At 69.4% G+C, this 57,671-nt stretch carries 49 protein-coding genes and 4 pseudogenes (1 of these 53 only partly in view); 27 read left to right on the top strand and 26 right to left on the bottom strand.

The window, feature by feature from the left end; translation table 11 throughout:
• The 5 genes in view from R3F55_00810 to R3F55_00830 are tightly spaced (at most 32 nt apart) and all read left to right on the top strand, a layout consistent with a single transcriptional unit that may run on beyond the window.
• A protein-coding gene (locus R3F55_00810) for an ATP-binding cassette domain-containing protein (protein MEZ5665983.1) crosses the window boundary here: on the top strand, positions 1–571 show its 3' portion. Its footprint begins 137 nt before the window's first position; the window shows 571 of its 708 coding nt (coding positions 138–708); the start codon falls outside the window, past its left edge; its stop codon occupies positions 569–571.
• Between the two features lie 20 nt (positions 572–591).
• Positions 592–1,473, top strand: a complete 882-nt coding sequence (locus R3F55_00815) for a branched-chain amino acid ABC transporter permease (GenBank protein ID MEZ5665984.1) — start codon at positions 592–594, stop codon at positions 1,471–1,473.
• On the top strand, positions 1,470–3,140 hold the full coding sequence (locus R3F55_00820; GenBank protein ID MEZ5665985.1) for a branched-chain amino acid ABC transporter permease: 1,671 nt from the start codon (positions 1,470–1,472) through the stop codon (positions 3,138–3,140). Before R3F55_00815 ends, R3F55_00820 begins: the two co-directional genes overlap by 4 nt.
• 32 nt (positions 3,141–3,172) lie before the next feature.
• On the top strand, positions 3,173–3,544 hold the full coding sequence (locus tag R3F55_00825) for a hypothetical protein (GenBank protein MEZ5665986.1): 372 nt from the start codon (positions 3,173–3,175) through the stop codon (positions 3,542–3,544).
• A gap of 2 nt (positions 3,545–3,546) precedes the next feature.
• Complete coding sequence (locus R3F55_00830; GenBank protein ID MEZ5665987.1) at positions 3,547–5,868, top strand: DUF6605 domain-containing protein; 2,322 nt, start codon at positions 3,547–3,549, stop codon at positions 5,866–5,868.
• A 9-nt stretch (positions 5,869–5,877) separates the two neighbouring features.
• On the opposite strand, the gene R3F55_00835 is transcribed toward R3F55_00830, so the two are convergent.
• From R3F55_00835 to R3F55_00885, 11 genes are all read right to left on the bottom strand, one after another.
• A complete protein-coding gene (locus R3F55_00835; GenBank protein MEZ5665988.1) occupies positions 5,878–6,297 on the bottom strand; it encodes a DUF3830 family protein in 420 nt (139 codons plus the stop codon).
• A gap of 17 nt (positions 6,298–6,314) precedes the next feature.
• Complete coding sequence (locus tag R3F55_00840) at positions 6,315–7,202, bottom strand: amidohydrolase family protein (GenBank protein MEZ5665989.1); 888 nt, start codon at positions 7,200–7,202, stop codon at positions 6,315–6,317.
• A 4-nt stretch (positions 7,203–7,206) separates the two neighbouring features.
• Positions 7,207–8,247 (bottom strand): Gfo/Idh/MocA family oxidoreductase, encoded by a 1,041-nt coding sequence (locus R3F55_00845; protein ID MEZ5665990.1) that lies wholly within the window; start codon positions 8,245–8,247, stop codon positions 7,207–7,209.
• A gap of 3 nt (positions 8,248–8,250) precedes the next feature.
• A complete protein-coding gene (locus R3F55_00850; protein ID MEZ5665991.1) occupies positions 8,251–9,681 on the bottom strand; it encodes a dihydroorotase family protein in 1,431 nt (476 codons plus the stop codon).
• Between the two features lie 181 nt (positions 9,682–9,862).
• Positions 9,863–10,678: an SDR family NAD(P)-dependent oxidoreductase gene (locus tag R3F55_00855; protein ID MEZ5665992.1), complete on the bottom strand. Its 816-nt coding sequence runs from the start codon at positions 10,676–10,678 to the stop codon at positions 9,863–9,865.
• A gap of 9 nt (positions 10,679–10,687) precedes the next feature.
• The gene (locus R3F55_00860; GenBank protein ID MEZ5665993.1) at positions 10,688–11,479 is read right to left on the bottom strand and encodes an SDR family oxidoreductase; all 792 of its coding nucleotides are present in this window, start codon (positions 11,477–11,479) and stop codon (positions 10,688–10,690) included.
• A complete protein-coding gene (locus R3F55_00865; GenBank protein MEZ5665994.1) occupies positions 11,467–12,282 on the bottom strand; it encodes an ABC transporter permease subunit in 816 nt (271 codons plus the stop codon). Before R3F55_00865 ends, R3F55_00860 begins: the two co-directional genes overlap by 13 nt.
• A complete protein-coding gene (locus tag R3F55_00870) occupies positions 12,279–13,109 on the bottom strand; it encodes an ABC transporter permease subunit (protein ID MEZ5665995.1) in 831 nt (276 codons plus the stop codon). The genes R3F55_00865 and R3F55_00870 overlap by 4 nt, the downstream gene beginning before the upstream one ends.
• Entirely contained in the window at positions 13,099–13,914 is an 816-nt protein-coding gene (locus R3F55_00875; protein MEZ5665996.1) for an ABC transporter ATP-binding protein, read from the bottom strand. Before R3F55_00875 ends, R3F55_00870 begins: the two co-directional genes overlap by 11 nt.
• Before the next feature lie 3 nt (positions 13,915–13,917).
• Positions 13,918–15,399 (bottom strand): amidohydrolase family protein, encoded by a 1,482-nt coding sequence (locus R3F55_00880; GenBank protein MEZ5665997.1) that lies wholly within the window; start codon positions 15,397–15,399, stop codon positions 13,918–13,920.
• A gap of 36 nt (positions 15,400–15,435) precedes the next feature.
• Positions 15,436–16,491: an ABC transporter substrate-binding protein gene (locus R3F55_00885; protein MEZ5665998.1), complete on the bottom strand. Its 1,056-nt coding sequence runs from the start codon at positions 16,489–16,491 to the stop codon at positions 15,436–15,438.
• 242 nt (positions 16,492–16,733) lie between these two features.
• On the opposite strand from R3F55_00885, the gene R3F55_00890 reads away from it, so the two are divergent.
• Genes R3F55_00890 through R3F55_00900 form a run of 3 tightly spaced genes read left to right on the top strand, consistent with a single transcriptional unit; the run spans position 16,734 to position 19,278 of the window.
• Positions 16,734–17,588, top strand: a complete 855-nt coding sequence (locus tag R3F55_00890; GenBank protein ID MEZ5665999.1) for an alpha/beta fold hydrolase — start codon at positions 16,734–16,736, stop codon at positions 17,586–17,588.
• On the top strand, positions 17,585–18,277 hold the full coding sequence (locus R3F55_00895) for a peptidase (protein ID MEZ5666000.1): 693 nt from the start codon (positions 17,585–17,587) through the stop codon (positions 18,275–18,277). The genes R3F55_00890 and R3F55_00895 overlap by 4 nt, the downstream gene beginning before the upstream one ends.
• Positions 18,274–19,278, top strand: a complete 1,005-nt coding sequence (locus tag R3F55_00900) for a 2-oxoglutarate and iron-dependent oxygenase domain-containing protein (protein MEZ5666001.1) — start codon at positions 18,274–18,276, stop codon at positions 19,276–19,278. Before R3F55_00895 ends, R3F55_00900 begins: the two co-directional genes overlap by 4 nt.
• A 16-nt stretch (positions 19,279–19,294) precedes the next feature.
• On the opposite strand, the gene R3F55_00905 is transcribed toward R3F55_00900, so the two are convergent.
• Positions 19,295–20,794 (bottom strand): DUF6605 domain-containing protein, encoded by a 1,500-nt coding sequence (locus R3F55_00905; GenBank protein MEZ5666002.1) that lies wholly within the window; start codon positions 20,792–20,794, stop codon positions 19,295–19,297.
• A gap of 935 nt (positions 20,795–21,729) precedes the next feature.
• Here R3F55_00905 and R3F55_00910 point away from each other — a divergent pair.
• From R3F55_00910 to R3F55_00935, 6 genes are all read left to right on the top strand, one after another.
• Positions 21,730–22,995: a sugar ABC transporter substrate-binding protein gene (locus R3F55_00910; GenBank protein MEZ5666003.1), complete on the top strand. Its 1,266-nt coding sequence runs from the start codon at positions 21,730–21,732 to the stop codon at positions 22,993–22,995.
• A gap of 194 nt (positions 22,996–23,189) precedes the next feature.
• Positions 23,190–24,080, top strand: a complete 891-nt coding sequence (locus R3F55_00915) for a sugar ABC transporter permease (protein ID MEZ5666004.1) — start codon at positions 23,190–23,192, stop codon at positions 24,078–24,080.
• 2 nt (positions 24,081–24,082) lie between these two features.
• Entirely contained in the window at positions 24,083–24,958 is an 876-nt protein-coding gene (locus tag R3F55_00920; protein MEZ5666005.1) for a carbohydrate ABC transporter permease, read from the top strand.
• Between the two features lie 171 nt (positions 24,959–25,129).
• Positions 25,130–26,203: an ABC transporter ATP-binding protein gene (locus tag R3F55_00925; protein ID MEZ5666006.1), complete on the top strand. Its 1,074-nt coding sequence runs from the start codon at positions 25,130–25,132 to the stop codon at positions 26,201–26,203.
• Entirely contained in the window at positions 26,200–28,290 is a 2,091-nt protein-coding gene (locus R3F55_00930) for a hydantoinase/oxoprolinase family protein (protein MEZ5666007.1), read from the top strand. Before R3F55_00925 ends, R3F55_00930 begins: the two co-directional genes overlap by 4 nt.
• A 3-nt stretch (positions 28,291–28,293) precedes the next feature.
• Complete coding sequence (locus R3F55_00935) at positions 28,294–30,048, top strand: hydantoinase B/oxoprolinase family protein (GenBank protein MEZ5666008.1); 1,755 nt, start codon at positions 28,294–28,296, stop codon at positions 30,046–30,048.
• A 15-nt stretch (positions 30,049–30,063) separates the two neighbouring features.
• Here R3F55_00935 and R3F55_00940 read toward each other — a convergent pair whose 3' ends face one another.
• The 4 genes and pseudogenes from R3F55_00940 to R3F55_00955 form a co-directional block, all read right to left on the bottom strand.
• A complete protein-coding gene (locus R3F55_00940) occupies positions 30,064–31,086 on the bottom strand; it encodes a uroporphyrinogen decarboxylase family protein (GenBank protein ID MEZ5666009.1) in 1,023 nt (340 codons plus the stop codon).
• A gap of 39 nt (positions 31,087–31,125) precedes the next feature.
• Positions 31,126–32,640: pseudogene (locus R3F55_00945) on the bottom strand (amidohydrolase family protein).
• A gap of 27 nt (positions 32,641–32,667) precedes the next feature.
• Positions 32,668–33,471, bottom strand: a complete 804-nt coding sequence (locus R3F55_00950) for an IclR family transcriptional regulator C-terminal domain-containing protein (protein ID MEZ5666010.1) — start codon at positions 33,469–33,471, stop codon at positions 32,668–32,670.
• A gap of 5 nt (positions 33,472–33,476) precedes the next feature.
• On the bottom strand, positions 33,477–34,340 hold the full coding sequence (locus R3F55_00955; protein MEZ5666011.1) for a dioxygenase: 864 nt from the start codon (positions 34,338–34,340) through the stop codon (positions 33,477–33,479).
• A gap of 133 nt (positions 34,341–34,473) precedes the next feature.
• Between R3F55_00955 and R3F55_00960 the strand changes: the two genes are divergently transcribed.
• From R3F55_00960 to R3F55_00990, 7 genes are read left to right on the top strand one after another with little or no spacing between them, the layout of a single operon-like run.
• Positions 34,474–35,286, top strand: coding sequence for a citryl-CoA lyase (locus R3F55_00960; protein ID MEZ5666012.1), 813 nt, complete (start codon positions 34,474–34,476; stop codon positions 35,284–35,286).
• A gap of 6 nt (positions 35,287–35,292) precedes the next feature.
• Positions 35,293–36,438, top strand: coding sequence for a CoA transferase (locus R3F55_00965; protein MEZ5666013.1), 1,146 nt, complete (start codon positions 35,293–35,295; stop codon positions 36,436–36,438).
• A gap of 28 nt (positions 36,439–36,466) precedes the next feature.
• A complete protein-coding gene (locus tag R3F55_00970; protein MEZ5666014.1) occupies positions 36,467–36,871 on the top strand; it encodes a YciI family protein in 405 nt (134 codons plus the stop codon).
• A gap of 17 nt (positions 36,872–36,888) precedes the next feature.
• Complete coding sequence (locus R3F55_00975; protein ID MEZ5666015.1) at positions 36,889–37,968, top strand: C4-dicarboxylate TRAP transporter substrate-binding protein; 1,080 nt, start codon at positions 36,889–36,891, stop codon at positions 37,966–37,968.
• A 15-nt stretch (positions 37,969–37,983) separates the two neighbouring features.
• Positions 37,984–38,547, top strand: a complete 564-nt coding sequence (locus R3F55_00980) for a TRAP transporter small permease (GenBank protein MEZ5666016.1) — start codon at positions 37,984–37,986, stop codon at positions 38,545–38,547.
• Positions 38,544–39,857: a TRAP transporter large permease gene (locus R3F55_00985; protein ID MEZ5666017.1), complete on the top strand. Its 1,314-nt coding sequence runs from the start codon at positions 38,544–38,546 to the stop codon at positions 39,855–39,857. Before R3F55_00980 ends, R3F55_00985 begins: the two co-directional genes overlap by 4 nt.
• Positions 39,858–39,869: 12 nt before the next feature.
• Complete coding sequence (locus tag R3F55_00990) at positions 39,870–40,409, top strand: NADPH-dependent FMN reductase (protein ID MEZ5666018.1); 540 nt, start codon at positions 39,870–39,872, stop codon at positions 40,407–40,409.
• Here the strand turns inward: R3F55_00990 and R3F55_00995 are convergent.
• The 10 genes and pseudogenes from R3F55_00995 to R3F55_01040 form a co-directional block, all read right to left on the bottom strand.
• Positions 40,406–41,107, bottom strand: a complete 702-nt coding sequence (locus tag R3F55_00995; protein MEZ5666019.1) for an urease accessory protein — start codon at positions 41,105–41,107, stop codon at positions 40,406–40,408. The genes R3F55_00990 and R3F55_00995 overlap by 4 nt on opposite strands.
• 30 nt (positions 41,108–41,137) lie before the next feature.
• Positions 41,138–42,658 (bottom strand): amidase, encoded by a 1,521-nt coding sequence (locus R3F55_01000; GenBank protein ID MEZ5666020.1) that lies wholly within the window; start codon positions 42,656–42,658, stop codon positions 41,138–41,140.
• 48 nt (positions 42,659–42,706) lie between these two features.
• Entirely contained in the window at positions 42,707–44,980 is a 2,274-nt protein-coding gene (locus R3F55_01005) for a VWA domain-containing protein (protein MEZ5666021.1), read from the bottom strand.
• Between the two features lie 4 nt (positions 44,981–44,984).
• Positions 44,985–45,782 carry a CbbQ/NirQ/NorQ/GpvN family protein gene (locus tag R3F55_01010; GenBank protein MEZ5666022.1) on the bottom strand — a complete coding sequence of 266 codons (798 nt, stop codon included), beginning with the start codon at positions 45,780–45,782 and terminating at the stop codon, positions 44,985–44,987.
• Positions 45,783–46,004: 222 nt separating this feature from the next.
• Complete coding sequence (locus tag R3F55_01015; GenBank protein MEZ5666023.1) at positions 46,005–47,045, bottom strand: aliphatic amidase; 1,041 nt, start codon at positions 47,043–47,045, stop codon at positions 46,005–46,007.
• A gap of 122 nt (positions 47,046–47,167) precedes the next feature.
• Complete coding sequence (gene urtE, locus R3F55_01020; GenBank protein ID MEZ5666024.1) at positions 47,168–47,860, bottom strand: urea ABC transporter ATP-binding subunit UrtE; 693 nt, start codon at positions 47,858–47,860, stop codon at positions 47,168–47,170.
• Positions 47,860–48,609 (bottom strand): urea ABC transporter ATP-binding protein UrtD, encoded by a 750-nt coding sequence (gene urtD, locus R3F55_01025; protein ID MEZ5666025.1) that lies wholly within the window; start codon positions 48,607–48,609, stop codon positions 47,860–47,862. The genes urtE and urtD overlap by 1 nt, the downstream gene beginning before the upstream one ends.
• Before the next feature lie 3 nt (positions 48,610–48,612).
• A pseudogene (locus R3F55_01030) lies at positions 48,613–49,750 on the bottom strand (urea ABC transporter permease subunit UrtC).
• Between the two features lie 20 nt (positions 49,751–49,770).
• Positions 49,771–50,664 (bottom strand): annotated as a pseudogene (gene urtB, locus R3F55_01035) (urea ABC transporter permease subunit UrtB).
• 59 nt (positions 50,665–50,723) lie between these two features.
• Positions 50,724–51,908, bottom strand: a pseudogene (locus R3F55_01040) (transporter substrate-binding domain-containing protein).
• A gap of 825 nt (positions 51,909–52,733) precedes the next feature.
• Here R3F55_01040 and R3F55_01045 point away from each other — a divergent pair.
• Genes R3F55_01045 through R3F55_01070 form a run of 6 tightly spaced genes read left to right on the top strand, consistent with a single transcriptional unit; the run spans position 52,734 to position 57,616 of the window.
• The gene (locus R3F55_01045) at positions 52,734–53,000 is read left to right on the top strand and encodes a hypothetical protein (GenBank protein ID MEZ5666026.1); all 267 of its coding nucleotides are present in this window, start codon (positions 52,734–52,736) and stop codon (positions 52,998–53,000) included.
• On the top strand, positions 52,987–53,667 hold the full coding sequence (locus R3F55_01050) for an urease accessory UreF family protein (GenBank protein ID MEZ5666027.1): 681 nt from the start codon (positions 52,987–52,989) through the stop codon (positions 53,665–53,667). Before R3F55_01045 ends, R3F55_01050 begins: the two co-directional genes overlap by 14 nt.
• A 30-nt stretch (positions 53,668–53,697) precedes the next feature.
• Positions 53,698–54,396 (top strand): urease subunit gamma, encoded by a 699-nt coding sequence (locus R3F55_01055; GenBank protein ID MEZ5666028.1) that lies wholly within the window; start codon positions 53,698–53,700, stop codon positions 54,394–54,396.
• A gap of 3 nt (positions 54,397–54,399) precedes the next feature.
• Positions 54,400–56,112 carry an urease subunit alpha gene (gene ureC / locus R3F55_01060; GenBank protein MEZ5666029.1) on the top strand — a complete coding sequence of 571 codons (1,713 nt, stop codon included), beginning with the start codon at positions 54,400–54,402 and terminating at the stop codon, positions 56,110–56,112.
• A complete protein-coding gene (gene ureG, locus R3F55_01065) occupies positions 56,109–56,750 on the top strand; it encodes an urease accessory protein UreG (protein MEZ5666030.1) in 642 nt (213 codons plus the stop codon). The genes ureC and ureG overlap by 4 nt, the downstream gene beginning before the upstream one ends.
• Complete coding sequence (locus R3F55_01070; protein ID MEZ5666031.1) at positions 56,747–57,616, top strand: urease accessory protein UreD; 870 nt, start codon at positions 56,747–56,749, stop codon at positions 57,614–57,616. Before ureG ends, R3F55_01070 begins: the two co-directional genes overlap by 4 nt.
• Positions 57,617–57,671: the final 55 nt, after the last annotated feature.

Below are 57,671 nucleotides of genomic sequence, written 5' to 3' on the forward strand. Positions count from 1 at the left end.
GTTCTACGCCATCGCCGGGCTGACCGGCTGGCAGCGCGGCTCGATCCTGTTCAACGGCAAGCAGATCGGCCGCATCCGCAGCCAGGGTCCCGGCCGCTACACCCATCACATCGTCCGCCTCGGCCTCGCCCTGATCCCGCAGGGCGACGAGATCTTCAACGGCCTGACGGTCGAGGAGCATCTGGACAGCGGCGCCTTCACCCGCGAGGCATGGCGCCAGCGGGCCCGGCGCAAGGAGCAGGTGCTGGAGCTGTTCGAGCCGCTGCGCAAGCTGATGAAGACGCCGGTCGGGCGCCTGTCCGGCGGCGAGCGGCGCATGGTCTCGATCGGCCGCGGCCTGATGACCGACGCCAGGCTCTACCTCGCCGACGAGCCCTCGCTGGGCCTGGCGCCGAAGATCGGGATCGGGGTGATGAACGCGCTGCTCAAGATCGACCTCAGCCAGTCGGCGATGCTGATCGCCGAACAGAACGTGGCGCTGCTGGAGGGCAAGGTCGACCGCATCATCGGCATGCATGCCGGCAAGCTGAAGGGCGAGGCCTCGGCCGCCCTGTCGATGCGCAGGCACTGACAAGGGACCCGGCGGGCGCGATGGACCTGGAATTCGTCATCAGCAACGCGATCATCGTCGCCTGCATCTACGGCCTGATCGCCATCGCGGTGTCGATCACCTGGTCCAGCCTGGGGCTGATCAACCTGGGCTACGGCTTCGTGTTCTCGTTCGCCGGCTACGGCGCCTGGATGGTCTCGCAGCTGAGCTGGGCACCGCCGGCGCTGGTGGCGGTGGCCGGCCTGGCGGTCGGCGCGCTGGGCGGCATCATCATCTGCCTGCTGGTGTTCATCCCGCTGCACGACAAGCCGAACTTCACCATACGCGGCATGACCGCGACGCTGGCGATCAGCCTGATCGGCTCGCAAGGCCTGTTGTGGTACTTCGGCCCGCGATCGAAATCGCTGCCGGAGATCTTCGGCTACTGGAGCCTCGACCTCGGCGGCATCGTGCTGACCTCGGACAAGATCGGCATCGTCGTCTGCTCGGTGCTGATGCTGACGATCACCACGGTGTGGATGCGCACCAGCCGGCGCGGGCTCGAGATCCGCGCGATGATGATGAACCCGCACGCCGCCTCGATCGTCGGCATCGGCATCCGCAGCACCGGCTTCTATGTGATGGCGCTGACCGGGGCGATGGCCGGGCTGGCCTCGGTGCTGCTGTCGCAGACCTACTACATCGCGCCGTTCAGCGGGCTGACGCCGCTGATCAAGGGCGTCAGCATCGCGCTGTGCGGCGGCCTGGGCAGCGTGCAGGGCGCGGTGATCGCCGCCGTCATCCTGGGTTTCGTCGAGGCGATCACCTCGCGCTTCCTGGGCGGCCAGTACGTGCTGATCACCCAGTTCCTGACCATCATCCTGATCCTGATCATCCGGCCCCGGGGCATCGCCGGGCTGCTCGACAAGGCGCGCGAACAATGAACCCGGACACGCCAGAGGCCCCGCAACACGAGCCCTATCTGTGGCGCAACCCGCTTGCGGTGTGGGGGGCCAAGGGCGGCAACCACGAGGTGGCGTCGATCCACGCCCCCGACCCGCGCACGGTGTGGGACGAGAACACCGCCTACAAGGTGCGGCTGCACAAGGTCGGCCGGCTGAAGCACTACATCATCTGGCCGAACCACGGCGCCCACACCTGGAAGCGGCTGCGCTGGTGGCCGACCCGGCGCACGCTGCTGCACATCCGCGGCCTCTACAACCGCAAGACGCTGAAGGCCGAGAAGAAGATCCTCGACCGCCGGCCGATCTACTGGGTGATCTGCCTCGCCCTGCTGGCGGTCGCGCCGTTCTTCTTTCCCGAGGGCATGGAAAACACGCTGCTGACCGCGGGTGCCATCTTCGGCATCTTCGCCGCGATCAACGTGTGCTGGACCCTGATCCTGGGCACCGCCAGCATCTTCTCGCTGGCCTCCTATGCGGTGGTCGGCGTCGCCGCCTTCATCACGTCGTGGCTGTCGATAAGCTATGGCCTGCCCTGGTTCTACCTGCCCGCCATCGGCATGGCGGTCGGGCTGGTGTTCGGCGCGCTGATCGCGCTGCCGGCGATGCGGCTGGACGGATTCTACTATGCCCTGCTCACGCTGGGCCTGAACGAGCTGTGCCGGGTGTATTTCACCACATCGCCGGAGTTCGGCTCCGCCTCCGGCGGGCTCTACGGCGCCGACACCTATATCGACCCCGACTGGCCGCCGGAGGCGCAGTCGCTGGCCTCCTACTACGCGGCGTTCGCGCTGATGATCGCGTCGCTGTTCCTGTTCCGCTTCATCAACGGCAAGCGGCTGGGCCGCATCCTGAAAATGGCGCCGGAGAAGCGCGAGGCCTTCGCCGCTGCGACCGGTGTCGACTACAAGCGCGCGCGCATCACCATCTTCCTGATCACCTCGGTCGCGCTCGGCTTCATCGGCGGCGTCTATACCGCCCACTATCGCGGCGTCGCCTTCTCCATCTTCGGCTTCGACACCGTTCTGCTGGGGCTGGCCATGCTGACCATCGGCGGCATCGGCAAGGCCGAGGGCGCGGTCGCCGGCACGCTGATCGTCGTCATCCTGGACAAGGTGCTGATCGACTGGGGTCCCATCCGGCACATCCTGATCGGGCTGATGATGCTGGGGGTGGTGCTGTTCCTCAACAACGGCCTCTACGGCATGAAGCGTCAGTTCTATGCCTGGCGCGACAAGAAGAAGGGCGAATGGCGCTCGACCCGCACCGAAAAGGGCGGCGAGGCGCTGCCCGAGGAAGCCACCGAGATCGACGACAAGGACGCGCTCTATCACCGCCGCTTCGACAAGATGCAGCGCGACTATCTGAAGCGCCTCGTCTGCGACGCGGTGATCGCCGAGCACAAGGCCAAGCCGCTGGGCCAGCACAGCGAGGCGCTGGAGCGCCTGTTGCTGTATTTCCGCCGCGCGCCGCAGGAGGACAAGTACGCCCTGCACCGCGCCGGCCCGCACGGGCCCTACAAGATCGTCGCCTTCTCCGGCGTGCGCGGCACCTCGCCGCGCGTGGTCGAGGACAAGGAATACGCGACGGTGGACGAGGCCTATCACGCGGTGTTCATGCGCCGCGTCCACGACCTGCTGGAAAGCTGAGCGGGCGCATGACGGGCGGGACCGACGGACCGATGGCTGAACCGGAAGACAACGCCGAACCGGCCGAGGACAGGGACCTCGTCTATCGCGCCTTCCACGATTCGATGCAGCGCCGGTTCCTGCGCACGCTGGTCTGCGACGCGGTGATCGAGGAGCACCGGCGCGCGCCGCTGGGCCAGCACAGCGAGCCGCTGGAGCGCCTGCTCAACCATTTCCGCTGCATGCCGATGGCCGGCAAATACGCGGTCCGGCACGACCGGGACGCCGGCACCTATTCGATCGTCGCCCTCTCCGGCACGCGCGGCGTCGCGCCAACGCCGGTCGGCGACACCCGCTACCGCTCCGTCGAGGAGGCCTATCACGGCATCTTCCTGCGGCGCATCGACGAGCTGATGGGACGCTAGAGTTGGCTGAACAGAAGATATTCGGCTACGCCGACAAGATCTCGGTCAGGCCGGGCGAGACGATCGCCTTCCATGTCAATGCCGACGGCGCCGACAGCGCCCAGGCCCAGCTGGTGCGGCTGATCCACGGCGACGAGCATCCGGACGGGCCGGGCTTCGTCGAGCGCGAGGTCGACAGCCCGGCCAACGGCACCTGGGCGGTCGCCAAGCAGTTCACCCAGATGGGCTCGTACCTGCGGGTGGCCGATCCGGCGGGCCGGCTCGCCATCGACGGCGCACTGACCGTGTTCGCCTTCATCCAGCCGACCATGCCGAAGAAGGGCCAGCGCCAGTGCATCGCCGGCCGCTGGGACACCCGTGCCAACGAAGGCTACTGCATCGGCATCGACGGCCGCGGCCATCTGGAATTCTGGGTCGGCGACGGCAAGGAGATCGACTACGTCACCGCCGAGCTGCCGCTGGTGAAGAAGGTCTGGTACTTCGTCGCCGCCAGCTTCGACCCGCGCTCCGGCACCGCGACGCTGTACCAGGAGGGCGTGCCGAACCGCTACAACTCGCTGCTCGGCAAGGTGGTGCCCTACGACTACCGCTCGCACGTGCAGACCGCGTTCCGGTTCCGCCACAGGAACCCGCCGGACCTCGACTTCATGGTCTCCGGCGGCCGCGATCACCACGAACTGCGCGGCGCCTTCGTCAGCGACCTCTACTACGGCAAGGTCGACCGGCCCGGCCTGTGCAACCGCGTGCTGACCCGGGCCGAGCTGGACGCGATTTGCGGCGGCGGCACGCCGCCGGCCGATGCCGTCGCCGCCTATTGGGACACCGCCGCCGGCTATTCCGACAACGGCATCGGCCACCGGGTGCAGGACGTCGGGCCGCACGGGCTGCACGCCCAGGGCTTCAACCACCCGGTCAGGGGCATGACCGGCTGGAACTGGAACGGCAAGGACGACTGCTTCCGGCTGGCGCCCGACCAGTATGGCGGCATCGAGTTCCACCCGGAATCGGTCACCGACTGCAACTGGGACGTCACCCGGACGATGGAGGTGCCGCGCGACCTGAAAAGCGGCGTCTATGCCATGCGGCTGCGCATCGGCCCGGGCCGCGGGCTGAGCGAGGAGTACATCGTCTTTTTCGTCCGCCCGACCCGGCCGACGGCCAAGCTGTGCTTCCTGGCGCCGACCGCGAGCTACCTCGCCTACGCCAACGAGCGGCTCAGCTTCGATGCGCAGATCATCCAGCCGATGACCGGCCAGCCGCCGGTGATCACCGACATCGACATCGAGACCTACGAGCACCGCGAGTTCGGGCTGTCCACCTACGACAGCTTCGAGGACGGCGCCGGTGTCTGCTTCACCTCCTACAAGCGGCCGGTGATCAACATGCGGCCGAAATACCGCATCTCCAGCATGAACATCACCTGGCAGTTCCCGGCCGACCTGTCGATCATCGCCTGGCTGGACAACCAGGGTTACGAGGTCGACATCGTTACCGACGAGGACCTGCACCGCGAGGGGCTCGACGCGATCCGGCCCTATGCCTGCGTGATGACCGGCACCCATCCGGAATATGTCTCCGAGCGGATGCTGGACGCGCAGGAGGACTATGTCGCCGGCGGCGGTCGCCTGATCTACATGGGCGGCAACGGCTACTACTGGTGCGTCGGCTTCGACCCCGAGGAACCGGCGTGCATGGAGGTGCGCAAGCTCGATTCCGGCATGCGCGCCTGGGCGGCCAAGGCCGGCGAGCACTATCTGCAGACCACCGGCGAGAAGAGCGGTCTGTGGCGCAACCGCGGCCGCGCCCCGCAGAAGCTGACCGGTGTCGGCTTCATCGGCGAGGGCTTCGAGACATCGGCGCCCTACCGGCGGATGCCCGACAGCTTTCACCGCACAGTGTCGTGGATCACCGCCGGCATCGAGGGCGAGATCATCGGCAACGAGGGCCTGGCCTATGGCGGCGCCGCCGGGGTCGAGCTCGACCGCTACGACCTGTCGCTCGGCACGCCGCCGCACACCAAGATCATCGCCAGCTCCGGCGGCCACAGCGACAACTACGTGCTGGTCACCGAGGAACTGCTCTATGCCTATGCCGGCCTGGTCGGCTCGATGGACTACCGCATCCGCGGCGACATCACCTATTTCACCGCGCCCAACGACGGCGCCGTGTTCTGCACCGGCTCGATCGCCTTCGGCCAGGCCCTGCCCGCCGGCAACTTCGACAACACCGCGTCGCGGCTGCTGAAGAACGTGGTCGACGCCTTCCTCAAGCCGGGCAGCCTGCCCGGCGGCATGTGGACGCTGGAGGAGAAGCAGTGGCGCTGAGCGGCCGGCTCAGGCCGGCAGCGGCTTGAACAGCACGTCCTGGGCGCCCTGCCACAGTACGATACGGCCCAGTTCCGCCATCTGCTCGCGCCCCTCGACCACGGTGAGGAAGTGGTTGCCGGCCAGCTGGCCCATCTTGCTGGCGAAGCTGCAGGCGCCATAGGCCCAGATGATCTCCGTCTCGCTGAACCCGCCGGGATAGAGCAGGATGTCGCCGCGCGACGGGTGGCTGGTGTGGTTCTCGAAAGCCAGCCCGGTGTCGAAGTCGCCCAGCGGCACCCACACCGCCTCGCCGCTCCAGCGCACGTGGATCAGCTTGTTGGCGAACGGCATCAGCGCGCGGAACCGCTCGCAGGTCTGCGGCGCATCCTTCTGCTCCATCCGCGCGACGAAGCGGAACGGTCCGGCGGTGATCTCGATCAGGTCCATGGCAGAGGCCTCGCGGTTCAGGCGGCTGGCGCCGGCAGGTCGAAACGGTAGAAGCGGCAGGCATTGTCGCAGAACAGCGCACGTTGCTCGTCGGCGCTGCAGCCGGAAACCGCGGCCTTCAGATCGTCCAGCGCCTGCGCCGAGCCGATGGTGACGTCGTGCGCCGGATAGTCGGTGGCGAAGCAGCAGCGCGACACGCCGAACGCCGCGATCACCGTCGCCACGTCCGCCGCCACCGACGCCCGGCTCCAGGCCGGATCGAAACAGTGCAGCGCCGAGATCTTGATCACGACATTGGGCAGGGCGGCCATCCGCGCCAGGCCGTCGCGCCACAGCGCCATGCCCTCGGCGCGGCGATCCGCCGGGCTCGCCGCGTGCTCGACGATCACCCGGAGATCGGGCAGCCGCGCCGCCATCGCCGCGGCGGCGGCCAGCTGGCGCGGCTGCAGCAGCAGGTCGAACGACAGCCCGCGCGCGGCCAGCGCCGCCAGGCCGCGCGCGAAGCCGGGGTCCTGCAGCAGGTCGGCCCGGCGGGCATGCGGCGGCGCGACGATGTCGCGCACGCCGCGCAGGTTCGGCACCGCCGCGATCAGCGTATCGAGGCCGTCGGCCGCATCGGGCGCATCGAGCGGGCAATGGGCGACGATGGCGTTGCAGCACGCCGGGTCGGCGTCGGCCCAGGCCTGGGCCTGGCGCGCCTCGGCCACCGGGTCGCGCGCAACCGCCTCGATCCAGACCGATCCGGCCACGCGATGCCGCGCCAACTCGGCCTTGTGGTCGGCCGGCAGCACGTCGCGTGCGATCGCCGCTAGCGCCGGCGCCGCCAGCCAGGGATAGTCATGCGGCGCGTAGCGCCACAGGTGGTGGTGCGCATCGACGAACGGCCCGTCGTAGACTCCCGCCATCGGCTCAGGCCCAGCCGTCGACCGGCACCGGCCGCGCCTCGGCCAGCGACCGCTCCGCCGCCTGCACCAGCGCGATCGAGCGCCGCGCATCGGCCAGCCCGACCAGCGGCCGGCTGCCGTCGCGCACGCAGGCCAGGAAATGGTCGACCTCGTCGCGCAGCGCGCCGACGACCCGGCCGTGCAGCACCGGCTGGTGCCGGGTGTCGTCGGCGCGAAAGCCGTGGCCGGTGTCGTACAGGGTCAGTTGCTGGTTGCGCAGGCTGACGTCGTTGGCGATGACGCCGCGGTCGCCGACCACTTCCAGCAGGTTGTCGCCCGACGGCGCCCAGCCCTGCGGCGCGGCGAACCGCTCGTAGGCCGGCGGCAGCGTCCAGGCGCTGTCGACCCGCCCGACCGCGCCATCTGCGAAGCGGACAGTCACGCTGACGCAGTCGTCCATGCCGCAGGCGGCGTGGATCGCGCCGCGGCCGGCGACCGCATAGACCTCGGTCGGCGTCGCCGGATGGACCCAGGCGATCAGGTCGAAGTCGTGCACGGCGAGCAGGCGCAGGGTCGTCGAGCGCCCGGCGAAGCGCGGCGCCTGCGCCGGCCCGAACCGCCGCCGCGCCGCGACCGAGACCACCCGGCCGCACACGCCCTGCGCCACCGCGTCGCGCAGATGGGCATAGCCGGTCTCGAACCGCTCGACATGGGCGGCCATCACCGTGATGCCGTGCGCGGCGGCGGCCCGCTCGATCGCGGCGATCCCGTCGAGGTCGGCGGCGACCGGCTTCTCGATCAGCACCCCGCAGCCATGCTGCGCCGCCAGCGCGGCCAGAGCGACGTGGCTGTCCTCGGTCGTCGCCACGATCAGGGCGTCGAGCGGCGTCTCTGCCAGCATGTGACCGGCATCGACGAAGGCGCGCGTGCCCAGGGATTCGGCGAGCGACCGCGCCTTGTCGCCGTCGGTGTCGCACACCGCGGCCAGCGTGCCGGCCGCGTGCTCCGCCACGATCCGGGCGTGCCAGGTGCCGATCGCGCCGCAACCGATGACCGCCACCCGCATCGGTCAGCGCCAGGGCTTGTGGTCGGGCTGCAGGATCGCCCGCGTCGTCGTCTCGACATTGCGCGGCGCCGGCGGCGGCATCCGCTGCACCACCTGCCGGCCCCAGCCGGGCTCGGCCACCGGCCGGCCGTCGCGGGCGACCACCTTGCCGCGCACCATGGTCAGCACCGGCAGGCCGACCACCTCCATGCCCTCATAGGGGCTGGTCTTGCCGCGCGAATGCAGCCGGTCGGCGCCCAGCCGGTCGCGCCGGCCGACGTCGACCACGACCAGGTCGGCGTCGGCGCCGGGACGCAGCACGCCCTTGCGGCCGTACAGCCCGAACGCCCGCGCCGGGTTGGCGCTGGACAGGCGGACATAGTGCTCCAGCGACAGCCGGCCGGCGTTGACCGCGGTCAGCATCAGCGGCATCTGCGATTCCACGCCGGGGAAGCCGCAGGCGACGTCCCAGATCCGGTTGCCGTACTTTTCGACCGGCAGGTGCGGCGCATGGTCGGTGGCGATCATGTCGACGGTGCCGTCCAGCAGCGCCTGCCACAGCGGCTCCTGGTTCGCCTTCTGGCGGATCGGCGGGTTCATCCGCAGCACCTCGCCGCCGGGACGCAGCATCATCTCGGCGTCGAGATAGAGATACTGCGGCAGCGTCTCCACCGTCACGTCGACGCCGCGGCTCTTGTGGAAACGGATATAGGGCAGGCTGTTGGCGCAGCTCTCGTGCGCGATGTGGATGCGCGCACCGGTCCAGTCGGCCAGCACGCAGGCCCGGTTCAGCGCCTCCAGCGCCACCACGTCGGCGCGCGCCGACAGATGCGCCAGCGGGTCGATGCGGCCGGCCCGCTGCATCTTCTGCTGGCGCCAGAACAGGATCGGCGAGTTCTCGGCATGGATGGTGGTGCGCTTGCCCAGCGCCGCCAGGATCTCCAGGCCCTCCAGCACCGCGCCGTCGCTGGGGCACGGCAGGTCGCCGGTGGTGTTGCCCAGGAACAGCTTGAAGCCGATCGCCCCGGCCGCCGCCATCGCCTCCAGCCGGTCGAGGTTGTGCTCGCCGAGCAGGCCGTAGAGGCCGAAGTCGACGATGGACTTCGCTTCCGCCAGGCTGCGCTTGTGCGCCAGGCTCTCCGGGCTGTCGGTCGGCGGGATCGTGTTCGGCATCTCGAACACGGTGGTGACGCCGCCGACCGCGGCCGCGCGGCTGCCGGACTCCCAGGTCTCCTTCTCCTCCATGCCAGGCTCGCGGAAATGGACATGGACGTCGATCGCGCCGGGCAGCACGTAGCGGCCGCCCGCATCCACGGTCTCGAGCGCTGCCGGCAGCGTGCCGGGCTCGCCGATGGCGACGACGCGGCCATCCTCGATGGCGATGTCCGCGGCGACGGTGCCGGTCTCGTTCACGACCATGCCGCCGGCCACCAGGGTATCGACGCTGGCGGTCATGAGCGGGTGCTCCCTGCGTTTGCGCCGACTGCAGTCCCCACGTCGTCGTGGTCGGGCTTTTCCCGACCAGCCACGCCTCTGCGCCGTCCGTGCCCTGAAGGCGTGGATGGTCGGGACAAGCCCGACCATGACGTGGAGAGGGATACGGAGGAGCAAAGAAGGGGCAGCGAGAAGCGCGGCATCAGATCACCCAGCCGCCGTCGACCGCCAGGTCCTGGCCGGTGATCTGGCGGGCCTTGTCGGAGGCGAGAAACACCACGGCGTGCGCGACGTCCGCGGCCGCGGAGACGCGGCGCAGGGCGTAGTCCTCGGCATGCCGTGCCCTGGCCGCGTCGACGCCGATGCCGAGCCTTGCCGCCATGTCGGCGCAGACCTTCTCGAACCGCGGGCCCTCCACCATGCCGGGGCAGACGCTGTTGACGTTGACGTTGCAGGGCCCTGCCTCCAGCGCGAAGCTCTTGGTCAGGCCGCGCAGGCCCCATTTCGAGGCGCTGTAGGACAGCCGACCCGCCCGGCCGCGCAGCCCGAAGGTGCCGCCGATGTTGACGATCTTGCCGTAGCGCCGGGCCATCATGCCCGGCAGCACCGCACGCATGGTCAGGAAGCAGCCCTTCATGTTGAGGTCGATGATCCGGTCCCACTCCTCCGGCGTGGTCTCGACGCCTGACTTGCCGATCGGGCCGGTGCCGCCGGCGACGTTGACCAGGATGTCGATCGGGCCCAGCGCGGCCTCGGCGGCCGCAACGGCGGCGTCGACCTGGACGGGATCGGTGACATCGCAGCGGTGGACCGAGGCGCGGCAGCCGAGCGCTCGCACCTGTCCGGCCACCGGTTCGATGGCGCCGACGTCGCGACCGGCCAAGGCGAGGTCGGCGCCAGCGTGGGCCAGCGCCAGGGTGATGGCGGCGCCCATGCCCTTGGCCGGGCCGGTGACCAGCGCGATCCGGCCGGCAAGGTCGTCGCTGGACTTGAAGGCGGGAGGTGGCGTGTCGGTCATCCGTCCCCGCTACACGATCGTGCCGCCGTCGACCAGCAGATCCTGGCCGGTGATGTTGCGCGCGGCGTCGCAGAGCAGGAACAGCACGGCGTTGGCGACGTCGTCGTCGGTGCTCATCCGGCCGAGCGCGCAGGTCGCGCTGAAGCGGGCATGGATCTGGTCGTAGGTCAGCCCCTCCCGCGCGGCCTGCTCGCCGAGCTGGCGGGTCAGCCGCGGCCCGTCGACCCCGCCGGGCGAGACCATGTTGACCCGCACGCCGGCCCCGCCGGCCTCCAGCGCCGCCGACCTGGTGATGCCGCGCAGCGCCCATTTGGTGGCGCCGTACAGCGAGGACGCGCGGGCCCCCTTGAAGCCGAAGGTGCCGCCGATGTTGACGACGCTGCCGCCGCCGCGTGCGATCAGCCGCGGCAGGATGTGCTTCATCGTCAGCACGCTGCCGAGCACGTTGACGTCGAAGACGTCGCGGTAGTCGGCGACGGTGTGCTCCCACAGCATCGCGCCCGACGGACCGGTGGTGCCGGCCACGTTGACCAGGCCCCACAGCCGCGCGCCATAGGCGGCCTCCGCCGCAGCCATCGCGGCCGCCACGGCCCGCTCGTCGGTGATGTCGGTCGCGGCGAAGACGGCCTGCCGGCCCAGCGCACGTGCCTCCTCCGCCACCGCCTCGATCGGCGCGATGTCGCGGCCGAGCAGAGCCAGGTCGCCGCCGGCCCGGGCGATGGCCAGGGTTATCGCACGGCCCATGCCCTTGGCCGGGCCGGTCACCGCCACCGCGCGGCCGGCGAGACTCAGCGGGTCCACGACAGCACCCGCCGCTCGGCGCCCGCGGTCAGCATGAAGATGGCGAAGGCCATGACCATGCTGACCACCACGGCGGCCCACAGCAGGGCGAGGTCGCGATAGGACGCCGCCTCCAGGATCATGGTGCCCAGCCCCGGTGCGCCGCTCAGCCACTCGGCCAGCATGGCCGACAGGATCCCGCTGGCCGAGGCGGCACGCAACCCGGTGAAGATGAACGGCAGCGCATAGGGAAAGCGCACCTTGACGAAGGTCTGCAGCGGGCTGGCGCCGCAGACGTGCATCAGCTCCAACGCGTTGCGGCGCGCGGCGCGGAAGCCCTTCATCGCATTCACCATGATCGGGAAGAAAGCGACGATCACCACGACGACGATCGCGGTACCGAGCCCGCGGCCGAAAACCAGGATCAGGATCGGCGCGATGGCGAGTACAGGCGCCGTCCGCAGGCCGATCACCAGCGGCAGCACCGCGCGTGTCGCGGTGTCGGAGGCGACGAACAGCGCCGCCAGCGCCAGCGCGACGGCGGTGGCGACCGCCAGGCCGATCGCAGCGCTGCGCAGCGTATAGGCCAGCGCGTCGCCGATCGCGGCCTGGTTCTCCTTGAAGGCCGCCCAGGCCGCCGCCGGCGTCGGCATGATGAAGTGGGGAATCTCGAAGCCGACCACGACCAGGTGCCACACCGCCCCGATCGCGGCGACCGTCAGTGCCGCAAAACCCAGGGCCCGTGCCCAGCCGAACAGCCGCGCCTGCCCCTCGGCCGCCGGCGAGGGCAGCGCCGCGGACGGGTCGGCCGGCACCGCGCTCACGCCGGCCCCGCGGCGCCGATGCGCCCGCCGGTGTCCCATGTCACCACCAGCCGCTCGACCAACGCGACCAGGCCGTAGCCGATCATCGCCAGCGCACAGACCGCGACGATGGTCAGCCAGACCAGGGGTACGTCGAACGAGAACAGCGCATAGACCATCATGATGCCGAGCCCCTGCTCGGCATTGACCCATTCGGCGATCAGCGCGCCGAGCACCGCCAGCGGCGCCGCGATCTTCATCGCGGCGAACAGGTAGGGCAGCGCCGACGGCAGCGCCAGCATGCGCAGCCGCTGCCAGCGGCTGGCCGACAGCACGTGGAACAGCTCGCTGCGATTCCGGTCGACGGCGGAAAGGCCCTGCACTGCGCCGACCAACAGCGGAAACAGCGAGGCGATCGCGGCGATGACGATGCGCGAGCCGACACCGTTGCCGAGCCAGACCATCAGGATCGGCGTCAACGCGATCAGCGGGATCGAATCCACCACCACGCCGAAGGTCAGCACCGGCTTGCGCGCCCGGCGCCAGCTCGTCGCCAGCCCGGCCAGCAGCAGCGCCAGCGCCAGCGCGATGCCATAGCCGGCGAGCGCCGACAGCACGGTCGGCGTCATGTGGAAGAACAGGTCGTCGGCGCTGGCGTCGAACGCGCCGGCGATCTCGCTCGGCGACGGCACGGTCACCGGCAGCCAGTCCAGCCGCTTCGCCGCCTCCATCGCACCGGCGACCAGCGCCAGGATCGCAAGGGGCAGGCCCACGCCGATGGCGAGGCTGCGTCCGTTGCGCGCTACGAAGCCGACCCGCGGCCGGGCGACCGCGGCGTCAGCCGGCACGGCGCACGCCCTCGGCCACCGCCGGCGACGGCTGCTCACGCGCGAACTCGTCGCCGAACAGCGCCTCGCGCACGCGGTTCTGCAGCGCGTCGAAGGCCGGTTCGCGCATCAGCGACAGCCGCCGCGGCCGCGGCAGGTCGATGGCGACGCTGCCGGCAAGCCGGCCCGGGTCGGCCGCCAGCACGTGCACGCGGTCGGCCATGAACACCGCCTCGGCGATGGTGTGGGTGACCAGCACCGCGGTGGTGCCGGTCTGCTGCCAGATGCGCAGCAGCTCCAGGTTCATGCGCTGGCGGGTGATCTCGTCCAGCGCACCGAACGGCTCGTCGAGCAGCAGCACCTTGGGGTTGAGCGCCAGCGCACGCGCGATCGAGACCCGCTGCTGCATGCCGCCGGAGAGCTGCGCCGGCCGCGCCCGCTCGAAGCCGGCCAGGCCGACCAGCTCGATCAGCGCCTCCGGCTCCGGCATGCCGGGGCTGCGGCCGCCGACGATCTCCTGCGGCAGCCGCACATTCTCCAGCACACTGCGCCAGGGCAGCAGGGTGGCATCCTGGAACACGAAGCCGATCTCGTGGCGCCGACGCGCCTCGACCGGCGGCCGGCCGCCGATGGTGATGGCGCCATCGTCCGGCTGCAACACGTCGGCGATCAGCCGCAGCATGGTCGACTTGCCGCAGCCGGACGGGCCGATCAACGCCGTGAAGCCGCCCTCCTCCAGCGTCAGCGAAACCGCGGACAGCGCCGTCATCTCGCGGCGGTCGATCCTGAACCGCTTCGTCACCGCGCGCAGGACGATGGTCGACACCGCTCAGGTCCCGGCCGGGAACGGCTCGCGATGGCAGCCGCAGCGATAGTAGTCGGCCACCGCCGCCTCGATCCGCCGCATCGCCTCGGCATCGGGTGTGGCGGCCCAGGCGGCGCGAGCCTGCTCGGTCAGCGCGGCAATCAGCGCCGGCAGGTCGACGCTGACGCAGCGCCCGCCGTCCACCACCAGCCGGCCGGCGACGACCAGCTTGTCGAGATGGCGCTTGGTCATCCGGGTCAGCAGCAGGTCGAGCGGCGCGGCGGCGTCCGGCAGCAGGTCGTCGCCCATCGCGTCCAGGTCCAGCAGCATCATGTCGGCCGCCGCGCCCGGCTCCAGCGCGCCGCCGCCGTCGTCCACCACGGTGCGCCGCCCGTCCACGCAGGCCGCCCGGAACAGCCGCGCCGGCGAAAGCCGGTCGTCGACGCCGAGTCCGCGATGGTGCTGCCAGACCAGCCGGATCTCGCGCAGCATGTCCTCGTCGTCGTCGAACGCCATGCCGTCCAGCCCGATCCCGAACGGCAGGCCGGCGTTGAGGAACCGCGCCACCGGCGCCGGACCCGAGCGCAGCCTGAGGTTCGACGAGGTGTTGACCGAGACGGTCACGCCGCGCTCGGCCAGCAGGGCGCATTCCGCCTCGTCGAGCCAGACGCCGTGGGCCACCGTCAGCCGCGGCGACAACAGCCCGATCGCGTCGAGCCGCCGGATCAGGCCGCCCGGGTAGTTGGCGTCGGCCCATTCGCGCTGGTGCCGCGTCTCGAACAGGTGCATGTGCACCCGGCGCCCGGTGCGCGCCGAGGCGTCGGCGATCTTCTCCAGGGTCGCGTCGCTGACCCACTGCGGGCCGATCGGGCAATATTGCACCCGGAACAGCGGATGCTCGAACGCTGCGATCGCGTCGACCGCCGCAAGCTGGTCCTCGATCGGCTGCCAGCGGCTCGCCCGCTTCTCCATCACCGCACGCTCGGCCGCCGGCAGCTTGGCGAACAGCGGCGCCGGATCGCCGTAGACCACGCTGTTGCGGTCGGAGATCGGCGAGGCGAAAGCAACGCGCACGCCGACGTCGCGCGCGGCGCGCGACACCGCCTCTGCCTCGCGCACCAGCCCTTCCGGATCCTGGGTGTTGTGACAGTGATTGGCCGCGCAGACCCCGCCCTCGGCCATCCGCCCGAAGGCGACGATGGCGCGAAGATAGGGATCGACGCGCGGCTCGCGGCCGAGCGCGTTGAGCCAGACCTCCAGCGCGTCGTCCTTCGCGCCGAACGCCAGGCAGCGCATGCCGCGGCCGTGGTCGTGTGCGTCGGTCGGCGCCGGAAGCGCGGCCAGCCGGCCGGCGCCCGACGGCAGCGACGATGGCGCCGCCGCAGCGACGGCGGCGATCCGCCCGTCGACGATGTCGATGCGGCACGGACCGCCGGCCGCCGCCTCGCCCGGCCGGGCGAGAAGGTGGCCGGCATGGACCGTGGCGACCTGCTGGACGTCAGCCATCGCTCCCCCCTGGTCCGGCGGCCCGTTCGCGGCGGGTCACAGCGCGGCGTGCGCCTCGGCGATCAGCGCCTGGGTCACCACTTCCTCGACCTTGACCGCGCCCGCCTCCATCTCGCCGGCGGCAACCGAGAACTCCATGCCCTTGGCGAAAACGCCCGGGTCGACCCACAGCAGCCCGTGCTCGGCTGCGTCGCCGACCGGCACGAAGTCGGCCATCAGCAGGCTTTCCGCGGTCTGCGCCTCCAGGTCCAGACCGCGCTGGCCGTATTTCTCGACCATCAGCACGGCCATCTCCTCCGGGTGGTCCAGATGCCATTGCCAACCCTTGATCTCGGCCCGCAGCCATCGGACCAGAAGCTCGCTCTGCGTGTCCAGCGTCTCGTCGGTGGCGAACAGCACGCCGGCATAGCCCGGCACGCCGAGGTCGTTCATGTAGGCGATGTGGATGTCGATGCCCCGGGTCTTCAACATCACGCCCTGGTTGGTCGCCCAGCCGTAGTAGCCGTCGACCTGGCCGGCGGCGAGGATGCCGGGGTCGGTACCGACCGGGACGTAGTTCACCGTCGCCGGATCGATGCCCGCGGCCAGCAGCAGCGCGTCGACCTGCGGGCGCGTGCCGTTCGGCATGGCGATGGTCTTGCCCGGAAAATCGGCCAGCGATGCGATCGGGTTCTCGGCCAGGCTCATGATCGCACCCGGAGCCTTCTGCATGATGGCGGCGAAGGCCTTCACCGGGATGTCGTTGATGCGCGACCGGATCACGCCGTCGACGTCGCTGTCGGACGTCATCGCCTGGCCGGTGGCGACCGCGGCGGTGGTGTCGGTACCCGGGCCGCCGGCTTCGAACGTCGCCTCGATGCCTTCCTCGGCGAAATAGCCCTGCTCGATGGCGGCGAAATGCCCGCCGAACTGGATCGACTTGATCCAGCCGAGCTGATGGACGACGGAATCGGCAGCCATCGCGCGGCGCATGCCGCCGGTCAGCGCGGCCGGCGCCAGGAAAACGCCAGACAGCGCCGCCGAAGCGCTGAGCAGGCGGCGGCGGCTGGTCAGGATGGCGGGCGCGGCAACGCCGGCGCGGATCGTGGTCATGGTCGGACCTCCCCTTTTGCGGTCCGACGACAGCAGCAAGGCCTATGCCACGCCGCGCAACGCCCCCCGCATGCCCATGAATGCCGCGCGCAGGCGGCACGACTGCCCGCCGATTGTGCACTGCGGCAGCGGCTGCGCATTGCAGCGGCAGCAAAGCGGCGGTGCAGCACCAGGCACGCCATGGCACGGCTGTTGCTCCGGCCGCTGCAGATGCGGGATCGCCGGCGCCGGGAGGCGGCTTGATGGGCAAACACAGCATCGGCATGCGCTATGTCGAGGCGAACGGGCTGCGCCAGCTGGTGCGGTTCGCCGGCCATCCGGATGCGCCGACGGTGCTGCTGATCCACGGCCTGGGCTGGGATTCCACGCTGTGGCTCGACCAGATGCAGACATTGGCCGCGGCCGACTGGCGCGTGGTCGCGCCCGACCTCCGCGGCATGGGCGCGACCGGCAGTCCGGCGGCACCGTACTCCATACATGGCTATGCGGCGGACGTCGCGGCCCTGCTCGACGCCCTGCGCATCGGGCGCACCGCGGTGGTCGGCTTCTCGCTCGGCGGCATGATCGCGATGGCGCTGGCCAGCGCCGCGCCGGATCGGATCGGCGCGGCGGTGTTCGCCTGTTGTGCCGCCGCGTCGACCGACGCGGACCGCGCGGCGACGGAGGCCATGCTCGAACGCGCCGAGGCGATGGGCGCGCAGAAGTTCGCCGAGGAGCAGGCGCTCGCCATCTGGCACCCGGACTGGGCGCGCGCCCATCCCGAGCGTATCGCCGCCTTCGTCGGCTGGCGGGCGGCGATGGACCAGCCCGCGCTGTTCCGCGGGTTCCGGGCCGCCTATGGTGTCGACCTGCGACCGCGGCTGTCGCGGATCAGGGTGCCTTGCCGGGTCATCGTCGCCGACCAGGACGTGTTCCTGCCGGTCGAGGCCGGCGAGGAGATCGCCGACCGGCTGCCGGACGCCGACTGCGTCATCGTCAGAGGAGCGGGCCACATGGTTCCCATCGAACAGCCGGAAAGCTTCGACATCGCACTGCGCGGCTTCCTCGACGCCTACTGGCCGGCGATGTCGGCTCCGGCCGCGGGCGCCGCGATATGAGCGAGCCGGTCGGCCTGATCACCGGGTCGGAGCCGTTCGCCGGCCTGCCGACCAATCCGGCCCAGCTGGTGCTGCCGCATCTCGACGGCCAGGTCGTCGCCGGCCATCGCATCGTCGCGATCGCGACGCCGGTCAGCTACGCCCGGCTGCCGACGCTGCTGCCGGAACTGGTCGCCCGGCACCGGCCCGCCTATGTGATGGCGCTCGGGCTCGCCCTCGGCGCCAATGTCGTGCGCGTCGAGAAGTTCGCCATCAACGCCGCCGCTTTCGGCGTGGCCGACAACGAGGGGGCACGCCCGGCATCGGGCGAGCGCTTCGCCGCCGACGGCCCCGACGGCCGCGCCGCGACCTGGGACGCGGCGGCGGTGGTCGAGGCGATCATGGCCCAGGGTATCCCGGCCCGCGCGTCCTATCACGCCGGCACCCATCTGTGTAACCTGACGCTCTACACCTATCTCGCCGCGCTCGAGGCCGCCGGCGCAGCGGCGCCATGCGGGTTCCTGCACCTGCCCTATCTGCCGGAACAGATCGTCTGGATGATCCGCCGCCGCGGCGATGCCGGCGACAGCGCACCGACCGCACCGCTCGACCTGCCGAGCATGAGCTTCGACATGCAGCTTGCCGCCGTGCGTGCCGCGGCCGGCGCGATCGGACGGCAGGCGGCACAGCAAGGGGGAACCACGCAATGAACCTGGACAGGATGCCGCCGGCCTATGCCCGGGCGCGCGAGATCGCGCCCGACACCATTCCGCTGATCGACTTCGGCCCCTTTCTCGACGGCGGCGCGGTCGAGCGCCGCGCAGTCGCCGCGGCGATCGGCCAGGCGTGCGAGACCGTCGGCTTTCTCTACCTGGTCAACCACGGCGTCCCGCAGGCGCTGATCGATGCCGCCTTCGCCGAGAACCGGCGCTTCTTCGCCCAGCCGATGGCCGAGCGGATGCGCACGGCGGCGACGCTGGAGCACTGGCGCGGCTACGTGCCATCGAAACTGGAGGGCGAAGGCGGCGCGGTCGGCGGCGCGATCGAGACGTTCCGCCTGCAGTTGGACCTGCCGCCGGACGATCCCGATGTGCGCGCCGGCAAGCCGCTGCACATGGCGAACCGCTGGCCCGATCATCTACCCGGCTTCCAGGCCGTGGTGCAGCGCTACTTCGATGCGCAGCTCACGCTGGCCCGCCACCTGCGCCACGCCTTCGCCATGGCGCTCGGCCTGGCCGAGGATTTCTTCGAGCCGTTCTATGGCAAACCGCTGGTCCAGCTCAGCCTGCTGCACTACCGCCCACCGCGCTCGCTCAGCGAAGACGACCTGGAGATCGGCGCGGGCGAGCACCGCGACACCGGCGCCTTCACCCTGCTGATGCAGGACGAAACCGGCGGCCTGGAGGTCGGCCATCGCGCCGGCGAATGGGTGGCGGCGCCGCCGATCCGCGGCGCCTATGTCATCAACATCGGCGACATGATGATGCACTGGACCAACGGGCGGTTCGTCTCGACCCCGCACCGGGTGGTCAACCGCTCCGCCCGCTCGCGCCATTCGATGCCGTTCTTCGTCAACCCGGACTTCGACGTCACGGTCGCGCCGCTGCCCGCGCTGATCCGGCCCGGCGAGCAGCCCGCCTTCGCGCCGCTGCACAACGGCCGCTTCATGGTCGACTTCTACGACGCCGGCATGGCCTATCTGCGCCGTTGACCGGGCGCCGGCGGCGTCACAGCGGGGCGGCGTCGCTCGCGAAGCGACGCAGCACGTTCTCCGTGATCCGCGACGTGTCGCCGCCATAGCCGTTGGCCGACAGCGTGTACAGCCACGAGATCGAGCCGACGCTGAACACCGCGCCGCCGTTGGGATAGCCCAGCAGCACGATGTCGCTGCCGATGTAGCCGTTGACCGAGCCGCCGGTGTCGGGCAGCGACGCCAGCTGCTCCTCGATGCAGACCTGATAGGCGTCGCTCAGCCGCTGGGTCGAGGCCAGCAGCAGGGCGTGTGCCGGCGTGCCGAGAAGCCGGTTGGCCCGGTCGACCTCGAAGCCGCCGGCGCCGTGGTTCAGTACCAGCGACGGGCCGGCGCCGAACACGTCGCCTTCGATCCCTTCGAACACGAAGGCAGCGCGCGGGTCGCGGCTGTCGGGCCGGCGCACATAGGGCACGCCGCGGTCGAAGCCCTGGCCGGAGAAGCCGACTCCCACCGTCTTCTGCGGCGCACGCCCGCGGTCGCGCCACAGGCCGCCCATCTCGCCGGTCAGACTGATCTGGAATTCGCCCGGCTCGGCCTGCCAGGTGCGCGTGCCGGCGAAGCGCCGGATCTCCGCCTGGCCGGGGTCGTCCGGATCGACCGCGGTCACCCAGTAGAAGCCGTTGCCGCCAAGGTACATCAGCCGTCCGCCGCCGTTCAGATAGCCGTCGAGCGAATCCAGCATCGCGCCGGTCCAGTATTCCGGATGCGCCCCGGTCAGCACCGCGCGATAGGGGCGCAGCAGGTCGATACCGTCGGCATGCAGGTCGTGGTCGGTGATCACGTCGAAGGAAAACCCCTTGGCCTCGAGCCAGTCGACCAGGCAGAGGTCGGCCGGGAAGCCGTGCGGCGCGTCGAAGGTGCGCGTGCGCGCCTTCGGCCGGAAATCGAGGATCGGCCGGCGCAGATTGGCCATGCAGACGCCGCTGCCGTCGCCGTGGCTGTCATAGGTGCTCTTCAGCGCGTTGGCCGTCATGTAGGCATAGCGTTCCGGCTGCAGGCCCATGTCCTGCAGCGGGGCGATGGCGAGGCTGCCGGTGGTGTCCAGCGATTCGTTGGAATAGGCGAGATAGGTCAGCGTTGGCATCAGGAACGCGATGCGGGCCGTCGGCCTGCCCGCGGCCGGGCGCACGACGAACGGCAGGTGGTCCTCGCCGCCATCGCAGCGCAGGCGCATGGCATAGACGCCGCTCGGCAGGTCGTCCGGCACGGTCAGCGCCAGGCTTTCCCGCCAGCCGGCATCGGCCACGTCATCGTCGTGGAAGTGGATGGCGTCATACTCCCGCGCGGCATCGGCGAAGCCCGGCGATCCGCTTGTCCAATGTGGCCCGGTGACGCCGCGGGTCGGTCGGTTGTGGGTGCGGCCGTGGCAGCCGTGCGGGCCGGCATCGACGACCGACACCCCGCCGATGTCCTGCGACAGGTCCCAGCGGGCGAGCACGTCCGCCCCGTCCGCCGCGCCCCCGGCAGCGGCCAACGCCCGGGCCTCTGTCGGCACGAGCGCCCTGCCGAACAGGGCCGGTGCCGCCAGCTTGCCGTTGAAGCAGCGGGCGGGCCCCGCCGCGCCGACGGTCCAGGATGCCGCCAGCGTCAGCCGCCCCGGCCGCTGCCGTCGCGCCGCCGGGCACGCGGCTGCCTCGACCAGAAAGGTTCGCCCGCGGTTTCGCGGCGACCAGGCGGAACAGCCGCATCGCGCCGGAGGTTGCGTCATAGCAGGCGCCGACCAGATACCAGTCGCGCGATCAGCAGGCGGTCGAGCGCGATCCGCACGGGCGCGGCGCCAGCGACGACGAACTCCGGCACGCCGGCCGCGTCGAGGGCGAGCCGCCAGCCGGCGTCGCGCTCGGGGTCGCCGGCACTCGACCAGCGTGTACGGACCCGCTCCCGGTGCGGACGGCCAGACCCAGGCCAGAACGCTAAACGCCTGCGACGCCGGAGCGGCCCCGCCGCCTTCGACGACGATGCAGCTGCCGGGATGGATCGGCTGCACGTGGCCGGGATAGGTGCCGGCAGCGGCACGGTCGACGACCGCCTCTTTGGATCCAGGCCCCTTCAGGTTCTCGTCGCCGTGGATCAGCCGGACGAGGTCCGCCCGGTAGTCAGCGGCATCGCAGTGCACGTGGAACCCAGGCCTCGCCGGCCGCCGCGCTCACCGGTCGCTGTAGCCCGTCACCCGCATCGCCGTTCGCTCCCCCGCATTCCCATACCGCCCGGCGGTGGCAAGGCCTACTCCCGAAACGATTCCGGGATCGCGATTGACATTCGAACAGGCCGCGCTCAGGCTCGGTTTTCCGGCCCGGGCCCATGGTTCCGGGCGCGAGGGGGAGAAGCAGTGATGATCGACAAAGTCGTTGGAAAGACTCGCGATGCGCGTGCACGACGGCCGCCTGTCGCGCCGGCGGTTCATGCAGCATGCAAGCCCCGCTGCCGGCCTGTCGCTGCGGTGGCCCAGAGCCTGCTGATGGCGACCGGCGGCCGCGACGGGCGGCGCCGAACACCGCGCGCTCAGCGGCGAGATCACACCATGATCAGGGCCCGCATTCCGCGAACGAGGCCGCGTTCGAGGCGATAGTCATCGAGGACTTCAACCGCGACGTCGCGCCGAACGTGAAGGTCAACTTCACCACCTACGACTGGGCAAACATGAACACGGAGCTGACCACCGGCTTCGCCAGCGGCTCGCCGCCCGACGTGCTGTACCTCGTCGACCTGATCTATCCGGCCTATGCCCGCCAGGGCGTGCTGCACGACATGACCGAGCTGGTCAGCGACCCGGCCTGGGAAGGCCGAGCACGACGCGATCGAGCCGTTCGCCTGGGACCTGGCGATCCAGCAGGGCAGCACCTGGGGCGTGCCGTGCTCGGCGCCGTCTACAACATCTTCCTGAACCTGGACCTGCTCGATGCCGCCGGCGTCACCGGCAGCTGGGACGGCTCCTATGCCGCCATGCTGGAGGCGGCGCAGAAGATGACCCGGGACGACGTCTACGGCTTCTCGATGCGCAGCCGCGTCGCCGACTTCGCCTTCTGGGACTGGTTCCCCTACATGCACAACGCCGGCGCCGACATCTTCAATGCCGACTGGAGCGGCTGCGGGCTGGACAACGACGACGCCAAGGCGGCGATGCAGTTCCTGATCGACATCCACGCCGCCGGCGTTACCCCGGCGGTGGGCAGCGTCGACTGGCAGGGCATGTCCGACATGTTCAAGGCGGGTCGCATCGCCATCCACCACGGCGAGACACCGATGATCGCCGAACTGATGGCGAACGACCCCGGCTTCCGCTGGGACGTCGCCCGCGCGCCGGGCGGGCCGCAGGGCCGCACCGCCATGGGCAACTTCGGCATCCTGTGCATCGCCGAGGCCAGCCAGAACAAGGAAGCCGCCTGGGAGTTCATCAAGCACTGGGCCTCCGGCCCGATGGTCGGCCGCTTCGCCGAGCAGGTGAACCTGCAGGTGGTGCGCTCCGACATCGTCGACGGTCTGTTCGACGGCAACCCGGCGATGCAGAAGGTGCAGACCGAGTTCGTGCCGACGGTGAAGGGCGTGCAGCCGCATCCCAAGATCCTGCAGGCGATGCAGACGATGTGGCCGACCGCGGAGGACGCCTATCTCGGCAACCTGACCGGCGCCGAGGCGATCGACGAGATGTGCGAGGCGATCGAAGGCGTCCTTTGAGGCTTCGCGTCATCCCGATGTCGTCATGGCCGGGCTAGTCCCGGCCATCCACGCCTTGAGACGGCGGTGGAGACAAAGGCGTGGATGCTCGGGACAAGCCCGGGCATGACGACGGATGGGACGGCGCCGATGGATCGGCCCGACAGCACGTGACTGATCAGACCGGCCCCGCAGGCCCGCGCCCGCGGTTGAGCGTGGAGGAACACCGGCGGCTGCGCCGGCGCTATCGCCTGCGCCGCACCCTGGTCGCCTATGGCTTCCTGGCGCCGAACCTGCTGTTCTTCGGCGCGTTCCTGATCTTCCCGATGGGCTGGCTGGTCTGGCTGACCTTCCAGCAGGGCGGCGTGCTCGGGCCGCCGGAATTCGCCGCGCTCGACAACTGGGCGAACGTCTTCGGCGACCGGCTGGTGGTGAAGACCATCGTCAACACCCTGCTCTACTGCGCGATGGCAATTCCGGCGGTATTCGTGATCGCCATGATCATGGCGCTGTGCCTGAACGCGATCCCGCGCGGCGCGGTGACGATCCGCTCGATCCTCTATCTGCCGACCCTGCAGCCGGTGCTGATCGCGGCGCTGATGTGGACCTTCGTCCTGCACCCGGACTTCGGCGTGCTGAACGTGATCGCGCGCGCGGTTTCCGGCGAACCGATCAACTTCCTCGGCGAGCGCGGGCTGGCGCTGCCGACCATCGCGATGATCGAGGTGTGGCGCGGCGTCGGCTTCTGGACGCTGCTGTTCCTGGCCGGCATCGTCGCGCTGCCGCGGGAGCTTTACTACGCCGCCGAACTCGACGGCGCCGGGCCGGTGCGCCGCTTCGTCCAGCTGACCCTCCCGTTACTGAAGCCGACCTTCTATTTCGCGGTGATCTTCGCGACCATCGTCAACCTGCAGCTATTCGACAGCGTGTTCGTGCTGACCGACGGCGGCCCGGTCAACTCGACGGCGACGGTGGCGTGGTACATCTATCGCAGCCTGTTCGCCTTCGGTGAGACCGGATTCGGCGCCGCCCTGTCGCTGACCCTGGTCGCCGTGGTCCTGCTGCTGACCGTGATCCAGACCACACTGTTGCGGGAGCGGCGCTGACCATGGCGGCGGCCCAGGCAGGGGTGCGGCGCCGTCGGCACGGCTCGCGCGCGCTGCGACCCGGCGGCGGCGCGGTCGCCGGATCCTACGCCATCCTGATCTTCGGCTGCGTCGTCTCGATCGTGCCGTTCCTCTACGTGCTGTCGACGTCGGTGAAGGACACGCGCTCGCTGTTCACCTACCCGCCGGAGTGGGTGCCGGAGCAGTTCTTCTGGGGCAACTACACCAGCCTGTTCACCGCCCACCCGTTCCTCGACTGGACGCTGAACACGCTGTTCGTCGCCGGCACGATCACGGTGGTGAAGGTGCTGATCGACGCCATGGCCGCCTATGCGCTGGCGAAGATGCGGTTCACCGGGCGGCTCGCCATCACCGCCACGCTGCTGTTCTCGGTGGCGATCCCGATCGCGGCGCTGGTCATCCCGCTCTATTTCCTGGTCCGCTGGCTCGACCTGCTCAACACCTACTGGGCGCTGATCCTGCCGCCGCTGGCCAACCCGATCGGCATCTTCATGATCCGCAGCTTCATCGTCTCGCTGCCGCAGGACCTCGACCATTCCGCGCGGCTCGACGGTTCCGGCGAGATCGGCATCTTCGTGCAGATCATCCTGCCGCTGGTGAAGCCGGGCCTGGTGGTCCACGCCGTCTTCACCTTCATGATCCAGTACACCAGCTTCCTGTGGCCGCTGGTGGCGGTGCAGGACGAGGAGCGCCAGGTGCTGACCGTCGGCATCGCCAGCCTGAAGGCGATCTTCACGGTCGACTGGGGCCTGATCAGCGCCGCCTCGCTGCTGGCCGCGGTGCCGATCACCGTGATGTTCGTGTTCCTGCAGCGGTTCTTCATCGCGCAGAACCTGGCCGGCGCGTTGAAGGAGTAGCGATGAACCCACTACCCCTCCGTCGTTGCCAGGAGCGGAGCGACGCGGCAATCCACGCAAAGCCGGCGGCCACTCGTCGCCCGGCCCCGGATCGTCGCGCCGCCGGTGGCGGCCCGCGATGACGACACAAGCGGCAAAAGGCAGCGACACGCCGCCATCGAGTTCGTGGCGGTGACCAAGGCCTATGGCGACCATGTCGCCGTCCACGAATTCTCGCTGTCCATCGTCGAGAACGAGTTCGTCGTCCTGCTCGGCCCGTCCGGCTGCGGCAAGAGCACGCTGCTGAAGCTGATCGCCGGCATCGAGGACGTCACCGACGGCGAGATCTATGTCGGCGGCAAGCTGGTCAACTACATCGCGCCGCGCGACCGCGACGTGGCGATGGTGTTCCAGAACTACGCCCTCTATCCGCACATGACGGTGGCGCAGAACATCGCCTTTCCGCTGCGCGCGCGCTGGTCGCAGCGGCCCCCGCGCGCCGAGGTAAGCGCGCGGGTGCGCGAGGCCGCCCGCCTGGTCGACCTGGAATCGCAGCTGGGCAAGCTGCCCGGCCAGCTTTCCGGCGGCCAGCGCCAGCGCGTAGCACTGGCCCGCGCCATCATCCGCCAGCCGGTCGCCTTCCTGATGGACGAGCCGCTGTCCAACCTGGACGCGCTGCTGCGCACCGAGATGCGGCGCAACCTGCTCGACGTGCACGCGGCGGTGGGCCGCGCCAACGTCTATGTCACCCACGACCAGCTGGAGGCGATGACCATGGCCGACCGCATCGTCGTGCTGCGCGACGGCCGGCTGCAGCAGGTCGGCACCCCGCACGACGTCTACCAGCGGCCGGCCAACCTGTTCGTCGCCGGCTTCGTCGGCAGCCCGGCGATGAACTTCGTGCCGGCCGAGATCGCCGACGACGGCACGGCGATCGCCCACGGCATCGCCTTCGCGGCCGGAGCGCGTTTCGGCGCCAGGCCCGAGCGCGCGGTCACCCTCGGCATCCGGCCCAGCGACCTGGTCGTCGCGCCGCCGGCCGACGCGCCAAACCGCATGGAAGGCACGGTGGCACGCGTGGAATATGCCGGCTCGGACCAATATTGCGACGTGGCCCTGTCCGACGCCCTTTCCCTGCGCGTGCGGGCACGGCCCGACGTGCCGCTCGCCGTCGGCCAGCCGATCGCGCTCGCCATCGCGCCGGCCGCCGTGCATGCCTTCGATCCCGACGGAACGCGAATCGCAGAGGACAGGCCGCAAGCATGACGATGACCGGAGCCCTGCGCTTCGCCTGCGACACCGGCGGCACCTTTACCGACCTGCTGGTCGAGGACGCCGCCGGCGCGCTGCGCATGGTCAAGGCGCCGACCACGCCCGACGACCCGGTGCGCGGCGTGCTCGACAGCCTCGCGGCGGCCGCCGACGAGCTGGGCCTGGGCCTGGCCGACCTGCTCGGCCGCGGCGAGCTGTTCATCCATGGCACCACCCACGCCATCAACGCCATCGTCACCGGCCGCACCGCGCGCACCGCCTTCCTCACCACCGAGGGCCACCCGGACATCCTGGTGTTCCGCGAGGGCGGACGCAGCGAGCCGTTCAACTTCACGGTGCCCTATCCCGAACCCTACATCCCGAAGGCGCTGACCTTCGAGATCCCGGAGCGGATCATGGGCGACGGTGCTGTGCGCACGCCGCTGGACGAAGCCGCGGTGATGGCCGTGATCGCGCGGCTGCGCGACCTCCGGGTCGAGGCGGTCGGCGTCTGCCTGCTGTGGTCGATCGTCAACCCCGACCACGAGGAGCGTGTCGGCCGCCTGCTGGCCGAGCACCTGCCGGGTGTGCCGGTCACCCTGTCGCACCGGGTCAACCCGTCGCTGCGCGAATATCGCCGGGCCAGCGCCACCTGCCTCGACGCCTCGCTGAAGCCGCTGATGGGCGCCTATATGCGCGACCTGGAAGGCCGGCTGCGCGCCGCCGGCTTCGCCGGCCGCGTGCTGATCATCACCTCGCAGGGCGGGGTGATGGATGCGGCCACGGTCGCCGAGGCGCCGGTGCATCTGATCAACTCCGGCCCGTCGATGGCGCCGGTCGCCGGCCGCCACTTCGCCGCGCTGGACAGCAAGGCGGAAACGGCGATCGTCGCCGATACCGGCGGCACCACGTTCGACGTCAGCGTCGTGCGCCGCGGCCACATCCCGCGCACCCGCGAGACCTGGATCGGCCAGCCGTTCCGCGGCCACATGACCGGCCTGCCGTCGGTCGACGTGAAGAGCATCGGCGCCGGCGGCGGCAGCATCGCCTGGGTCGACCCGGCCGGCCTGCTGCACGTCGGGCCGGACAGCGCCGGCGCGGTGCCGGGGCCGGCCTGTTATGGCCGCGGCGGTACGCGGCCGACCCTCAGCGATGCCGCGCTGGTGCTGGGTCACATCGATCCGGCCTACTTCCTCGGCGGCGGCATCCCGCTGGACACCGCCGCGGCCGAGGCCGCGATCGCGGCCGACGTCGCGCGCCCGCTGGGGCTCGACCTGCACGCCGCCGCGGCCGCCGTCGTCGCGCTGGCGACCGAGAACATGGTCCAGGCGATCATGGACATCACGGTGAACCAGGGCATCGACGCCGGCGAGGCGGTGCTGATCGGCGGCGGCGGCGCGGCCGGCCTGAACGCCTGCGCCATCGGCCGCAGGCTCGGCTGCGCCGAGGTGGTGCTGCCCGATGTCGGCGCGGCGCTCAGCGCGGCCGGCGCCCTCGCCTCCGACCTCAGCGCCGAGTATCGCCGCACCTTCTACGCCCACACAGGCCGCTTCGACTTCGACGGCGTCAACGCGGTGCTGGCCGGACTGGCGGCGCAGGCGCGCGCCTTCGCTGCCGATGCCGGCCGCGGTGCCCGCGCCACCGAGCTGCAATTCTTCATGGAGGCCCGCTACCCCGACCAGGTCTGGGAGATCGAGGTGCCGCTGCGGCGCGCCCGCTTCGCGGCAGGCGACGACGTCGCCGACCTGGAGGCGGACTTCAACAGGGCGCACGAGGAACAGTTCGCCGTCGCCGACGAAGGCTCGCGGATCGAGATCGTCAGTTGGTCGGTGCTGGTGCGCTGCCGCCTGCGCGACAGCGAACTCGGCCGGCTGGCCGCCGCCGGCGGCGGTGCCATCCGCCATGACCGGCGGCCGGCCTATTTCGCCGGCCACGGTCTGCTGGACGCCGCGGTCCTCGAGTTCGACGCCATGACCCCCGGCGAGCGGGTCGCCGGGCCGGCCATCGTCGAATCGCCCGTCACCACCATCGTCGTCGACCCCGGCGCGACCTGCCAGCGGCTGCCCTCCGGCAGCCTGGCCGTACGCCCGTTCGGAGGCTGAGCCATGTCGGATCGCGAACCGCAACAGGACCGCACCGCAGGCGCCGATGCCGTCCATCTCGCCGTGCTCAACGCGCGGCTGGAAGGCATCGCCCGCAAGATGTCGAACACGCTCTTGCGCACCGGGCGCTCCGGCATCCTGACCATCGCGCGCGACTTTTCCTGCGTTATCCTGACCGCCGATCACCGGCTGCTGACGGTGGCGGAGAGCCTGCCGATCCACGTGCTCTACGGCCCCGACATCATGGCCCGCACCATGGCGCAGAATCATCCGGTGCTGCGCCGCGGCGACGCCTATCTGCACAATTCGCCCTATCATGGCTGCACCCATCCGGCCGACCACTCCATCCTGATCCCGGTGATCGACGACGACGGCGTGCATCGCTTCACCGTGCTGGCCAAGGCGCACCAGGCCGACTGCGGCAACGCGCTGCCGACCACCTATATGGGCGCGGCCCGCGACGTCTTCGCCGAGGGCGCGCTGATCTTCCCCGCGGTCAAGGTGCAGTCGGACTATCAGCACAACATGGACATCGTGCGGATGTGCCAGCAGCGTATCCGCGTGCCGCACCAGTGGTGGGGCGACTACCTGGCCACGTTGGGCGCCGCGCGGATCGGCGAGCGCGAGATGCTGGCGCTGGGCCGCGAGGTCGGCTGGGACCGGCTGGCGGCGTTCGCCGAAGCCTGGTTCGACTATTCGGAGCAGCGCATGGTGCAGGCGATCCGCGCCATTCCCAGCGGCCGAGTGGTCGCCACCAGCACCCACGACCCCTTCCCCGGCACGCCAGCCGACGGCATTCCGATCAAGGTCGACATCACCGTCGACGCGGAGGCGGCGCGCATCGTCGTCGACATGACCGACAACCCGGACTGCATGCCCAATGGCCTGAACCTGTCCGAGGGCTGTGCGCTGTCGGCACCGCTGGTCGGCATCTTCAACTCGATCGACCACACGGTGCCGAAGAATGCCGGCAGCTTCCGCCGGGTCGAGGTCAGGCTGCGCGAGAATTGCATCGTCGGCGTGCCGCGCCATCCGACCAGCTGCTCGGTCGCCACCACCAACGTCGCCGACCATGTCGCCAACCCGGTGCAGCGCGCACTGGCCGAGCTCGCCGACGGCATCGGCATGGCGGAGACCGGCAGCTGCATCCCACCGTCGTGCGGCGTCATCTCCGGGCGCGACCCGCGCACCGGCCACGACTATGTCAACGAAGTCTATGTCGGGATATCCGGCGGCGCCGCGGCGCCGACCACGGACGGATGGCTGTCGATCGTCCACGTCGGCAATGCAGGCATGTGCTACCAGGACAGCATCGAGCTCGACGAGCTGCGCCATCCGATCTTCGTCGAGGCGCGCCGGCTGCTGCCCGACACCGAGGGCGCCGGCCGCACCCGCGGCGCGCTCAGCGCCTATTCGGTGTTCGGCCCGACCGAAGGCGAGATGACGGTCGCCTATGTCAGCGACGGCAACGTCAACCCGGCCCAGGGTGCGCGCGGCGGCCTGGCCGGCGGCTGCTCGGCGCAGTATGTGCGGCGCCGCGACGGCACGCTCGACCCGCAGCCCGGCTGTGCCGAGGTGCGGCTGGAGCCCGGCGAGATGATGGTCTCGGTCTCCTGCGGCGGCGGCGGCTATGGCGCGCCGCAGGACCGCGATCGCGCCAAGGTACGCCACGACGTCGCCGAGGGCTGGATCAGCGCCGAGCGCGCGCGCTCGGTCTACGGCCTCGATCTGTCCGGCGAGGACCGGCCGGCTGGCTGATCGCCGCCGTGGCCGTCAGGCCAGTTCCGCCCGGACGATCCCCGCGCCCTCGACCATCGCCCGCATCTTGGCGTAGGCCACGTCGCGCGGCAGGTATTTCAGCCCGCAGTCCGGCGCCACGATCACCTTGTCGGCGTCGACGTGCGGCAGCGCGCGGCGGATCCGGCCGGCCACCGTCTCCGGCGTCTCGACCGCCATGTCCGACAGGTCGAGCACGCCGAGGATGACGGTCTTGCCGCGCAGTTCCTCCAGCACCGACGTATCGAGGTTGGCCTGGGCGGTCTCGATCGAGACCTGGTTGCAGCGGCAGCCCTTGAACTGCGGCAGGAACGAATAACCCGAAGGGCGCTGATGGATGATGGCGGCATAGCCGAAGCAGACGTGGACCGCCGTCGGCCCGGCCGCTCCCTCCAGCGCCGCGTTCAGCGCCTCGAGGCCGTATTCCTCGGCCGGCTTCGGCCGCGCCTGCATGTAGGGCTCGTCGAGCTGGACCACGTCGGCGCCGGCGGCGAACAGGTCGGCGATCTCCTCCTTCACCGCTTGGGCGTAGGCCAGCGCCATCGCCCGCGGATCGCCGTAATAGTCGTCCTGCGCCTGCTGGCTCATCGTGAACGGCCCCGGCACGGTGATCTTGACCATGCGATCGGTATGCGCCTTCAGGAACTTCAGGTCGTCGACCTCGACCGGATGGCGCCGCCGCACCTCGCCGACCACGCGCGGCACCGGGTTGGGATGGCCCGACCGGTCGAGCGCGGTGCCGGGGTTGTCGATGTCGACCCCGTCCAGCGCCGTAGCGAACCGGTTGGAATAGCTCTCGCGGCGGATCTCGCCGTCGGTGACGATGTCGAGACCGGCCATTTCCTGCAGCTTGATCGCAGCGATGGTCGCGTCGTTCTGCGCCTCCTCGAGATAGGGCTCGGGGATGCGCCACAGTTCCTTGGCGCGCGTGCGCGGCGGGAAGCGGCCGGCCAGCTTGGCCCGGTCGATCAGCCACTCGGGCTGGGCATAGCTGCCGACCAGCGATGTGGGAAGAAGCATCGGTATCCTCTTGTGCTGTCTGGGCTGCGATCGGGGATGTCAGACCGCGAACAGGTCGCGCGCGACACCCGCCGCTTCGAACAGGTAGTCGCGGCTCGCCTCGAGCTCGCCGCGCAGCTTGGCGATGTCGAAACCGAGCAGTTCGCCCTGCCATTTCTTGATCCGGCCGGCGACCATCACGGTGTCGACGTTGCTGCGCTCCATCAGCGTCACCACCGCGCCGGCGGCGTGGTTCAGCGGCGCCACGTTGAGCGCCTCGGCGTCGAGCAGCACGATGTCGGCGGCCTTGCCCGGCGTCAGCGAGCCGGTGACGCCGTCCAGCCCCAGGCCGCGCGCGCCCTCGATGGTGGCGTGGCGAAGGGCATCGGCGCACTGCAGCAGGTCCGGATAGTCGGTCTCGCCGGCCAGCGCGGCCGCATTAGCGAACATCCGCTGCAGCGTCATCATCGCGCGCATCTGCGTGAACATGTCGGCCGTCATCGTGCACTCGACGTCGGTCGACAGCGAGAGGCTCATGCCGAGGTCCAGCGCCTTCTGAATCGGCGGTGTGCCGTGTCGCATGTGCATCTCGATCGGCACCGCCAGCGAGACGTGGGCGCCGGCGTCGGCCGCCGCCTGCCAGGCCATGTCGGACATGCCGGTCATGTGGATGAAGATGTTGTCCGGCCCGAACCGGCCGTCCTGCGCCAGCTGGTCGAAGGTCGGCTGCATGCCGAAAGTGCCGACGATGTGCGCCGCGATCGGCAGGTCGAGCTCGCGCCCGATGCGCCACGCCTCCTCGTACATCGGCAAGTAGATCTCGCCGCCCATCACCATGGTCAGCAGCTGGTCGCGCGACGCGAAGTGCTGCTGGCGCAGCCGCACCGCGTCGCCGGGATACTGGGCCTTTTCGCCCCAGCCTTCGAAGTAGCCGAACACCGCGCGCCGGCCGGCGTCGTGCAGGCCCTGCACGGCCGCGTCCGAATGCTCGGGGCTGTGGTGGATCTGGCTGACGTCCATCACCGTGGTGACGCCGGCGTCGAGCTGGGCGATGCCGCCGAACAGCTCGTTGATGTAGACGTCCTCCGGCCGGTAGACCAACGAGAACTTCTGCAGGATCGTCTCGTAGTAGTTGGCGGCGTTCGCCGGGCGGCCGTCGTTGATCAGGATGCCGTGGGCGAGCTGGCTGCGCAGCGCCGTCTCGAACTGGTGGTGATGGGTGTCGACGAAACCGGGGATGACGATCTTGCCCCTGGCGTCGATCACCACGGCCTCTGGCGCCTCGATCTCGGCGGCTACCTCGGCGATGCGGCCGTCGGCGACGAGCACGTCGCCGACCGCGAAGAAGCCGACCGCCGCGTCCATCGACCCCACGACCCCGCCCTAGATCAGAAGCTGGCGGCCGGGGTCGTCGGCGCCGGCCGGCAGCGAGGCCTTGATCACGCCCGGCCGCGCGCCGGCCTGGGCCGCGCCGCTGCCGGCCGCGACCGCGCCGCCGACCGCCACCGAGGCCAGGAAGGTGCGCCGCGTCGCGCCGCCGAAGTCGCTACCCGTGGTGTCGCCGTGCGTGCACATCTGTTCCTCCCATTTCTCGTTTTGGCGTCAATTGCGCAGGACCGTGGCCAGGATCGGATAGCGCACCAGCTGGTGCGCGATGTGGGACGCGCTGACCCGCAGCTCGGGCAGCCGTTCCGCCACCAGCTGCGCCGGCGTCACCATGCCGGTATAGCCGGAGCTGTTCAGCGCGGCGATGGTGCGGCCGTCGGGGTCGCGGACCGGCACGGCCAGCGCGGTGATGCCATAGTCAAGCTGGTCGACGGTGGTCGCATAACCGTCGGCGCGCACCCGCAACAGCGCCGCGCGCAGGGCGCGCTTGTCGGTGCAGGTCTTGGCCGTCAGCGGCGTCGGATCCAGCGTCTCCAGCCACCGATCGAGCCGGTCGTCGTCCATTGCCGCCACCAGCACCCGGCCCATCGAGGTCGCGAAGGCGGGATAGCGCGCACCCGCCACCGCGGCGGCACGGCGCGCCCGCTGCTGCGAGTAGTGCGCGATGTAGATCACGTGGTGGCCGTCGAGCACCGCGACCGACGAGGCGTCGCCGAAGCGCTCGACGATGCTGCGCAGGTCGGGCTGCAGCACCTCGTCGATCCGGACCGAGAAGTAGAATGCCGAGCTCAGCGCCATGATCTTCGGCTTCAGGTGAAAGCGCTTGCCGTCCTGGCCGACATAGCCCAGCGCCCTGAGCGTGATCAGGCTGCGCCGCGCCGCTGCCGGCGACAGGCCGACGCGGCGGGCGACCTCGCTGAGCGTCATGTCCGGATGGCTGCTGTCGAAGCTTTCGAGGATCGCCAGCCCCTTGGCGAGGGCCTCGACGAACTCGGCCGGCCGATCCTCGCCTTCGCTCACGGGCTTCAGCCCTCGGGGGCAAGGACGAAATCGAACTCCAGCATGGCGTCCGGCTTGGCCTGCAGGTCGAAGCCCAGCCGGTCGACGTCCTTGGCCGGCTTCACCTTGGCGATCAGCGACCGACGCACGCCGAACACCGCGTCGTTGTCCAGATAGTCGGTGCCGTCGAAGAACACCTCGGTGGTGATCGCCCGCATCCCGGGCGCACTGACGATGTAGTGCAGGTGCGCGGTACGCCAGGCATGACGGTTGCCGGCGCGCAGCAGCCGGCCGACCGGCCCGTCATAGGGCACCGTGTACGGCTTCGGCAGCACGGTGGTGTAGTAGTAGCACCCCTGGTCGTCGCAGCTGAACTTGCCGCGCAGGTCGTACTTGTCCTGGCCCTTGGCCTGCTCCTGGATCGGATAGGTGCCGGAGCCGTCGGCCTGCCAGGTATCGACCAGCGCGCCCGGCAGCGCGTTGTGCAGCGTGTCGGTCACCTTGCCGTAGACCAGCACGCAAGCCCCCTCGCGACCGGCCGCCAGATCGGCGCCCAGCGGCTTCGTGCCGGCATCGTCGAGATAGAACGGGCCCAGGTTCGAGCCCTCCGTCGCGCCGCCGCGCGTGTTCAGCATGTCGACCAGGGCGGAAAAGCCGATCACGTCGGACAGCAGGATGAACTCGTGCCGCTCCGGCGTGGAGATCTTCCCGCAGTCGTACAGGAAGTTGAGCACCGCCATCCATTCCGGGTGGGTCAGGTTGTGCTCGCGCGTGAAATCGTGGAGGTGGTCGATCAGGCCGTGCAGCAGTTGCTCGAACCGGCTGCCCGGCTCGGTCTTGAACGAGTCCTTCACCGCCTGGGTGATTGAGAACTGGTTGATGTCGCGCATGCGGCCCTCCCCTGCGGCACCCTTCCGCGCATGGCCAGCGGTGGGCGCTATCCGGCTTGACTCGACGGTAAACAGGCCTCTAATCTTCGGCAAGAGGAAATTTTTTCGGAATGCGAAAATTGACGAGCGTGGGATGCGCATAGGAAAGCAGAACAACGCCTACACCGCCATTGCCACCTCGGACGCGCAGAGCGTCACCGTCCGCGGCCTCGACCTGTGCCGCGACCTGATCGGGAGGATCGACTTCACCGACTATTTCTGGCTGCTGGTGCTCGGCGAGCGGCCGAGCGAGCCGCAGCGCCGGATGATGGACGCGTGCCTGGTCGCCATCGCCGAGCACGGGCTGGTGCCGTCGGTGCAAGCGGCGCGCATGACGCTGGCTGCCGGGCCCGACGCCTGGCAGGGCGCCATGGCCGCCGGCCTGCTCGGCATGGGCAGCGTGGTGGCCGGCAGCTCCGAAGTGGCCGCACAGTTCCTGCACGACGTGATGGCCCGGGCCAAGACCGACGGCACCGATGTCGAGCAGGCCGCCATCGCCAGCCTCAGGGACATGAAGGCGGCCCGCAAGAAGGTGCCCGGCCTCGGCCATCCGCAGCACAGCGCCGGCGATCCGCGCGCCGACCGCCTGCTGGCGATCGCCGACGAGCTGGGCATCGCCGGCGACCATGTCGGCACGCTGCGCCTCTTGGCTAGGCACGCCCCCGCGATCATCGAACGGCCGCTGCCGATCAACGTCTCCGGCGCCATCCCGGCGACGATCCTGGACGCCGGCTGGCCGCTGCAGGCGATCAAGGCTGTGCCGCTGCTGGCCCGTGCGGCCGGCCTGTCGGCGCATCTCTACGAAGAGAGCCTGCGCTCGATCGGCTTCATCATGTCCCACCAGGCGGACCAGGCCATCGCCTATGACGGCAAGCCGGCGTCCCACCCGCAGGAGGCGGCGGAGTAGCGCGCGATGGCCAAGATCCTGAAGAACATCCGGGTCGTCGAGCTCAGCACCTACATCACCGGTCCGGCGGCGGGCATGCACCTGGCCGACCTCGGCGCCGACGTGATCAAGGTCGAGCGCCCAGGCACCGGCGACCCGTTCCGCGCCTTCAAGGGCGGGCTCTATTCGCCGCACTATCAGACTTACAACCGCAACAAGCGATCGATCGCGCTGGACACGTCGGAGCCGGACGACCGGGCCGTGCTGCACGACCTCGTCGCCGGCGCCGACGTCTTCATCCAGAATTTCCGTCCGGGCGTGGCCGAGAAGCTGGGCGCCGGCGAGGACGACCTGCGCAAGGTGCGGCCCGACCTGATCTACTGCGCGATCTCCGGCTTCGGCACCTCCGGGCCGTCGCGGGACCGGCCCTCCTACGACACGGTCGCCCAAGCCGCCAGCGGCTATCTGCGCCTGCTGGTCCCGCCGACCGACCCGCGGGTGATCGGGCCGGCGATCGCCGATGCGATCACCGGCCAATATGCCGCGCTGGCGATCCTGGCCGCCCTGCTCGAACGCGGTCAGACCGGCAAGGGCCGCCGCATCGACATCTCGATGCTGGAAGCGATGTGCCACTTCAACCTGGACAGCTTCACCCACTATTTCTCGGTCGGCGAGGTGATGGGGCCGCTGTCGCGGCCGGTGGTCTCGCAGTCCTACGTGTTCGAGTGCAGCGACGCGAAGTGGGTCGCCATCCACCTGTCCTCGCCCACCAAGTTCTGGGAGGGCCTGCTGGAGGCCACCGGGCAGCAGCAGCTGGCCGAAGACCCGCGCTTCAACGAGCGGCTGGAGCGGATCAAGCACCAGGACGAGCTGATCGGCCACTTCACGCCGGTGTTCCGCACCGACACGCGCGACGCCTGGTGCGAAAAGCTGCTGGCGGCGGGCGTGCCGCACTCGCCGGCCTACGATTCGAACGAAGCGCTGGAAGACCCGCAGGCGCGCCATCTCAACATCAAGATCGCGGCGCCGCATGCCGAGATGGGCACGTTCACCACGGTAAGGGCGCCGTACAACTTCGACGGCGAGCCCGATCTCGACGTGCTGCCGCCACCGACGCTCGACGAGCACGGCGCGGAAATCCGCGACGAGCTGCGGCGCAAGAAAGCCGGCTGAACGACCGGCGACCAAGGGGGGAACGGGGATGAGCGACGCAGACAACCCGAAAGCGGTGCCTGTCGCCGCGGTGCTCGAGGCGAGCAAGGCGATGCTGCAGAAGCAGCTGTTCGTGATCTTCACGACGCCGACCGACGGGCTGGGGCCGGTGTTCGCCAACATCGAGGCGCATCTGGATTTCCAGGTCGGGCTGGAGCGGGAGGGAATCCTGTTCGCCGCCGGCCCGCTGTGGACCGACGACGAGCAGCGCTGGGAGGGCGAAGGCATGGTCGTCGTCCGTGCGACGTCGCGGGCCGAAGCCGTCGCCATCGCCGAGCGCGACCCGATGCACAAGAGCGGCGCGCGTCGCTTCACCGTGCGGCCCTGGCTGATCAACGAGGGCTCGGTGACGGTGCGCCTCAACTACTCGACACAAAAATTCACGTTAGCATAAGACAGGGAGGAACCACCATGAAACGGCTCTACGGCGCCCTGGCGGGCGCAGTCTGCGCGCTGCCGATGTCGCTGTCCGCGCAGGAAACCATCGACCTGACCATCGCATCCAGCCACCCGACGGTGGTGCCGTGGGTTGGCATGATCCAGACCCACTTCATGGCCCGCACCGACGAGATCCTGGCCGAGACCGGCAACTACCAGATCGCCTGGAACGAGGCCTTCGGCGGCCAGCTCTACAAGGCCAATGCCACCCTGAGCTCGGTCGAGGAAGGCATCACCGACATCGGCTGGGTGTTCTCGTTCCTGGAAGCGGCGCAGCTGCCGCTGAGCCAGGTCTCGACCAACTCGCCCTTCGCCACCGCCAACCCGCCGGTGCTGCTGGAGGTGATGGAGGACCTGCTCGAGACCAACGACGCCTTCCGCGAGGAGTGGGAAAGCCACAACCTGAGGGTGCTCGGCCTCACCGCCACCGACCTCTACGACATCTACCTGAAGGAACCGGTCGACGGCATCGACGGCATCGACGGCCTGAAGATCTCGGCGCCGGGCGTGCTCGGCAACTGGCTGCGCGGCACGGGTGCCAATGCGGTCGACGGCGCGCTGACCACCTTCTACACCGACATCCAGACCGGCGTGTCCGACGGCGCGCTGACGCTGGCCCTGGGCGCGCTGCCGATCAAGCTCTACGAGGTCGCGCCCTATATCCACCGCTTCGATGCGGGCGCCGCCTTCTCCGGCGCCATCGCGATCAATCGCGACAGCTGGGACGCCCTGCCCGAGGAAGTGCAGAACGCGATGATCGAGGCGGGCCGCTACTACACGGTCTCCCACGGTGCCGACATGGTGGAGCGGCACGAATTCGCGCTGAACAAGATGGTCGAGCTCGGCGCCGGCCAGACGCCGCCCGTCACCATCATCCCGATGCCGCAGGAGCAGCGCGCCGCCTGGGTCGGCCTGTTGCCGAACCTCGCCGCCGAATGGGCCGCGCCGCTGGACGACCAGGGCCTGCCTGCCAGCGACTTCATGCGGCAGTACATGCAGGCCCTGCGCGACCGCGGCGAGACGCCGGTGCGCGACTGGGACTCCGAACTCTGATCCCAGAGCGGCATTGTGGCCCTGCCACAAGAAGACCCGTGTGCGCCGGCGCCGGCGCACACGCGCTCCCTGCCGGCGCGGCTGTGGCTCGGCGTCGTTGAAGGGTTTGCCGCACTCGGCACCGTGCTGATCGGCGGCCTGATGGTGATCATCTGCGCCGACATCGTCGCGCGCAACGTGCTCGGCGGCTCGCTGCCGCTGGTCTCCGAACTCGGCGCCCTGCTGCTGGTGATGATCGTGGCGCTCCAACTCGGCGCGGCCGTTCGCGCCGACCGCCTGGCGCGGACCGAAATCTTCATGGTGCCGTTCGCGCGCCGGCACCCGCGCGGCGGTGCGCTGCTGTCGGCGCTGTTCTGCCTCGTCGGTGGCGCCGCGGTCGGCTGCATGGCCTGGGCCACCGTGGGCACGCTGGTCAAGGACTGGAACTCCGACGAGTTCATCGGCACGCCCGGGCTGGGCACGCTGCCGACGTGGCCGTTCCGCGCGTTCATCCTGGTCGGACTGGCGGTGGCGGCGATCGAGTTCGTTGTCCGCGCGGCCTGCGTCCTGCGGCGCGCCGGCGCGGAGCCGGGCCCGTGACCCCCGCCGAGATCGGCGGGCTCGCCATCGCAGTCCTGCTGCTGCTGATCTATCTCGGCATGCCGATCGGAATCGGAATGCTGACGGTCTCGTTCGCCGGCGTGTCGCTGATCCGCGGCGACGCAGTCGCGATGCGGATGCTGGGAGCGGTCGCCAACGATTCGCTCGAGGAATACCTGTTCGCGGTGGTACCGCTGTTCGTGCTGATGGGCCTGCTGGTCAGCGTGTCCAACGTCGGCAAGGACACGTTCGACGTGTTCGAGCGGATGTTGCGGCGGATCACCGCCGGGCTCGGCATCGCCACCGTGTTCGCCAACGCGGTGTTCGCCTCGATCACCGGCATCTCGATCGCGTCGGCGACCGTGTTCAGCCGGGTGGCAGTGCCGGAGATGACGCGCCACGGCTATTCCAGGCGCTTCGCCACCGGCGTCGTGGCCGGGTCGTCGGTGCTCGGCATGCTGATCCCGCCGTCGCTGCTGATGATCGTCTATGCCGTGCTGGCCGAGCAGTCGGTCGGGCGCATGTTCCTGGCCGGCATCGGCCCGGGGCTGCTGCTGGCCCTGGCCTTCAGCCTGACCATCATGGCGATGGCCCGCCAGCGGCCGGCGATGGTGTTCGATCGGACCACCGACACCGAGGGCTACGACGACTACACCGCGTTCCAGCTGGCACGGAAGTCGCTGCCCATCCTGGCGCTGATGCTGATCGTCCTCGGCGGGCTCTACGGCGGCATCCTCAACCCGACCGAGGCCGGCGCGGCCGGGGCGCTGGGCGCGCTGGTGATCGCGCTCCTGCGTCGGTCGCTGACCCGACGGTCGTTCTGGAACCTGCTGGTCGAGTCCGGACAGATCACGGTGTCGGTGCTGTTCCTGATCCTGGCTGCGACCCTTTTCTCGCGGATGCTGGCGCTGACCGGCGTGCCGCAGGAGATCGCCACCTTCTTCCTCGAGGGCGCGATCGGACCCTATGGCTTCCTGCTGGTCTATCTCGTGCTGATCCTCGCGCTCGGCTGCCTGATCGATTCGGTCTCGATCATGCTGATCGTGCTGCCGATCGCGCTGCCGGTGGCGGCGCAGGCGGGCTTCGATCCGATCTGGTTCGGCGTTCTGACCGTGGTGGCGGTCGAAGCCGGCCTGCTGACCCCGCCGTTCGGCCTGTCGGTCTACACGATCAAGTCGGCGACCAACGACCCGGAGTTGAAGGTCGGCGACATCTTCCGCGGCGCGGTGCCGTTCCTGCTGGCCATGCTGGTTTCGCTGGCGGTGCTGGTGGCGGTGCCGGACATCTCCACCTGGCTCGCTCGACAATAGATTGGAAACCCGATGATCCAGTTGCTGTTCATAGCCGGAAGTCTGCGCGCCGCCTCGTCGGCCCGCGCCACGGCGCGGACTCTCGCCGCGCGCCTGGGCGACGTCGCCGAGGTGCTGCATCCCGACATCGGCCGCCTGCCGCACTACAACGCCGACATCGTCGACGATCCGGCGGTGCAGGCGTTCAAGGAGGCGGTCGCCGCTGCCGACGGCCTGGTGTTCGTCACGCCGGAATACAACTACTCCGTGCCCGGCGTGCTGAAAAACGCGATCGACTGGGCGTCGCGCCCGGCCTACGGCTCTGTGTTCAAGGACAAGCCCTGCTTCGTGATCAGCACCTCCGGCGGCGCCCTGGGCGGCGTGCGTGCCCAGGGCCACCTGAAATACATCCTCAACGGCATGCTGGCGCGGGTGTTCGCGACGCGCGAGGTGGTGGTGCCGTTCGCCAACGACAAGGTCGCCGACGGCCAGCTGGCCGACAGCGAGATCGTCGCCTTCGCCGAGCAGAGCCTGCGCGACTTCGTAGCGTCGATCGCCGCGGCGCGGACCTAAGCCATGACGTAGCCGGCGCAGATCCACAGGCCGAGGGCGATGGTGCCGGCACCGACACAGCCCTCCACCGCATTGCGCCACAGCGTCAGCGCGCGCGCGGCATAGCCGAGCGGGACGGCGATGCAGGCGGACAGCGCGGCCATGCCCGCGATCGAGCCGAGGCCGAACACCGCGACATAGCCGATCGACAGGCCGGGCGAGCCGACCGTCGTCGCGGTCAGCATCAGCAGCGCGGCGGATCCGGCCAGGCCGTGCATCACTCCGACGAGGAAGGTCTGCAGCGGCAGGCCAGGCGGGTGGTGGTGACGGTGGCTGGCCGGGTCGTGACGGCGGCTTTCGCCCGCGTGGGAGTGGGCATGCAGGTGGGTCTGGCCGTCGCCATGGCGATGGACATGGAAATGCACCCGGTCGCGGATCAGGCGGACCAGCACCCGGACGCCGAAACCGACCAGCAGCACGCCGACGGCGAATTCCAGCGCGTCCGCCAGGGCCGGCGGCACGCTGCCGCCCAGCACGACGAGCAGGCCGACGAAGACCAGTAGCGTGACGGCATGACCGGCGCCCCAAACCACGCCGTGCGCAACGATGCGCCGCGGCGAGCGCTCGCCGGCGGCGATGCTGGCCACCGCCGCCACGTGATCGGCCTCGATGGCGTGCTGCATGCCCATGACGAGGCCGAGCAGCAGGATGCTAAGCACGGCCCGCCGCGCTGCCCGCGATGTGCGTCGTCATGCGGCGACTTCATAGGCGTGAGCCGCGCGCAGCACGGTGGCGTCGTCGAAATGTGCGCCGGTCAACATCAGCCCGACCGGCAGCCCCTTGACGCCCTTCACCGGCACCGTCACCGACGGATGGCCGGTCAGGTCGAACACGCAGGTGTTGCGCACCATGTTGAGCGCCTGGCCGATGTGGGCGGCGCGGTCCTCCTCCGGCATCGGCGGTACCGCGTGTGCGGTCTGCGGCGTGGTCGGCATCAGCACCAGGTCGTGTTCGGCGAAGACGGCGTCATAGGCCGCTGTCAGCTGGCGGGCGAAGTTCTGCGCCCGGCCGTAGAACACGCCGTGATAGCGGTCGCGCATGTAGTGATGGACCAGCGCGCCGAGCTTGGCGGTCGGCGAGAAATCGCCGCCATTGGTCTTGATCGCCCGCGACATCGCCGACATCAGCCGCGGATTGTACCAGCCCTTGGTGCCGTAGTTGGTGTGGCCGTTGTAGAAGCTGTGCACGCCGCCCTCGATGGCGATGGCGTTCCAGATCGGCACGCCGCGACGATGCAGCGGCACCGAGACCTCGGTCACCGTCGCCCCCATCGCCTCGAGCCGGCTCGCGGCGGCCCGCACCGCGTCGTCGACCGTGGCCATCGCCTCCGGCCCGCCGAAACCCTCGTCGACCAGCGCGATCTTCAGCCCGGCGACGTCGCCGCTCAGTGCGGCGGCATAGTCCGGCACATCGATATGGCTGGGCTGGCGCGGGTCGATGGCGCTTTCGTCGCGGCCGGCGATCACGCCCAGCAGCAGGGCGCAGTCGGCGACCGTCCGCGCCATCGGCCCGATGTGGTCGATGGTCTGGTCGAAGCCGACGATGCCTGTATAGGGGACCAGGCCGTGGGTGGGCTTGAGGCCGACGATGCCGGACCACGACGCCGGGATGCGGATCGAGCCGCCCTGGTCGCCCCCCAGTGCGATGTCGACCAGCCCGGTCGCCGGCGCGATCGCCGAGCCGCAGGACGAGCCGCCGGCCGCGTGCTTCGGATTGGCCGGGTTGAGACCGACGCCGTAGGCCGAGGTGTGGCCGCCGCCGGAGAACGCGAAGTCGTCGGTGTTGAGCACGGCGGTGATGTGGCCGCCGGCCTCGAGGATGCGGGTGACGATGGTGGCGTCGATATCCGGCGTATAGTCGTAGAGCAGCCGCGACGCGCAGGTCATCGGGATGCCGGCGACGCAGATCGTGTCCTTCACGCCGATGGCCTTGCCCGACAGCGGCCCGGTGATCTCCGGCGCCGCCTTGACGCTGCAGGTGCGCACGACGCCGTTGAGCGGGTCGTCGGCCGGTTCCGGCCGCGGTCCCGGAATGCGCACGGCCGGGGTCACCGGCCGCAGCGGATCGGGATACTGGTCGAGTTCGTCATAGCCGTCGATCACCGCGTCGACGATCGCCGGCAGCACCTCCAGCTCGTCGTCGTTCAGGTGGATATGGGCCTGCTCACCGATCTCGATCAAGTCGTCGATCGAAGGCCTGCGCAGCGTCATGACTGTCTCCCCCTTGCTTTTCGCCGCGCCCCCGTGGCGCCGCGCGGCTCAGGCTGTCAGCCTGAAATAGAGCATCGGCAGCTTCTCCGGCAGGCGCTCGAGCCGGTCGATCTGCACGTAGTTGCGCTGCCCGAATATCCGGGCCAGATAGCTGTCGCCGCCGCTGTCGAGACCGACGCAGAAGGTGTCGATGCCCTTGTCGGCCAGGCCGATGACGGCACGGCGCGCGTCCTCGACCAGATAGCGGCGATCGTCGATATCGACGTCCGACGGTTCGCCGTCGGTGACCACCAGCAGCAGCCGGCGGTGGGTCAGTTGGCGGGCGAGGTCGGCGCCGGCATGGCGCATGGCCGCGCCGAGCCGGGTCGAAAGCCCGCTCTCCAGCCCGGCCAGCTGCGCGCGCGCCTGGGCGTCATAGGGCCGGCCGAAATCCTTGATCCGGAAGTAGTGCACGTCGTCGCGGCGGTTGGAGGCGAAGGCGGCGATGGCAAAGGGGTCGCCCAGGCCGTCCATGGCGTGGGCGAGCATCACCGTCGCCTCGCGCTCGACCTCCAGCACCGTCGCAGTGCCGTTGCGCACCCGGTCGCGCGTCGACTCCGACACGTCGAGCAGCAGCAGAACGCTGAGGTCGCGATTGCGCCGCTCGGTCTGGGCGAACACCCGCGGGTCAGGCGTCTCGCCCACCCGCCGGCTGACAGCGGCGGCGATGCAGGCGTCGAGATCGAGCTGGTCGCCCTCGTGGCGCCGCTTCATGCGCTGCGGCCGGCTGACCCGGGCGGCGCGGACCAGGCCGGTGATCCGGGTGACCAAACCGTGGTGGCGCTCGAGGATCGCGTCGATGCGGCCGACCGGGCCCGGCTGCGCCCGATACTCGACCAGCGTGGTCCACTCCGAGCGTTCGCGGCCGGTGGCGTAGTCGTATTCGGGATAGCGCGCCACCGGGATGCCCTCGTCCAGCGGCAGCGCCTCCGACAGGTGCGCCACGTTCGGGCTGTCGTCCGGGTCTTCCTCGGTCCGCTCGCGGTCCGGCGGCGTCGGGTCGTCCTCCGCCTGCTGCTCGATGCGGACCGAATCCAGCACCATCTCGGTCTCTTCGATGTCGGCCGGCTGGTCGCCGAAGTCCCACAGGCCGAGATTGTCGTCGCGATAGGGCGGCTCGACCACATAGGTCTTGGCGTTGAACTGCACGCGCATCTGGCCGAGGTCGTTGCCGAGCAGGCCGCCGATGCGCCGGCTGACCGCGGGGTCGTGCCACTGGTCGCGGACCGCCGTGAACATCTGGCGGCCCTTCGTAACCCAGCCGTCGCCGTCCTCGAAGGTCGGGTCGATCAGCGCGCGCGACAGGCGGGCGAGCATGCTCGGCGCCGTCGTCGCGCCGCTGGCCTGGGCGATGTGAAATGGCAGCCACAGCCGCTCGAGCCCCGGGAAGGCGGCCATCGCCAGATGCTCGACCCGCGCATCCTCGATCAGCGAGACCAGCGCGATCTGCAGCGGCTTCAGCGTGCCGACCGGAAACGGCGTGCCGGAGAACCTGTAGTGCGCGCCGATATGCGCCAGTGCCGCCCGGAACAGGTCTTGCGCCTGCTGGCCGCGATAGCCAGGGAAGGTCGCCGGCATGCGGATGATGCCGGGGCCGAAACCGGCCCGCCGGCGCATCGGTGCGCTGGCGCTGAGGCTGGGCTCGCGGATCGGCACCCGCACCCGCCACATCGCGGTGAGGAAGGCCTTCATCTTGCGGTCGACGTCGGCGAACAGCACGTCGCCGGTCTCGCGCTGCAGCCAGCGCTCGGCCTCCGGGTCCTCCAGCGAGAAGAAGCGCAGCCGCCGTTCGCGGTCGCTGCCGCCCGAGCGGATCCCGGCGAGCAGCCACGCCTCCAGCCGCGACACGCTCAGGCCGGCGATCAGCCGCTCCATGCGGTCCAGCACCAGCCCGACCGATTCCGGCGCCAGTGCCGCGAAGCGCTGCATCAGGCTGAGCCAGGAGCGGAACCGCGCCAGGTCGTGCAACCGCTCGGCGACCTTCAGCGCGGCCACGGGAAGCGCCTCCGCCGCCTTCAGCCCGGCCTTGATCGCCACCGCCGAAACGGTCTCTGCCAGCTCGAATGCCGCATCCGGGCCGAACTGCAGCGCGATCGCCGGCGAATGCCGGACATAGGCGCCGAGCACCGCGGGGCCGTAGCCGGCTCCGGCCAGCTTGCGCTGCGCCCGCAGCCACCGTGCCGCGGTTTCGTCGGGAAAGGCGCGCGCCGCCTCGCCGGTCAGCGGGTTGGACTCGTCGCCGTCGCTCACCACGCGCAGGAATGCAGGGCGCGGCTCCGCCATCGGCTCATCCGCAGGCTGCGATGGCTGCACTCAGGGCATCGCGCATGTCGGGGTCGTCGGTGATCGGCAGCACCAGTGCAACCTGGCAGGCCTCGCCGACCGGCACGCCCTGGGCGGCAAGCTGGGCCGCATGCACCAGCATGCGGGTGGACGCCCCCTCCTCCAGTCCGTGGCCCTTCAGGTTGCGCGAACGCTCCGCGATGGTGATCAGCCGGCGCGCCAGCGCGGGCTGCACCGCGGCCTCGTGCGCCACGATCTCGGCCTCGACCTCCGGCTTCGGATAGCCGAACTCCAGCGCGCCGAAGCGCTGCTTGGTCGATTCCTTCAGGTCCTTCAGCACGCTCTGGTAACCGGGGTTGTAGGAGATCACCAGCTGGAAGTCCGGATGGGCGTGCACCAGCTCGTTCTTCTTCTCCAGCGGCAGCACCCGCCGTTCGTCGGTCAGCGAGTGGATCACCACCGTGGTGTCCTGACGGGCCTCGACGATCTCGTCGAGATAGCAGATCGCACCTTCGCGCACCGCCGTGGTCAACGGGCCGTCGCGCCAGACCGTGCCGTCCGCTTCCAGCAGGAAACGGCCGACCAGATCGGACGCGGTCATGTCCTCGTGGCAGGACACCGTGATCAGCGGCTTCTTCAGCCGCCAGGCCATGTGCTCGATGAAGCGGGTCTTGCCGCAGCCGGTCGGCCCCTTCAGCATCATCGGCATGCGCCGGGCATAGGCCGCCTCGAACAGCGCGACCTCGTTGCCGATCGGCCGGTAGTACGGCTCCTCGCCGATCAGATATTGCTCAATCGTCATCCCTTGATCCGTCGCGCGTCGGCTTCTCCAGCCGGGCCGTCGTTGCGAGCCGCCGAAGGCGCCGCGGCAGTCCGACCGAACTGCCAGCCGCCGCGGCTTCGACCGCATTGCCGCGTCGCTCCGCGCCGCGCAACGGCGCCGGCGGGAGCGAACGGGCGTCCAGCGCCGGCCTTCCGGCGCAGGGGGCAGGGTCTGCGCCCTGCCCCATCGCAGCGCCGACCGTCAGCGATGCGCCGCGGTCTTCTGGTTGGGAATGCCGTCCAGCGGGCATTCGTCCGTCCCGACCGTCGAACGGGTGATCGCCTCGACCTCCTCGCGGGTGCCCTCGGGATCGGTGATCCACTTCTTGTAGAAGTCGTACGGACAGGCCGCCACGCCGCGGTCGCCTTCGCCGGAGTTGATCATGCCGGTGTAGCCGCGGTGCAGCAGCTTGAACAGGTGGTTCTGCGACTGCATGTTGCGGCGCGCGTCGCGGATGGCGCTGACCGAGAGCTGCGCATACTGCACGCCGTTCTCCTCCTCGGCGCACTCGCCCAGCGTCCGGCCGTCGAAGCCGACGATCGCGGAATGGCCGAAGTAGGAATAGACGCCGTCGAAGCCGGAGGCGTTGGCGACCGCCACATAGACGTTGTTCGCCCAGGCCATCGCCTTGGCCATGATCACCTGCTGGTCCTTGGCCGGGTACATGTAGCCCTGGCAGCGCACGATCAGCTCGGACCCCTTCATCGCGCAGTCGCGCCAGATCTCCGGGTAGTTGCCGTCGTCGCAGATGATCAGGCTGATCTTCAGGCCCTTCGGCCCTTCCGACACATAGGTGCAGTTGCCGGGATACCAGCCCTCGATCGGCACCCAGGGCATGATCTTGCGGTACTTCTGCACGATCTCGCCCTGGTCGTTCATCAGGATCAGGGTGTTGTACGGCGCCTTGTTCGGGTGCTCCTCGTGCCGCTCGCCGGTCAGCGAGAACACGCCCCAGCAGCGCGCCTTGCGGCAGGCCTGCGCGAAGATCGCGGTTTCCTCGCCGGGCACCGACGAGGCGGTCTCGTACATCTCCTTCTCGTCGTACATGATGCCGTGGGTGGAGTATTCCGGGAAGATGCACAGATCCATGCCGGGCAGGCCGATCTTCATGCCCTCCATCATCTCGGCGATCTTGCGCGCGTTGGCCAGCACCTCGTCCTTGGTGTGCATCCGCGGCATCTTGTAGTTCACGACGGCGACGCCGACCGTGTCGTTACTGCTGGAAATGTCACCGTGATACATTGCGCGTCTCCTCTCCTCGACGTGAATCCCGCGCCGTCACGCCCGGCCACGGGTGCGGGTTTGTCTCTTCGCGCCGCTGCATGCGGCGGCCATGCCCAGCCCCGGACCGCTCCTCTCCGCGGCTAGATCATGTGCTCGGCGACGACCGCGTCGGTCAGCTCCGCGACCGGCCCGGCAGCGACGGCGCTGCCCTTGACGATCATCGCGAAACGATGCGCGGCCGAACGCGCGAATGCTACATTCTGTTCGACCAGCAGGATAGTCAGACCGAGTTCACGATTGAGCCGCTGGATCGCATCCTCGATCAGCTCGACGATGTTGGGCTGGATGCCCTCGGTCGGCTCGTCGAGCAGCAGGATCTTCGGCTCCGCCGCCAGCGCGCGTGCGATCGCCAGCTGCTGCTGCTGGCCGCCGGACAGCAGGCCGCCCGGTTTGCCCATGTTGTCGCGCAGATAGGGGAACAGCTCGATGGCGAGCTCGGGCACTCGACGCGGCTTGCCCGGGCGCGCGAAGCCGCCCATCAGGATGTTCTCGCGCACCGTGAAGTCCGGGATGATCTGCCGGCCCTGCGGGACATAGGCGATGCCGGCCCGCGCCCGCTCGTAGGTCGACACGCCGGTCAGGTCGCTGCCGTCAAGGCGGATCTGGCCCTCGATGCGGTCGGTCAGGCCCATGATCGTCTTCATCAGCGTCGTCTTGCCGACGCCGTTGCGGCCGAGGATCGCGACGATCTGGCCGTCCGGCGCATCGAGCGACAGGTCGTGCAGGATCTGGCTGCGGCCGTAGAAGCTGTCGACTTTGTCCAGCGACAGCATCAGTGGATCCCCCCGCTGCCGAGATAGGCTTCCTTGACCGCGGCGTTGCTCTCGATCTCGCCGACCGTGCCCTCGGCCAGGCGCTTGCCCAGGTGCATGACCGTAATCTTTTCAGCGATCTCGCGGACGAAGCTCATGTCATGCTCGACTACCAGGATGGTGTGCGCACCCTTCATGCCGTTGACGATGCGCGACGTCTTCAGCGTCTCGGCGTGTGTCATCCCGGCAGTCGGCTCGTCCAGCAGGATGATCTTCGGGTCCTGGATGATCAGCATGCCCAGTTCCAGCCACTGGGTCTCGCCATGCGAAAGGGTGCCGGCGAATTCGTGCACCTTGTCGCCCAGCTCGATCAGCTCCAGCACGCGGTCGACCTGCTTGCGCCGGGCCGAGGGCAGGCTGAGCCCCAGGTTGCCCAGCACGTTCTTGCGCTCGGTCGCAGCCACGATCAGGTTCTGCATCACGGTCAGGCCGCGGAAGATGCTGGGGATCTGGAACTTGCGGCCGACGCCGGCGCGGGCGATCTCGTGCTCCTGCCTGTTGGTGATGTCGGTGCCGTGCAGGAACACCCTGCCGCCGGTCGCCTTGGTCTTGCCGCTGACCAGGTCCATCAGCGTGGTCTTGCCGGCGCCGTTGGCGCCGATCAGCACCCTGAGCTCGCCCTCGGCCACCTCCATCGAGAAGCCGTCGACCGCCTTGAAGCCGCCGTAGTCGAGCTCGAGGTCGCGGATTTCCAGTGCCGCTTGTGCCATCGCTCAGCCCTGCCCGTCCTGGGTGGCCGCCTTGGCGGCGACCGCGCGATCGCCGCGCCGGCCGACGCCGAGCAGCCGATCGCCGACGTCGTTGGCGAAGCCGGCCAGGCCGCGCGGCAGGAACAGCACGACCAGGATGAACAGCACGCCGATGATCGCCTTCCAGGCCTCGACCAGCTCGTCGGTCTCGCTGGCCGACGCCTCGATGATGTTGATCAGGATCGCGCCGATGCAGGCGCCGAGCAGCGAATTGCGCCCGCCGACCGCGGCCCAGACCACCATGGTGATCGAGAAGCTGAGGTCCATGAAAGTGGGCGAGGCGAATTCCGAGGCAACCACGAAAAGCATGCCGGCCAAACCGGCAATGCCGGCTGACACGGCAAAGAAGAAGGTCTGGTAGCGGGCGACATTGAAGCCGAGAAACCGGCGCGGTTCTCGTCATCGCGGATCGATTGCGGATCCAGGGCCGGCCCGGTGCTCGACAAGCCAGCGACCGAAGATCAGCACCAGCCGCCGTTGCAACCGCGATCACGTAGTAGGTCTCGACGAAATACGGATCGAGTTCGGCCCGCCGACCGTGAACCAGCCCAGGTCGGTCAGCCCGTTGAACCCGTTGGTGAACGGCTGCGCATCGATCACGACAAGTCGGACCAGCAGCACCATGCGCCAAGGCATGATGATGGCGATGAACACGCCGGAGATGCGCAGCCGAACAGGATGTAGCCGACGATCGTTGCAACCAGGACCGGCAGTGACGATGCCCATCAAAACACCGAACCATTGGTTCTCGAACGGTATCCACAGGAACGAGCCCTGGTTGATGCAGCACAGTCTCCACGCGCGCATCGGGCTCCGCGTTCCACAGCATGAAGTCGGGGATGGGCTGATCGGAGCCCTGGGCCAGGCTGGTCGGGCTCGCCAGTTTCAGCGACATCGCCAGCATGTAGGCGCCCAAGCCGAAGAACAGTCCCCTGCCCAAGAGGTTGAGGATGCCGGCATAGCCCCACTGAGCGAGATGGCGACGCCGAGCATGCCGAAGACGATACTTCGATATGCGGTTCAGCCAGAACACGTCATCGAGGAATGTGGGCAACAGCAGGATGGCGGCGATGAAGAGCAGATACGCGCCATAGTCGAAGATTCTCTTTCTGGCGTGCACGGTCAGCGCCCCTTGAACGAGAACAGGCCCTTGGGCCGCCACAGATGACGATGATGACCAGCCCGAAGATGAACGCGCGGGCAAGAATGTCGGTAGAACACGCTGGCGACGATGCCATTGACCTCGCCGAGCCCGAGCGACGGAGACCATGCGTTCCGAGCAGGCTGCCGACGCCGCCGACAACCACGACCAGGAAGCCGTTGACCACTTCCTGCGTACCCATGTCGGGGAAACACGGTCTTGAAGCCGGACATCATCACGCCCGCGACCCCGGCGAGGCCGGAGCCGTAGGCGAAGGTCAGCGCGTTGACCCGCTTGACGTTGATGCCGCAGGAGGCCGGCCATCTGCGGGTTGCGCATGTCGCGCGGACCTGCTGTCCCATCGACGTGCGGTACATCAGGTACCAGGTCAGCACGGTCAGCGCGGCGGTCAGCACGATGATGAAGCTGCGATAGGGCTGCAGCAGGAAGTCGCCGATCGCGATCGGTTCGACTCAGTGCCGCTGGCACGTTGACGTTCTGCAGGCCGGGACCCAAGCCGTCGATGTGGATGTCGAAGAAGGTGAGGCCGAATTCCAACCGGATGCATTGCTGGAGCAGGATTCCGATACCCCAGGTCGCCAGCAATGTGTCGAGCAGGCGGCCGTATAGCTGGCGCACCACCACGCGTTCGATCACCAGCCCGATCCAGCGCCGCGACCACAAAGCGACCGGTATGGCAAATAAGAGGTTCAGCCCGAGATAGTGTCTGAACAGACCGTGGTGTAGGCGCCGATCATCACCATCTCGCCGTGGGCCATGTTGATGACCCCCATCGCCCCATAGGTTATCGACAACCCCAGGGCGATAAGCAGCAAGATCGAGCCCAGGCTGAGCCCGATGAAGATAACTTCCATCTGTTTTCCCGCCGCGCCAGCGGTCGGCGCCCGCAGGCGCCGACCGGAATACCTTGCGCTTACAGCTTGGAGGTGTCGAGGCCGCTCTCGAGAACAGGTTGTCCTCGGTCTCGCCATAGGCATAGGGAGCGGGAAGATCGGCTCCGGATACTCGTCGACGATCACGCCCTGGCCTTCTGCATTCCATTGCGAAATGCGTGGCGTCAGGTAGGTGTGCAGGTTCTCCGGCGCGATCTTCACGTGACCGTTCGCCGCGTCCATCTCCTGCCCCTTGATCGCCTCGCGGATGTTGTCCGGCGTGATGTCGCCGTTCAACGTCCGCGCAGCCTGCGCCCACAGGTGCACCTGGAAGTAGGAATTCCCAGGCCGCAGGTGCGTCACCGCATTGGGATCGTTCACGTAGGCCCGATAGTTCTCGATGAAGGTGTGGTTGATGTCGGTATCGATGGCCTGGAAATACGGGAATGACGAGTAGCTGACCGCGAACCCGGCCCATCGCCGCGGACCGATCGACGTCACAGTCGCACAGATCGGCAGCGCGTCCTGGGTCAATGCCCTGGTTCTTGTATTCGCGGTAGAACGACCACGGAATCGTCACCGACCACGTTCGACAGCACCACGTCGCAGCCGGAATCCTTGATCTTGGAGACCATGGCGCCCCACTCGGAATGGCCGAGTTCCAGATACTCGTCCGCCCACTCCGCGCCGTTGGCTCTTCGATCAGGATCTTGCAGACCTTGGCCATCTCGCGCGGATAGATATAGTTCGAGCCGACGATGAAGAACGTCTTCTTGCCCAGCGTGTTGATGATCCACGGAATGTAGTTCGACAGCTGCTGGTTCGGCACCGCGCCGGTGTAGACGACGTTCTTCGAGCATTCGAAGCCCTCATAGAACGTCGGGTAGTACATGCTGTTGCGCCGCTCGAACACCGGCGGACCGCCTTGCGGCTGGCCGAGGTGTAAGAGCCGAACACCGTCCGTCCGATCCTCAGACCAGCTTGCTCGCCTTTTCATTATAGGTCTGCGGGTCGGAGGCACCGTCCTCGACGATCGGGCTGATCATGGTGCCGTTGATGCCGCCGGCGGCATTGACCTCGTCGATTGCCATCAAGCGTGGCATCGGCCAGCGACTTCTCGATGATCGACAGGCCGCCGGTCAGCGAGAACAGCACGCCGAGCTCGATGGTGTCTTGCGCCTTGGCCGTGCGGTGAAAGAAGTAGGTGTCGGAAACGTGGCGGCCAATCCGGCCGCCGCCGAAGTTCTGAGCAGCTTCCGGCGTCCGATCCTTGTGACTTGAGCATGCGCTTGTCCCCTCCTCGTTTTGTGCGGCGCATCACGCCGCCAGGGTTGAGCCCTCATTGCTCACGGCGCCTGCGGACGCGACGCCTGCAACGGGCATTATGCAGGATATGTACACAAATGCCAGCGACTCTCTATGCATGCGCCGTGCCGCTAGGGCATGCTGCGCACGCCCTTGTGTGTTTGCAAAATAGCATTCATAATTTGTCCAGCGGGCCCAGCCGGCGGCCGCTCAATACCATGGCGCGGAGGATTTGTGCAGAAACAGATTGCTGGAGCCATGAGCGGCGAATCGGTGGATCCGATGCGGATTTGGGCATGCACATTTGATTCAGGCACCGCGACAGTCGACCTGCTGCGATGTTGGTTCCAGTCGTGGAATCCATGGCGGAATTTGAAAATTTTTATGGCGTCGCCACGCCGCGATCATTCCAGTGTTCCGGACAATCGGCCATAGGCCGCAACAGTAAGCGACGCCAATCCGGGCGATGTCGCGGCGGCATCTTTGGCGTAGCCAGCGGAAACAGCGAGACGATAGCATGATACTCACCCACATCGCGACCGCCGGACGCTGGCCGGCCGGTTCACCGCAACAGTCCTTGGCTGAAATGCGACCGATCCGCATCACGCCGAGGCATTGCATGCGGTTTCGCATCACGGGCGCGTCGAATACCTGACCCTTGGTACCGCCGACATGCGCCGGCACGGCTGCGTGCGACCACCGACTTGGGTACGGATTGTGCAATCGCACTGCCGAGGGACCAACAATTGTGCAATGGCGCAATCCTGCTGCTCGAACCGCATCGCGCCATCGTGGTGCGGATGGCCGAGCAACCCGCGCTGCGCATCCGGCCGCGCGACGCCGCGGCGGCGCTCGAACTCGGCTACCTCGCCGGCAACATGCACTGGCGTGTCAGCTTCGACGCGGGTGACCTGCTGGTCGCACAGGAGGGCGAGGCCGGCGCCTATCTTGCCAGACTGGCGCCGCTGCTCGACACTGCGCGGGTGGCCATGGTCGACGATGCCGAACGATAGCGCCCTGCTGCTCGCGCTCCAGCACGGCGACAGCCTGTTCCCGAGCGGCGGCTCGTCCTTTTCCTGGGGGCTGGAGCCGGCCCATCGCGACGGCCTGGTGCGCGGCGCCGCGGACGTGACGGCCTTCGTCCGGGCCCAGATCTGCGGCCGCTTCCAGCCGTTCGACCGGCCGCTGCTGTGCGCCGCCCACGCCGGCGCCGACGACGCCGGGCTGCTGCGTCGGCTCGACGACACCGCCGAGGCGATGACGCTTGCCGCCGAACTGCGCGAGGGTTCGCGCAAGGCGGGCGCCGCCCTGCTGACCATCCATACGAGACTGGCGACGGCTGGCGCCGGCGACGTCTACGAGGCGGTCCGGGCCGGGCGGATGCACGGCCACCTGCCTGTCGTGCAGGGCGTCGTCTGGCGCGGGGTCGGCCTGGACGCGGACGCCGCGTCCGCGCTCGCCCTGCACGGACTGGTCGCCGGCATCCTCGGCGCGGCGCTGCGCCTTTCGCTGGTCGGCCATGCCGTCGCACAATCCGTCCGCCTTGCGCTGCAGCCCGAGATGCAGCTGGCGCTGGCGCAGACGCCGTGCGGGGTCGAAGACGTCTCGAGCTTCGCGCCGCTTGCAGAGATCGCCGCGATGCGCCATCCCGACCAGACGATGCGCCTGTTCGCGACATGAAGAATTGATGAGCCGAAGGGGAGGCTGAACGTGCTGCTGACACCAACCGAGATGGAGCGGCTGACGATCTTCACCGCGGCCGAGATGGCGAGGCGACGTCGGGCCAAGGGTCTGAAGCTGAACCATCCGGAGGCGATCGCCTTCATCGCCGACGAGATCCTGGAAGGCGCGCGCGAGGGCCGCAGCGTCGCCGACCTGATCGGCTACGGCTCGACCATCCTGAGCACCGACGATGTCATGCCCGGCGTCGCCGACCTGATGCCGATGCTGCAGGTCGAGGCGACCTTCCCGGACGGGACCAAGCTGGTGACCGTGCACGAGCCGATCCGCCCCGGCACCGAGGCGCCGGCCACCGATGCGGTGCGCCCGGGCGAGATCATCGCCGCCCCCGGCGAGCACGAGCTCAACGCCGGCCGTCCGACCGCGCAGGTGACGGTGATGAACACCGGCGACCGCCCCATCCAGGTCGGCAGCCACTATCATTTCTTCGAGGCCAACCGTGCGCTGGAGTTCGACCGCGCCGCGGCCTACGGCATGCACCTGGACATTCCGGCCGGCACCGCCGTGCGCTTCGAGCCGGGCGAGACCAAGACGGTCGGGCTGGTCGGCTTCGGCGGCACCGCCGAACTCAGCGGCCTCAACCGCCTGACCGAGGGCGCCGCCAACAGCGCGCTGCGCAAGGAAGAGGCGCTCGCCCGCGCCCGCGCCCGCGGATTCAAGGGAGCCTGAGCGATGGCAAGGATGAGCAGGGCCGACTATGCGGCCATGTACGGCCCGACCAAAGGCGACGCGGTGCGGCTGGCCGACACCAGCCTGCTGGCCGAGATCGAGCACGACTACAACTTCCTCGGCGACGAGTGCCTGCACGGCGGCGGCAAGACGCTGCGCGACGGGCTCGGCCTGACCGCCGGCTACGACAGCGCCGCCGGCGCGCTGGACATGCTGATCTGCAACGCCGTGGTCATCGACCCGGTGCTGGGCATCGTCAAGGGCGACATCGGCATCAAGGACGGCCGGATCGTGCGCGTCGGCAAGGCGGGCAACCCGGCGACGATGGACAACGTCGATTCCGACCTGGTCTGCGGCGCGGCGACGACCGTGCGCGACGCCGAAGGGCTGATCGCCACGCCGGGCGGCATCGACGTCCACGTCCACTTCGACAGCGCGCAACTGTGCGAGCACGCGATCGCGTCGGGCATCACCACCATGATCGGCGGCTCGCTGGGACCGATCACCGTCGGCATCGACTGCGGCGGTGCCTGGAACGTGGGCAAGATGCTGCAGGCGGCCGAGCAATGGCCGATCAACTTCGGCTTTCTCGGCCGCGGCAACTCGTCGAAGCCGCGCTCGCTGCTCGACCAGATCGCCGGCGGCTGCCTGGGCCTGAAGATCCACGAGGACTGGGGCGCGATGCCGGCGGTGATCGACACCTGCCTCGGCGTCGCCGACGACCTCGACTTCCAGGTCCAGCTGCACACCGACACGCTGAACGAGAGCGGCTATCTGGAGGACACGCTGGCCGCGATCAACGGCCGCACCATCCACATGTACCACACCGAGGGCGCCGGCGGCGGGCACGCCCCCGACATCATCCGCGTCGCCGGCGAGGCCAACTGCCTGCCGTCGTCGACCAACCCGACCAACCCGTACACGGTGAACACCTTCGACGAGCACCTCGACATGACGATGGTGTGCCACCACCTGAACCCGGCGGTGCCGGAGGACGTGGCCTTCGCCGAAAGCCGCATCCGGCCGCAGTCGATGGCGGCCGAGGACATCCTGCACGACCTCGGCGCGATCTCCATGCTCGGCTCCGACAGCCAGGGCATGGGCCGGATCAACGAGGTGATCTGCCGCACCTGGCAGCTGGCCGACAAGATGAAGAAGCAGCGCGGCCGGCTGCCGTCGGAAGCGACGGCGATGGGCGACAACGAGCGCATCAAGCGCTACATCGCCAAATACACCATCAACGCCGCGCGCACCTTCGGCATCGACGCGCACATCGGCTCGCTGGAACGCGGCAAGCTGGCCGATGTCGTGCTGTGGCGTCCCGGCTTCTTCGGCATCAAGCCGGAGCTGATCGTCAAGGGCGGCTTCATCGTGTGGGCGGCGATGGGCGACAGCGCGGCCAGCCTGATGACCTGCGAACCGCTGCTGATGCGGCCGCAATGGGGCGCGTTCGGCGAGGCGAAGAAGGCTCTCAGCGCCTGCTTCGTCAACAAGGCGGCGATCGACGGCGGCATCCGCAGCGCCCTCGGCCTGACCAAGATGACGCTGCCGGCCGGCGGGGTGCGCAAGCTGAACAAGGCGCACATGCTGCACAACGACGCCCTGCCCGCGATCCGGGTCGACCCGCAGACCTTCGACGTATTCGTCGATGGCGCGCTCGCCATGTGCGACCCGGCCAGCGAACTGCCGCTGGCCCAGCGCTACATGCTGCGATGACCGGGGCCATCGCCAGGGCGGCGGGGGCCGCCCGCATCGGCATCGGCGGTCCGGTCGGCTCCGGCAAGACCGCACTGATCGAGCGGCTGGTGCCGGAGCTCGCCGGCCGCGGCGTCGAGCTCGCCGTGGTCACCAACGACCTGGTCACCCAGGAGGACGCCGAGCGGCTGAAGCGCAGCGGGCTGATCGACCCGGCCCGGGTGCTGGCGGTGGAGTCCGGCGCCTGCCCGCACACCGTGATCCGCGAGGACCCGACGATGAACATCCAGGCAGCCGACCTGCTGGAGGACAAGCTGCCCGGCCTCGACCTGATCATCATCGAGAGCGGCGGCGACAATCTCGCCTCCACCTTCTCGCTCGACCTGGTCGACTACTGGCTGTTCGTGATCGACGTGGCCGGCGGCGACGACATCCCGCGCAAGCGCGGGCCCGGCCCGACCCTGTGCGACCTGCTGGTCATCAACAAGGTCGACCTGGCGCCGCATGTCGGCGTCGACCTGGACCGCATGGTCGCCGAGGCGCGGCAGGTGCGCGACGGCCGGCCGCTGGCGCTGACCAACTGCCGCGCCAACGCGGGCATCGCCGCGGTGGCCGATTTCATCTGCCGCGACGTGCTGCTGCAGGACGTCGCCGCTTGAACCAGCCGCTGCCGGTGACGGTGCATACGCAGCCGGCCGGGCGCAGCGGCAGGCTCGCCCTGGGTCTGCGTCGCGCGCCCGACGGGCGCAGCTTCATCGACCGGCAGCACGCCACCTATCCGTTCCACATCTGCCGGCCGCTCTACTACGGCGGCGATCCGAACGGCATGGCCACGCTGTACCTGCAATCCATCGCCGGCGGCGTGTTCGAGCACGACCGGCTGGCGATGGCACTGGCGGTGGGGCCGGGCGCAGCTCTGCACCTGACCTCGCAGGGCGCGACCATCGTCCATGCGATGACCGGGGGCCGCGCCAGGCTGGCCTCGACGGTGACCGCAGGTGCCGGCGCCGTCGCCGAGCTGCTGCCCGAGGCGACCATCCTGTTCCCCGGCGCCGACCTGGAGACGCGGACCGAGGTGGTGGCCGACGAGACCGCCGTCGTGCTGGTCGGCGAAAGCTTCATCGCGCACGACCCGTCGGGCAACGGAGCGCCGTTCGGTCGCCTGCTGACCGAGGTGTCGTTCCGTACGCCGGATGGCCGGCTGCTGGCCTGCGACCGCCAGGCCACGTCCGGGGCGGCGTTCCGGGCGCTGGCGGCCGCCGGCAGCCGCCGCTTCGAGGCCTATGCCGGCATCCAGCTGTGGGCACCGCGCCGCGATGGTACCGCGCTGCTGGCGGCGTGCACGGGGTCGGCAGGCGTGCCGGACGGTGTCTATTTCGGCGCCTCGCCCCTACCCCACGGCTGCGGCATCGGCATGCGCATCCTTGCCGCCGACGGCGCATCGCTGAAGGCCACCATCGCCATCTTGTGGCGCAGCCTGCGCCGCGGCCTGTTCGAGGCCGATCCCGCGCCGCGCCGAAAGTAGCGGCCGCCGGACGCATGCTTTCCTTTGATCCGGTCGCTGCGCGGTGCTACCCGGA

The sequence above is a fragment of the Alphaproteobacteria bacterium genome (assembly GCA_041396705.1).
Lineage (GTDB): Bacteria > Pseudomonadota > Alphaproteobacteria > CALKHQ01 > CALKHQ01 > CALKHQ01.

Bases quoted from the DNA above. Each gene is read 5' to 3' on its own strand.
- R3F55_00960 (MEZ5666012.1), top strand. From the start codon at position 34,474: ATGCGCATAGGAAAGCAGAACAACGCCTACACCGCCATTGCCACCTCG.
- R3F55_01005 (MEZ5666021.1), bottom strand. From the start codon at position 44,980: ATGGCGGAGCCGCGCCCTGCATTCCTGCGCGTGGTGAGCGACGGCGAC.
- R3F55_00825 (MEZ5665986.1), top strand. From the start codon at position 3,173: ATGGCTGAACCGGAAGACAACGCCGAACCGGCCGAGGACAGGGACCTC.
- R3F55_01015 (MEZ5666023.1), bottom strand. From the start codon at position 47,045: ATGTATCACGGTGACATTTCCAGCAGTAACGACACGGTCGGCGTCGCC.
- R3F55_00955 (MEZ5666011.1), bottom strand. From the start codon at position 34,340: ATGCGCGACATCAACCAGTTCTCAATCACCCAGGCGGTGAAGGACTCG.
- R3F55_00850 (MEZ5665991.1), bottom strand. From the start codon at position 9,681: ATGACCGCCAGCGTCGATACCCTGGTGGCCGGCGGCATGGTCGTGAAC.
- R3F55_00965 (MEZ5666013.1), top strand. From the start codon at position 35,293: ATGGCCAAGATCCTGAAGAACATCCGGGTCGTCGAGCTCAGCACCTAC.
- R3F55_00890 (MEZ5665999.1), top strand. From the start codon at position 16,734: ATGGGCAAACACAGCATCGGCATGCGCTATGTCGAGGCGAACGGGCTG.
- R3F55_00940 (MEZ5666009.1), bottom strand. From the start codon at position 31,086: ATGCTTCTTCCCACATCGCTGGTCGGCAGCTATGCCCAGCCCGAGTGG.
- ureG (MEZ5666030.1), top strand. From the start codon at position 56,109: ATGACCGGGGCCATCGCCAGGGCGGCGGGGGCCGCCCGCATCGGCATC.
- R3F55_00910 (MEZ5666003.1), top strand. From the start codon at position 21,730: ATGCAAGCCCCGCTGCCGGCCTGTCGCTGCGGTGGCCCAGAGCCTGCT.
- R3F55_00885 (MEZ5665998.1), bottom strand. From the start codon at position 16,491: ATGACCACGATCCGCGCCGGCGTTGCCGCGCCCGCCATCCTGACCAGC.
- R3F55_00920 (MEZ5666005.1), top strand. From the start codon at position 24,083: ATGGCGGCGGCCCAGGCAGGGGTGCGGCGCCGTCGGCACGGCTCGCGC.
- R3F55_00975 (MEZ5666015.1), top strand. From the start codon at position 36,889: ATGAAACGGCTCTACGGCGCCCTGGCGGGCGCAGTCTGCGCGCTGCCG.
- R3F55_00840 (MEZ5665989.1), bottom strand. From the start codon at position 7,202: ATGGCGGGAGTCTACGACGGGCCGTTCGTCGATGCGCACCACCACCTG.
- R3F55_00900 (MEZ5666001.1), top strand. From the start codon at position 18,274: ATGAACCTGGACAGGATGCCGCCGGCCTATGCCCGGGCGCGCGAGATC.
- R3F55_01010 (MEZ5666022.1), bottom strand. From the start codon at position 45,782: ATGACGATTGAGCAATATCTGATCGGCGAGGAGCCGTACTACCGGCCG.
- R3F55_00835 (MEZ5665988.1), bottom strand. From the start codon at position 6,297: ATGGACCTGATCGAGATCACCGCCGGACCGTTCCGCTTCGTCGCGCGG.
- urtD (MEZ5666025.1), bottom strand. From the start codon at position 48,609: ATGGCACAAGCGGCACTGGAAATCCGCGACCTCGAGCTCGACTACGGC.
- urtE (MEZ5666024.1), bottom strand. From the start codon at position 47,860: ATGCTGTCGCTGGACAAAGTCGACAGCTTCTACGGCCGCAGCCAGATC.
- R3F55_00855 (MEZ5665992.1), bottom strand. From the start codon at position 10,678: ATGACCGACACGCCACCTCCCGCCTTCAAGTCCAGCGACGACCTTGCC.
- ureC (MEZ5666029.1), top strand. From the start codon at position 54,400: ATGGCAAGGATGAGCAGGGCCGACTATGCGGCCATGTACGGCCCGACC.
- R3F55_01000 (MEZ5666020.1), bottom strand. From the start codon at position 42,658: ATGACGCTGCGCAGGCCTTCGATCGACGACTTGATCGAGATCGGTGAG.
- R3F55_01050 (MEZ5666027.1), top strand. From the start codon at position 52,987: ATGCCGAACGATAGCGCCCTGCTGCTCGCGCTCCAGCACGGCGACAGC.
- R3F55_00930 (MEZ5666007.1), top strand. From the start codon at position 26,200: ATGACGATGACCGGAGCCCTGCGCTTCGCCTGCGACACCGGCGGCACC.
- R3F55_00970 (MEZ5666014.1), top strand. From the start codon at position 36,467: ATGAGCGACGCAGACAACCCGAAAGCGGTGCCTGTCGCCGCGGTGCTC.
- R3F55_00990 (MEZ5666018.1), top strand. From the start codon at position 39,870: ATGATCCAGTTGCTGTTCATAGCCGGAAGTCTGCGCGCCGCCTCGTCG.
- R3F55_00935 (MEZ5666008.1), top strand. From the start codon at position 28,294: ATGTCGGATCGCGAACCGCAACAGGACCGCACCGCAGGCGCCGATGCC.
- R3F55_00845 (MEZ5665990.1), bottom strand. From the start codon at position 8,247: ATGCGGGTGGCGGTCATCGGTTGCGGCGCGATCGGCACCTGGCACGCC.
- R3F55_00880 (MEZ5665997.1), bottom strand. From the start codon at position 15,399: ATGGCTGACGTCCAGCAGGTCGCCACGGTCCATGCCGGCCACCTTCTC.
- R3F55_00815 (MEZ5665984.1), top strand. From the start codon at position 592: ATGGACCTGGAATTCGTCATCAGCAACGCGATCATCGTCGCCTGCATC.
- R3F55_00895 (MEZ5666000.1), top strand. From the start codon at position 17,585: ATGAGCGAGCCGGTCGGCCTGATCACCGGGTCGGAGCCGTTCGCCGGC.
- R3F55_00820 (MEZ5665985.1), top strand. From the start codon at position 1,470: ATGAACCCGGACACGCCAGAGGCCCCGCAACACGAGCCCTATCTGTGG.